49 protein-coding genes (2 of these 49 running past the window's edge) are annotated in these 57,671 nt (G+C 63.8%); 26 read left to right on the top strand and 23 right to left on the bottom strand.

Features of this window, described 5'->3' with window-relative positions:
* The 4 genes from gpmI to M2S36_RS14870 all read left to right on the top strand — a co-directional run.
* A protein-coding gene (gpmI, locus tag M2S36_RS14885) for a 2,3-bisphosphoglycerate-independent phosphoglycerate mutase (protein WP_207828336.1) crosses the window boundary here: on the top strand, nucleotides 1-208 show its end. Its footprint begins 1,328 nt before the window's first position; the window shows 208 of its 1,536 coding nt (coding positions 1,329-1,536); the start codon falls outside the window, past its left edge; its stop codon occupies nucleotides 206-208.
* A gap of 140 nt (nucleotides 209-348) precedes the next feature.
* Nucleotides 349-1,653: a murein hydrolase activator EnvC family protein gene (locus tag M2S36_RS14880; protein WP_123085573.1), complete on the top strand. Its 1,305-nt coding sequence runs from the start codon at nucleotides 349-351 to the stop codon at nucleotides 1,651-1,653.
* A 78-nt stretch (nucleotides 1,654-1,731) separates the two neighbouring features.
* Nucleotides 1,732-3,048, top strand: a complete 1,317-nt coding sequence (locus M2S36_RS14875) for a S41 family peptidase (protein WP_233688153.1) — start codon at nucleotides 1,732-1,734, stop codon at nucleotides 3,046-3,048.
* 8 nt (nucleotides 3,049-3,056) lie between these two features.
* Nucleotides 3,057-3,824 (top strand): divergent polysaccharide deacetylase family protein, encoded by a 768-nt coding sequence (locus M2S36_RS14870; protein ID WP_207828332.1) that lies wholly within the window; start codon nucleotides 3,057-3,059, stop codon nucleotides 3,822-3,824.
* A 175-nt stretch (nucleotides 3,825-3,999) separates the two neighbouring features.
* Here M2S36_RS14870 and M2S36_RS14865 read toward each other — a convergent pair whose 3' ends face one another.
* Complete coding sequence (locus M2S36_RS14865) at nucleotides 4,000-5,946, bottom strand: BCCT family transporter (RefSeq protein WP_233688161.1); 1,947 nt, start codon at nucleotides 5,944-5,946, stop codon at nucleotides 4,000-4,002.
* A 533-nt stretch (nucleotides 5,947-6,479) separates the two neighbouring features.
* Here M2S36_RS14865 and betI point away from each other — a divergent pair.
* The 7 genes from betI (at nucleotide 6,480) to trxC (ending at nucleotide 17,921) form a co-directional block, all read left to right on the top strand.
* Nucleotides 6,480-7,136, top strand: coding sequence for a transcriptional regulator BetI (betI, locus tag M2S36_RS14860; protein WP_016712476.1), 657 nt, complete (start codon nucleotides 6,480-6,482; stop codon nucleotides 7,134-7,136).
* A 39-nt stretch (nucleotides 7,137-7,175) separates the two neighbouring features.
* Complete coding sequence (betB, locus tag M2S36_RS14855) at nucleotides 7,176-8,648, top strand: betaine-aldehyde dehydrogenase (protein WP_025340943.1); 1,473 nt, start codon at nucleotides 7,176-7,178, stop codon at nucleotides 8,646-8,648.
* 78 nt (nucleotides 8,649-8,726) lie between these two features.
* On the top strand, nucleotides 8,727-10,424 hold the full coding sequence (betA, locus tag M2S36_RS14850) for a choline dehydrogenase (RefSeq protein ID WP_075046623.1): 1,698 nt from the start codon (nucleotides 8,727-8,729) through the stop codon (nucleotides 10,422-10,424).
* Nucleotides 10,425-10,689: 265 nt separating this feature from the next.
* Nucleotides 10,690-12,432 carry a potassium/proton antiporter gene (locus M2S36_RS14845; RefSeq protein ID WP_207828321.1) on the top strand — a complete coding sequence of 581 codons (1,743 nt, stop codon included), beginning with the start codon at nucleotides 10,690-10,692 and terminating at the stop codon, nucleotides 12,430-12,432.
* Between the two features lie 35 nt (nucleotides 12,433-12,467).
* Nucleotides 12,468-15,776: a mechanosensitive channel MscK gene (gene mscK / locus M2S36_RS14840; protein ID WP_333957366.1), complete on the top strand. Its 3,309-nt coding sequence runs from the start codon at nucleotides 12,468-12,470 to the stop codon at nucleotides 15,774-15,776.
* A gap of 180 nt (nucleotides 15,777-15,956) precedes the next feature.
* Nucleotides 15,957-17,417, top strand: a complete 1,461-nt coding sequence (gene selO / locus M2S36_RS14835) for a protein adenylyltransferase SelO (protein ID WP_207828317.1) — start codon at nucleotides 15,957-15,959, stop codon at nucleotides 17,415-17,417.
* 69 nt (nucleotides 17,418-17,486) lie between these two features.
* On the top strand, nucleotides 17,487-17,921 hold the full coding sequence (trxC, locus tag M2S36_RS14830) for a thioredoxin TrxC (RefSeq protein ID WP_013974593.1): 435 nt from the start codon (nucleotides 17,487-17,489) through the stop codon (nucleotides 17,919-17,921).
* A gap of 3 nt (nucleotides 17,922-17,924) precedes the next feature.
* On the opposite strand, the gene M2S36_RS14825 is transcribed toward trxC, so the two are convergent.
* From M2S36_RS14825 to M2S36_RS14810, 4 genes are all read right to left on the bottom strand, one after another.
* Nucleotides 17,925-18,281 (bottom strand): helix-turn-helix domain-containing protein, encoded by a 357-nt coding sequence (locus M2S36_RS14825; protein WP_207828315.1) that lies wholly within the window; start codon nucleotides 18,279-18,281, stop codon nucleotides 17,925-17,927.
* The gene (locus tag M2S36_RS14820) at nucleotides 18,271-18,579 is read right to left on the bottom strand and encodes a type II toxin-antitoxin system HigB family toxin (RefSeq protein WP_333957364.1); all 309 of its coding nucleotides are present in this window, start codon (nucleotides 18,577-18,579) and stop codon (nucleotides 18,271-18,273) included. The genes M2S36_RS14825 and M2S36_RS14820 overlap by 11 nt, the downstream gene beginning before the upstream one ends.
* A gap of 71 nt (nucleotides 18,580-18,650) precedes the next feature.
* Nucleotides 18,651-19,424 (bottom strand): ParA family protein, encoded by a 774-nt coding sequence (locus M2S36_RS14815; protein ID WP_207828307.1) that lies wholly within the window; start codon nucleotides 19,422-19,424, stop codon nucleotides 18,651-18,653.
* 76 nt (nucleotides 19,425-19,500) lie between these two features.
* Nucleotides 19,501-20,400, bottom strand: a complete 900-nt coding sequence (locus M2S36_RS14810) for a LysR family transcriptional regulator (protein ID WP_207828305.1) — start codon at nucleotides 20,398-20,400, stop codon at nucleotides 19,501-19,503.
* 165 nt (nucleotides 20,401-20,565) lie between these two features.
* Between M2S36_RS14810 and M2S36_RS14805 the strand changes: the two genes are divergently transcribed.
* The gene (locus tag M2S36_RS14805) at nucleotides 20,566-21,753 is read left to right on the top strand and encodes an MFS transporter (protein WP_333957371.1); all 1,188 of its coding nucleotides are present in this window, start codon (nucleotides 20,566-20,568) and stop codon (nucleotides 21,751-21,753) included.
* 100 nt (nucleotides 21,754-21,853) lie between these two features.
* On the opposite strand, the gene M2S36_RS14800 is transcribed toward M2S36_RS14805, so the two are convergent.
* The 11 genes from M2S36_RS14800 to pilM form a co-directional block, all read right to left on the bottom strand.
* Nucleotides 21,854-22,201, bottom strand: a complete 348-nt coding sequence (locus tag M2S36_RS14800) for a YgiW/YdeI family stress tolerance OB fold protein (RefSeq protein ID WP_063912051.1) — start codon at nucleotides 22,199-22,201, stop codon at nucleotides 21,854-21,856.
* 116 nt (nucleotides 22,202-22,317) lie between these two features.
* Nucleotides 22,318-23,382: a uroporphyrinogen decarboxylase gene (hemE, locus tag M2S36_RS14795; RefSeq protein WP_025340953.1), complete on the bottom strand. Its 1,065-nt coding sequence runs from the start codon at nucleotides 23,380-23,382 to the stop codon at nucleotides 22,318-22,320.
* Between the two features lie 238 nt (nucleotides 23,383-23,620).
* Nucleotides 23,621-25,039 (bottom strand): FAD-dependent oxidoreductase, encoded by a 1,419-nt coding sequence (locus M2S36_RS14790; protein ID WP_013974599.1) that lies wholly within the window; start codon nucleotides 25,037-25,039, stop codon nucleotides 23,621-23,623.
* A gap of 106 nt (nucleotides 25,040-25,145) precedes the next feature.
* Complete coding sequence (gene gltB, locus M2S36_RS14785) at nucleotides 25,146-29,591, bottom strand: glutamate synthase large subunit (protein ID WP_207828294.1); 4,446 nt, start codon at nucleotides 29,589-29,591, stop codon at nucleotides 25,146-25,148.
* A 372-nt stretch (nucleotides 29,592-29,963) separates the two neighbouring features.
* Nucleotides 29,964-31,598 (bottom strand): SPOR domain-containing protein, encoded by a 1,635-nt coding sequence (locus M2S36_RS14780; RefSeq protein WP_207828293.1) that lies wholly within the window; start codon nucleotides 31,596-31,598, stop codon nucleotides 29,964-29,966.
* Between the two features lie 15 nt (nucleotides 31,599-31,613).
* Complete coding sequence (gene aroB, locus M2S36_RS14775) at nucleotides 31,614-32,711, bottom strand: 3-dehydroquinate synthase (protein WP_015272135.1); 1,098 nt, start codon at nucleotides 32,709-32,711, stop codon at nucleotides 31,614-31,616.
* A gap of 96 nt (nucleotides 32,712-32,807) precedes the next feature.
* A complete protein-coding gene (aroK, locus tag M2S36_RS14770; RefSeq protein WP_028698445.1) occupies nucleotides 32,808-33,326 on the bottom strand; it encodes a shikimate kinase AroK in 519 nt (172 codons plus the stop codon).
* Between the two features lie 4 nt (nucleotides 33,327-33,330).
* Nucleotides 33,331-34,599, bottom strand: coding sequence for a type IV pilus secretin PilQ (locus M2S36_RS14765; protein ID WP_333957362.1), 1,269 nt, complete (start codon nucleotides 34,597-34,599; stop codon nucleotides 33,331-33,333).
* Complete coding sequence (locus tag M2S36_RS14760) at nucleotides 34,523-35,539, bottom strand: pilus assembly protein PilP (protein WP_333957361.1); 1,017 nt, start codon at nucleotides 35,537-35,539, stop codon at nucleotides 34,523-34,525. The genes M2S36_RS14765 and M2S36_RS14760 overlap by 77 nt, the downstream gene beginning before the upstream one ends.
* A complete protein-coding gene (locus M2S36_RS14755) occupies nucleotides 35,536-36,072 on the bottom strand; it encodes a PilN domain-containing protein (protein ID WP_233688150.1) in 537 nt (178 codons plus the stop codon). Before M2S36_RS14755 ends, M2S36_RS14760 begins: the two co-directional genes overlap by 4 nt.
* Nucleotides 36,069-36,950 carry a type IV pilus biogenesis protein PilM gene (gene pilM, locus M2S36_RS14750; RefSeq protein WP_207828278.1) on the bottom strand — a complete coding sequence of 294 codons (882 nt, stop codon included), beginning with the start codon at nucleotides 36,948-36,950 and terminating at the stop codon, nucleotides 36,069-36,071. Before pilM ends, M2S36_RS14755 begins: the two co-directional genes overlap by 4 nt.
* Nucleotides 36,951-37,144: 194 nt before the next feature.
* On the opposite strand from pilM, the gene M2S36_RS14745 reads away from it, so the two are divergent.
* Nucleotides 37,145-39,595 carry a penicillin-binding protein 1A gene (locus M2S36_RS14745; RefSeq protein WP_402800992.1) on the top strand — a complete coding sequence of 817 codons (2,451 nt, stop codon included), beginning with the start codon at nucleotides 37,145-37,147 and terminating at the stop codon, nucleotides 39,593-39,595.
* 189 nt (nucleotides 39,596-39,784) lie between these two features.
* On the opposite strand, the gene M2S36_RS14740 is transcribed toward M2S36_RS14745, so the two are convergent.
* The 3 genes from M2S36_RS14740 to rpmE all read right to left on the bottom strand — a co-directional run bounded on the left by M2S36_RS14740 (nucleotide 39,785) and on the right by rpmE (nucleotide 42,270).
* The gene (locus M2S36_RS14740) at nucleotides 39,785-41,053 is read right to left on the bottom strand and encodes a malic enzyme-like NAD(P)-binding protein (RefSeq protein ID WP_063912060.1); all 1,269 of its coding nucleotides are present in this window, start codon (nucleotides 41,051-41,053) and stop codon (nucleotides 39,785-39,787) included.
* Nucleotides 41,054-41,230: 177 nt separating this feature from the next.
* Nucleotides 41,231-42,052 (bottom strand): thermonuclease family protein, encoded by an 822-nt coding sequence (locus M2S36_RS14735; RefSeq protein WP_233688148.1) that lies wholly within the window; start codon nucleotides 42,050-42,052, stop codon nucleotides 41,231-41,233.
* 2 nt (nucleotides 42,053-42,054) lie between these two features.
* Entirely contained in the window at nucleotides 42,055-42,270 is a 216-nt protein-coding gene (gene rpmE / locus M2S36_RS14730) for a 50S ribosomal protein L31 (RefSeq protein ID WP_008092997.1), read from the bottom strand.
* Between the two features lie 167 nt (nucleotides 42,271-42,437).
* Here rpmE and M2S36_RS14725 point away from each other — a divergent pair, with 167 nt between their 5' ends.
* The 3 genes from M2S36_RS14725 (at nucleotide 42,438) to M2S36_RS14715 (ending at nucleotide 47,215) form a co-directional block, all read left to right on the top strand.
* Nucleotides 42,438-44,657 (top strand): primosomal protein N', encoded by a 2,220-nt coding sequence (locus M2S36_RS14725; RefSeq protein WP_333957358.1) that lies wholly within the window; start codon nucleotides 42,438-42,440, stop codon nucleotides 44,655-44,657.
* A gap of 121 nt (nucleotides 44,658-44,778) precedes the next feature.
* Nucleotides 44,779-46,515: an arginine--tRNA ligase gene (gene argS / locus M2S36_RS14720; RefSeq protein ID WP_207828261.1), complete on the top strand. Its 1,737-nt coding sequence runs from the start codon at nucleotides 44,779-44,781 to the stop codon at nucleotides 46,513-46,515.
* Nucleotide 46,516: 1 nt separating this feature from the next.
* Complete coding sequence (locus M2S36_RS14715; protein ID WP_063912064.1) at nucleotides 46,517-47,215, top strand: SPOR domain-containing protein; 699 nt, start codon at nucleotides 46,517-46,519, stop codon at nucleotides 47,213-47,215.
* Nucleotides 47,216-47,341: 126 nt separating this feature from the next.
* On the opposite strand, the gene M2S36_RS14710 is transcribed toward M2S36_RS14715, so the two are convergent.
* On the bottom strand, nucleotides 47,342-47,758 hold the full coding sequence (locus M2S36_RS14710; RefSeq protein WP_207828258.1) for an NINE protein: 417 nt from the start codon (nucleotides 47,756-47,758) through the stop codon (nucleotides 47,342-47,344).
* A 166-nt stretch (nucleotides 47,759-47,924) separates the two neighbouring features.
* Here M2S36_RS14710 and M2S36_RS14705 point away from each other — a divergent pair, with 166 nt between their 5' ends.
* Nucleotides 47,925-48,563, top strand: coding sequence for a C40 family peptidase (locus tag M2S36_RS14705; RefSeq protein ID WP_207828256.1), 639 nt, complete (start codon nucleotides 47,925-47,927; stop codon nucleotides 48,561-48,563).
* Nucleotides 48,564-48,690: 127 nt separating this feature from the next.
* On the opposite strand, the gene M2S36_RS14700 is transcribed toward M2S36_RS14705, so the two are convergent.
* Nucleotides 48,691-49,689, bottom strand: coding sequence for a type IV pilus twitching motility protein PilT (locus M2S36_RS14700; protein ID WP_333957357.1), 999 nt, complete (start codon nucleotides 49,687-49,689; stop codon nucleotides 48,691-48,693).
* A 65-nt stretch (nucleotides 49,690-49,754) separates the two neighbouring features.
* Here M2S36_RS14700 and M2S36_RS14695 point away from each other — a divergent pair, with 65 nt between their 5' ends.
* From M2S36_RS14695 to M2S36_RS14655, 9 genes are all read left to right on the top strand, one after another.
* Nucleotides 49,755-50,441, top strand: a complete 687-nt coding sequence (locus M2S36_RS14695; RefSeq protein WP_207828252.1) for a YggS family pyridoxal phosphate-dependent enzyme — start codon at nucleotides 49,755-49,757, stop codon at nucleotides 50,439-50,441.
* A gap of 38 nt (nucleotides 50,442-50,479) precedes the next feature.
* Entirely contained in the window at nucleotides 50,480-51,298 is an 819-nt protein-coding gene (gene proC, locus M2S36_RS14690) for a pyrroline-5-carboxylate reductase (RefSeq protein WP_207828250.1), read from the top strand.
* Nucleotides 51,299-51,308: 10 nt separating this feature from the next.
* Nucleotides 51,309-51,899, top strand: a complete 591-nt coding sequence (locus M2S36_RS14685) for a YggT family protein (RefSeq protein WP_063912070.1) — start codon at nucleotides 51,309-51,311, stop codon at nucleotides 51,897-51,899.
* A 99-nt stretch (nucleotides 51,900-51,998) separates the two neighbouring features.
* Complete coding sequence (gene metX, locus M2S36_RS14680) at nucleotides 51,999-53,138, top strand: homoserine O-succinyltransferase MetX (protein WP_207828248.1); 1,140 nt, start codon at nucleotides 51,999-52,001, stop codon at nucleotides 53,136-53,138.
* 7 nt (nucleotides 53,139-53,145) lie between these two features.
* The gene (metW, locus tag M2S36_RS14675; protein WP_003249106.1) at nucleotides 53,146-53,766 is read left to right on the top strand and encodes a methionine biosynthesis protein MetW; all 621 of its coding nucleotides are present in this window, start codon (nucleotides 53,146-53,148) and stop codon (nucleotides 53,764-53,766) included.
* A 22-nt stretch (nucleotides 53,767-53,788) separates the two neighbouring features.
* A complete protein-coding gene (locus M2S36_RS14670) occupies nucleotides 53,789-54,223 on the top strand; it encodes a DUF4426 domain-containing protein (RefSeq protein ID WP_013974622.1) in 435 nt (144 codons plus the stop codon).
* The gene (rdgB, locus tag M2S36_RS14665) at nucleotides 54,220-54,816 is read left to right on the top strand and encodes an RdgB/HAM1 family non-canonical purine NTP pyrophosphatase (RefSeq protein WP_333957354.1); all 597 of its coding nucleotides are present in this window, start codon (nucleotides 54,220-54,222) and stop codon (nucleotides 54,814-54,816) included. The genes M2S36_RS14670 and rdgB overlap by 4 nt, the downstream gene beginning before the upstream one ends.
* The gene (gene hemW, locus M2S36_RS14660) at nucleotides 54,813-55,988 is read left to right on the top strand and encodes a radical SAM family heme chaperone HemW (RefSeq protein ID WP_233694071.1); all 1,176 of its coding nucleotides are present in this window, start codon (nucleotides 54,813-54,815) and stop codon (nucleotides 55,986-55,988) included. The genes rdgB and hemW overlap by 4 nt, the downstream gene beginning before the upstream one ends.
* A gap of 9 nt (nucleotides 55,989-55,997) precedes the next feature.
* Nucleotides 55,998-56,324 carry a DUF3392 domain-containing protein gene (locus M2S36_RS14655; RefSeq protein ID WP_003257821.1) on the top strand — a complete coding sequence of 109 codons (327 nt, stop codon included), beginning with the start codon at nucleotides 55,998-56,000 and terminating at the stop codon, nucleotides 56,322-56,324.
* 428 nt (nucleotides 56,325-56,752) lie between these two features.
* Here M2S36_RS14655 and trmB read toward each other — a convergent pair whose 3' ends face one another.
* Both trmB and M2S36_RS14645 read right to left on the bottom strand, forming a co-directional pair.
* Nucleotides 56,753-57,475, bottom strand: coding sequence for a tRNA (guanosine(46)-N7)-methyltransferase TrmB (gene trmB, locus M2S36_RS14650; protein ID WP_013974624.1), 723 nt, complete (start codon nucleotides 57,473-57,475; stop codon nucleotides 56,753-56,755).
* A gap of 9 nt (nucleotides 57,476-57,484) precedes the next feature.
* Nucleotides 57,485-57,671 carry the 3' portion of a thiazole synthase gene (locus M2S36_RS14645; RefSeq protein ID WP_013974625.1) on the bottom strand. 608 nt of this gene lie beyond the right edge of the window, so only the last 187 of its 795 coding nucleotides appear in the window; its start codon lies off the right edge, out of view; it ends in the stop codon at nucleotides 57,485-57,487.

Here is a 57,671-nt window from a genome sequence, read left to right as displayed (position 1 = left end):
CAACGTCGAGCAGATGGAAGACGAGTGCACCGGCCAGGCGCACACTGCACATACCACCGAACCGGTGCCGTTCATCTATGTCGGCAAGCGCAACGTCAAGGTGCGTGAAGGCGGCGTGCTGGCCGATGTGGCGCCGACCATGCTGAAGCTGCTGGGGCTGGAAAAGCCGGTGGAAATGACCGGTACGTCCATCCTGGTCGACGCCTGATTCTAATTATGGGGCTGCTTTGCAGCCCCTTTGCTCATGAATTCCAGACAAACGCCCCTCTGCACCTGCAGCGAGGCGTTTTTTTTGCCCGCCCGGGCGGGCATACTAGGCCAGTCTCCATCCTTGGTACGCCAAACCCCATGCTTCGCGCCCTGATCCTCCTAGCCCTGTCTTGCCTGCTCAGCCCGGCCTTTGCCGATGAGCGTGCGCAGACCCAGCAGCAACTGGACGCCACTCGCCAGGACATTGCCGAGCTCAAGAAGACGCTGGGCAAGCTCCAGGAAGAAAAGGCCGGTGTGCAAAAGGACCTCAAAGCCACCGAGACCGATATCGGCAACCTCGAAAAGCAGGTGGAGGCCCTGCAGCAAGAACTAAAAAAGACCGAGGGCGAGCTGGAGCGCCTTGATACCGAGAAAAAAAAACTCCAGAGCGCCCGCGTTGAACAACAGCGACTGATCGCCATCCAGGCCCGTTCGGCCTACCAGAATGGCCGCGAGGAATACCTCAAGCTGCTGCTCAACCAGCAGAACCCCGAGAAGTTCGCCCGCACCCTCACCTACTACGACTACCTGAGCAAGGCGCGCCTGGAGCAACTGCGCACCTTCAACGAGACCCTGCGCCAACTGGCCAACGTCGAACAGGAAATCGCCACCCAGCAGCAACAGCTGCTGGCCCAGCGCGCCGACCTCGACAGCCGCCGCCAGGCCCTGGAAACCGAGCGCGGCAAGCGCCAACAGGTGCTGGCCAAGCTCAACAGCGACATGAAGGACCGCGACCAGAAGCTGCAGTCGCGCGAGCAGGACCAGGCCGACCTGTCCAAAGTACTCAAGACCATCGAGGAAACCCTCGCCCGCCAGGCCCGCGAGGCCGAAGAAGCGCGCAAGAAGGCCTTGCTGGCCCAGCAGGAAGCGGAAAAACGCCGCCAGCAGGAAGCCCTGGCCGCCGCTGCCGCCCGCGAACAGGCCCGCGAACCGGTGGAGCCGCCGAAAAAGGCCCGCACCACCCTGGGCCCGATGGTTTCCAGCGACGGCGCGAGCTACGGCGGCGCATTTTCTGCCGCACGGGGAAAACTTCCCTGGCCAGTCAATGGTCGATTGCTGGCACGCTTCGGTGATGCCCGCGGCAGCGATGCCCGCGCCAAGTGGGACGGGGTGATGATCAGCGCCAACCCGGGCACCCAGGTACGTGCCGTGCACGGCGGACGCGTGGTGTTCGCCGACTGGTTGCGCGGTGCCGGGCTTCTGGTCATTCTCGACCACGGCAACGGTTACCTGAGCCTGTACGGCCATAACCAGAGCCTGCTCAAGAGCGCCGGTGATATCGTCAAGGCCGGCGAGGCCATTTCCACCGTTGGCGACAGCGGCGGCCAGGATGCTGCCGGCTTGTACTTCGCCATCCGCCAGCAGGGCCGGCCTACCGACCCTTCGCAGTGGTGCCGGGGCTAGTCAAATTTCTACGGCGTAGCCTGCGGGCTGCGCCGATGCTCCCCAGGGAGCGCTTCCAGGATCAGGAGTTCGTTCGACATGCTGCACTCGCCTCGCCTCACCCAGCTGGCCCTGTCCATCGCCTTGGCGGTCGGCGCGCCCCTGGTTACTGCCGCGGAGCCGGCCAAGCCAGCCGCAGTACCGGCCACCGAGGTGACCGCCAAGGCGCCACTGCCGCTTGAAGAGCTACGCACCTTCGCCGAGGTCATGGACCGCATCAAGGCGGCCTATGTAGAGCCGGTGGATGACAAGACCCTGCTGGAAAATGCCATCAAGGGCATGCTCAGCAACCTCGACCCGCACTCGGCGTACCTCGGCCCCGAAGACTTCCAGGAGCTGCAGGAAAGCACCAGCGGCGAGTTCGGCGGGCTGGGCATCGAAGTGGGCCAGGAAGACGGCTTCATCAAGGTGGTCTCGCCTATCGACGACACCCCGGCCTCGCGTGCTGGCGTGCAGGCCGGCGACCTGATCGTCAAGATCAACGGCGCCCCGACCCGTGGCCAGACCATGACCGAAGCGGTCGACAAGATGCGCGGCAAGGTCGGCGAGAAAATCACCCTGACCCTGGTGCGCGACGGCGGCACCCCCTTCGACGTGACCCTGGCCCGCGCGGTCATCCAGGTCAAGAGCGTGAAGAGCCAGCTGCTGGAGAACGACTACGGCTACATCCGCATCACCCAGTTCCAGGTCAAGACCGGCGACGAAGTCGGCAAGGCCCTGGCCAAGCTGCGCAAGGATAACGGCAAGAAGCTGCGCGGCGTGGTGCTGGACCTGCGCAACAACCCGGGCGGCGTGCTGCAGTCGGCGGTGGAAGTGGCTGACCACTTCCTGACCAAGGGCCTGATCGTCTACACCAAGGGCCGCATTGCCAACTCCGAGCTGCGTTTCTCGGCCGACCCGGCCGACGCCAGCAACGGCGTGCCACTGGTCGTGCTGATCAACGGCGGCAGCGCCTCGGCCTCGGAAATTGTCGCCGGCGCCCTGCAAGACCAGAAACGCGCCGTGCTGATGGGCACCGACAGCTTCGGCAAGGGCTCGGTGCAGACCGTGCTGCCACTGGCCAACGACCGTGCGCTGAAGCTGACCACCGCGCTGTACTTCACCCCCAACGGCCGCTCGATCCAGGCCCAGGGCATCGTCCCCGACATCGAAGTGCGCCCGGCCAAGCTCACCGCCGAAGCCGACACCGAAAACTTCAAGGAAGCCGACCTGCAAGGCCACCTGGGCAACGGCAACGGCGGCGCCGACCGCCCGACTGGCAGCGGCAAGCGCAAGGAGCGCCCGCAGGATAACGACTTCCAGCTGAGCCAGGCCCTGAGCCTGCTCAAAGGCCTGAACATCACCAAGGGCGACTGATCCACCCCATGCGTTATCTGCTGTGTCTGCTGTTCAGCCTGATGGCCGGGGTCGCGCAAGCGGCGCCGGCCGGCAAGGCCTACATGAGCATCATCATCGACGACCTGGGCCAGAGCAGCGAGCGTGACAGCCGTACCCTGGCCCTGCCCGGTCCGGTGACCATGGCGATCATGCCCGATACCCCGCATGCCACCGACTTCGCCCGCCAGGCGCACAAGGCCGGCAGGACGGTAATCCTGCACATGCCCATGGACCCGGCCACCGGGCCCTATGCCTGGCACCCTGGCACGCCGATCGAAGAGCTGGCCAAACGCCTGGACGCGGCCCTGGCCAAAGTGCCGTACGCCGCCGGCATCAACAACCACATGGGCAGCCGCATGACGGCGCAGCGTGAGCCCATGGCCTGGTTGATGGGTGAACTGCAGCAACGTCACCTGTTCTTCGTCGACAGCCGTACCAGCGCCGCCACCGTGGCCGCAGCCGAAGCCCAGCGCATCGGCCTGGCCCACGTTTCGCGTGATGTGTTCCTTGATGATGTGCGCACCACTGAAGCGATTACCGGGCAGTTGCAGCAGGGCATCGCCCTGGCGCGCAGGCAGGGGTCGGCGGTGCTGATCGGGCATCCTTATCCACAGACTCTGGAAGTGCTGGAACGGGAGTTGCCAAGGCTCAGGAGCCAGGGCATCGAGTTGATCAGGCTCAAGCAGATGATTGCCGTGCGCAGCAATCAGGCGATGCCGGGGCATGGCAAGAATGGCCGCTACACCAATCGCTGAGAAACCTGGGCTGCTTTGCAGCCCTTCGCGGGCACGCCCGCTCCCACAGGAATCGCGCAGGTTTCGAGGCCAGTGACAACCCTGTGGGAGCGGGCGTGCCCGCGAAGGGCCGCAAAGCGGCCCCAACAAAAAACCCCGCTCGGGTGAGCGGGGTTTTCTTTTGCCTCAACAGCGATCAGCTATACACACGCCCCAGCAACTGGCGGTGGCTTTCGAACTGGTCCAGCACATCACGCACGATCTGCTCTGGCGCAAAGCCCATCAGGTCGTACTCCTGGCTGCCATCGTGCAGGTACACCTCGGCACGATAGAAGCGCTGGCGCACTTCCGGCTCGCCTTCCACCGGCGCTTCGCTCGGTGCGGCCAGGTAACCGTCCAGGCTCACTTCATATACGAACGGGTTGCCCTCTTCCATCATCACCCGCAGGCCCATCGTGTTGCGCGACTGGCCAACCCGGGTTTCCACCTCGAAGCCCAAGGTCTGCAGCTGCGCGGCGGCTTCTTTCAGCGCCGGGCTGACATGCTTGTCCATGAAACGCTGCACCACGGCCTGGGTCGGCTGCAGTTCCAGCTGGGTCAGGCGCTCACTGAAGCCACGACGGCCACGGGCGGCCAGCTCGGCGCGCTCGCTTTCCACCGCCACATCCTGCTTCATGGCCTTGTACAGGCCGAACATGAACAGTACCAGCACCACCGAGAACGGCAGGCCCGCCAGCACCACCATGGTCTGCATGGCTTCGAAGTTGCCGGCGAACAGCAGGCCGATGGTGACCAGGGTGATGACCACCGACCAGAACACCACCATCCAGTGCGGGGCGTCTTCGTCGACCTTGCCGCCTTTGCACGACAGGTTGGCCATCATCACCGCGCCGGAGTCGGCCGGGGTGAGGAACAGCACGAAGCCGACGAACACCGCCACACCGATCACGATCTTGGCCGCCGGGAAGTATTCCAGCAGCTGGTAGATCGACATCGACGGCTGTTCCAGGGCGGTCTTGCCCAGTTCCACGGCGCCCTGGTTGATCACCAGGTCCAGCGCGGTGTTGCCGAAGATCGACAGCCAGGCCAGGGTGAAGCCCAGCGGGATCAGCAGCACGCCGCTGACCAGTTGGCGCACGGTGCGGCCCTTGGAGATACGGGCAATGAACATGCCGACGAACGGGCCCCAGGAGATCCACCAGGCCCAGTAGAACACGGTCCACAGGCCCAGCCAGCGCTCGGACTTGCCGGCTTCGCCTTCATACACGTAGAGGTCGAAGGTTTTCAGCACGATGCCGTTTAGGTAGTCACCGATGTTCTGCACGAAGCCGTTGAGCAGGTGCAGGGTTTCGCCGCCCAGCAGGACGAAGATCAACAGGCCGCTGAACAGCACGATGTTCAGGTTGGACAAGCGGCGAATGCCGTTTTCCACACCCGAGACCGCCGCCACGGTGGCAACGCCGGCCATGACCAGGATCACCACCAGCAAGTTGGTCTTGCTGTGGTCCATGCCGAACAGGTATTCCAGGCCGGAGGCCACTTGCATCGAGCCGATGCCCAGGTTGGTCACCAGGCCCAACAGCGTGACGAACATGCCGAAGATGTCCACGGCATTGCCGGCAGCGCCCTTGACCCAACGCTCACCAACCAGCGGGTACAGTGCCGAGCGCAGGGCCAGCGGCTGGTTGTGGCGGTAGGCGAAGTAACCCACGGCCAGGCCGACCAGGGCGTAGATCGCCCAGCCGTGCAGGCCCCAGTGCAGGAAGGTCAGCTGCAGGCCCTGACGCGCGGCGTCGAGGCTGGCAGAGGTGCCTTCTGGCGGGTTGAAGTAGTGGTCCAGCGGCTCGGAAGCGCCAAAATACAGCAGCGAAATGCCGATACCGGAGGAGAACAGCATGCCGGCCCAGGCGCCATAGCTGAAGTCGGGCTGGTCATCCTTGCCGCCAAGCTTGAGCTTGCCGTAGTCGGAGAAGGCCAGGTAGATGACGAACAGCAGGTAACCGCCGATTACCAGCATGTAGTACCAGCCGAAGGTGCGCGTCAGCCATTTCTGGGCCACGCCCAGCACCTGGCCGGCGGTTTCGGGTACAGCGATAAGCAAGGCAGTCAGAACGAGGATCATCAGCGCGGAGGTGAAGAACACCACGCGGTTGACCCGTACCCTCTCGGCCGGAGGGTTGGTAAGTGAGGCAGAACTCATTGCACGAATGCTCCGGGCAGTGCGGCTTTGGAGGCTAATCAGTCTTTCCCGAGCAATTGGTGGAATATCCCCACTGCATCAGGTGTTATAAAAGCACCCTGGAAACCGTGATCCCGAATCGATACGTTGCAAAAAAACAGACAGGTGGCCTGCTGCAAATGCCACGCCTCAGCCGAGGTGCGCGCATTCGTCACAGATCACCCCGCCCGCTCCAAGGGCCCGCCGCAGGGTCCATGACCGCACGGCAGAATCTGCATTTCGCATCGCTCATGCCCGTCAACGCCTTGTATTCCGGGGGTTACGCGATTTCCTGGGGTGTCAATCCATGCCTTCTCGACCGCCTGAAAAACTGTCAATGGCACAAATTGTCGCAGAGCTTATTCTTTATTGATTGAACGTTCAATCAAAACAAAATAGACTGGCCTTCGCCGAGTCAGCCGCCCGTCGTCTGCTCGCAGGCCTGAGGAGATAGCAAGATGCCCAAGGTCGGTATGCAACCCATCCGCCGCCAGCAGTTGATCGAAGCCACGTTGCAGGCGGTCGATCAGGTCGGACTGGGTGACGCCAGCATTGCGCTGATTGCCCGTTTGGCCGGTGTGTCGAACGGCATCATCAGTCACTACTTTCGGGACAAGAACGGCCTGATCGCAGCGACGATGGGTTACATCATGAACATGCTCAACGAAGGTGTCAGAGCACGTCGCCAGGCACTGAAAGACGACAGCCCGCGCGCCCACCTGAAAGTGATCATCGAGGGCAACTTCGATGCCAGCCAGGTAAACGGCCCGGCGATGAAAACCTGGTTGGCCTTCTGGGCTTCCAGCATGCACCAGCCCGATTTGCACAGGTTGCAGCGGATCAACGACCACCGCTTGTATTCCAACCTGTGCTGCCAGTTCCGCCGCGCCCTGCCGCTCTACCATGCGCGCAAGGCAGCCCGCGGCCTGGCGGCGTTGATCGACGGCTTGTGGCTGCGTGGCGCCCTGTCGGGTGATGCATTCGACACCGACCAGGCGATACGGATTGCTTACGAATACATGGATCTACAACTGGCTAAACAGCACACCCTGGGTACAAACGACCAGGCCGCTGAACAACCGCGCACGGCCCTTGCCAACCCGGCAGGAGCGTGACGCGCAAGCCAAACCACACACTGCACTTGCGAGGACACTATGGCCCGTTTCGGAACGCAAAAACTCTACATTGATGGCGCTTACGTCGACGCTGGCAGCGATGCCACCTTCGAAGCCATCAACCCGGCTACCGGCGAAGTCCTCGCCCACGTGCAACGTGCCACCGAGGCTGACGTCGAGAAGGCCGTCGAAAGCGCCGAGCGTGGCCAGAAAGTCTGGGCCGCGATGACCGCCATGCAGCGTTCGCGCATCCTGCGCCGCGCCGTCGAGATCCTGCGCGAGCGCAACGACGAGCTGGCCATGCTGGAAACCCTGGACACCGGCAAGTCGTACTCGGAAACCCGCTACGTCGACATCGTCACCGGCGCCGACGTGCTGGAGTACTACGCTGGCCTGGTTCCGGCCATCGAAGGCGAGCAGATCCCGCTGCGTGAATCGTCCTTCGTCTACACCCGCCGCGAGCCGCTGGGCGTGACCGCCGGTATCGGCGCCTGGAACTACCCGATCCAGATCGCCCTGTGGAAATCCGCCCCGGCCCTGGCCGCCGGCAACGCGATGATCTTCAAACCGTCGGAAGTCACCTCGCTGACCACCCTGAAACTGGCCGAGATCTACACCGAAGCCGGCCTGCCAAACGGCGTGTTCAACGTTCTGACCGGCAGCGGCCGCGAAGTCGGCACCTGGCTGACCGAACACCCACGCATCGAAAAAGTCTCCTTCACCGGCGGCACCACCACCGGCAAGAAGGTCATGGCCAGCGCCTCGAGCTCGTCGCTCAAGGAAGTCACCATGGAACTGGGCGGCAAGTCGCCACTGATCATCTGCGCCGACGCCGACCTGGACAAGGCCGCCGACATCGCCATGATGGCCAACTTCTACAGCTCGGGCCAGGTGTGCACCAACGGCACCCGCGTGTTCATCCCGGCTGAAATGAAGGCTGCCTTCGAGGCCAAGATCGTCGAGCGCGTTGCCCGCATCCGCGCTGGCAACCCGGAAGACGAAAACACCAACTTCGGCCCGCTGGTCAGCTTCCAGCACATGGAAAGCGTGCTCGGCTACATCGCCAAGGGCAAGGAAGAAGGTGCCCGCGTGCTGTGCGGTGGCGAGCGCCTGACCGCCGGTGATTTCGCCAAGGGCGCGTTCGTGGCCCCGACCGTGTTCACCGACTGCACCGACGACATGACCATCGTCAAGGAAGAGATCTTCGGCCCGGTGATGAGCATCCTCACCTACGAAACCGAAGAAGAAGTCATCCGTCGTGCCAACGACACCGAATACGGCCTGGCCGCCGGTGTGTGCACCAACGACATCACCCGCGCCCACCGCATCATCCACAAGCTGGAAGCCGGTATCTGCTGGATCAACGCCTGGGGTGAATCGCCGGCCGAAATGCCGGTCGGTGGCTACAAGCAGTCGGGTGTCGGCCGTGAGAACGGCGTCAGCTCGCTGGCGCAATACACTCGCATCAAGTCGGTCCAGGTCGAGCTGGGCGGCTACAACTCGGTCTTCTAAGGCCCTGTACGGCCCCGCCCGTGCCACTGCGCACGGGCGTTCCCGCTCCCTGATCACCGCCAACACGAGGGTACTTTCATGTCCCAAGAATTCGATTACATCATCGTCGGTGCCGGCTCTGCCGGTAACACCCTGGCGACCCGCCTGACCGAAGACGCCGGCGTCACCGTACTGCTGCTGGAGGCCGGTGGCCCGGACTACCGTTTCGACTTCCGCACCCAGATGCCGGCCGCCCTGGCCTTCCCGCTGCAGGGCCGCCGCTACAACTGGGCTTACGAAACCGACCCGGAGCCGTACATGGACGGCCGCCGCATGGAATGTGGCCGCGGCAAGGGCCTGGGTGGCTCGTCGCTGATCAACGGCATGTGCTACATCCGCGGTAACGCCATGGACTTCGACGGCTGGGCAGAACTGCCAGGCCTGGAAGACTGGACCTACCTGGACTGCCTGCCGTACTTCCGTAAAGCCGAAACCCGCGACATCGGCCCGAACGACTATCACGGCGGCGAAGGCCCGGTCAGCGTGACCACGCCAAAAGCGGGCAACAACCCGCTGTTCCACGCCATGGTCGAAGCCGGCGTGCAGGCCGGTTACCCGCGCACCGAGGACCTCAACGGCTACCAGCAGGAAGGCTTCGGTCCCATGGACCGTACCGTGACCAAGAACGGCCGCCGTTCCAGCACCGCTCGTGGCTACCTGGACCAGGCCAAGAAGCGCCCGAACCTGACCATCGTCACCCACGCCCTGACTGACCGCGTGCTGTTCGACGGCAAGCGCGCCATTGGCGTGACCTACCTGGTCGGTGACAGCGAAGAACGCGTTGAAGCCCGCGCCCGCAAGGAAGTGATCGTCAGCTCCGGCGCCATCGCTTCGCCGCAGCTGCTGCAGCGCTCCGGCGTCGGTCCGCGCGCCCTGCTGGAAAGCCTCGACATCCCGGTGGTGCACGACCTGCCTGGCGTTGGCGAAAACCTGCAGGACCACCTGGAACTGTACCTTCAGTACGCCTGCACCCAGCCTGTTTCGCTGTACCCGTCGCTGCTGTGGTGGAACCAGCCGGCCATCGGTGCCGAGTGGATGTTCAACGGCACCGGCATCGGCGCCAGCAACCAGTTCGAGGCCGGTGGTTTCATTCGTACCCGCCCTGAATTCAAGTGGCCGAACATTCAGTACCACTTCCTGCCGGTGGCCATTAACTACAACGGCTCCAACGGCGTGAAGGAACACGGCTTCCAGGCACACATGGGCTCCATGCGCTCGCCTGCCCGCGGCCGCATCCAGGCCAAGTCGAAGGACCCGCGCCAACACCCGAGCATCCTGTTCAACTACATGTCCACCGAACAGGACTGGCAGGAATTCCGTGACGGCATCCGCCTGACCCGTGAAATCATGGCCCAGCCGGCACTGGACCCGTACCGTGGCCGTGAAATCAGCCCGGGCGCACACGTGCAAACCGACGAAGAGCTGGACAAGTTCATCCGCGAGCACGCCGAAACCGCCTTCCACCCGTCCTGCTCGTGCAAGATGGGCACCGACGACATGGCAGTGGTCGACGGCGAAGGCCGCGTGCATGGCATGAAGGGCCTGCGTGTGGTCGATGCGTCGATCATGCCGCTGATCATCACCGGTAACCTCAACGCCACCACGATCATGATCGCCGAGAAAATCTCGGACAAGATCCGTGGCCGCAAGCCGCTGCCGCGCAGCACTGCCAAGTACTACGTGGCGGGCGATGCACCGGTGAAGGGCAAGCCGATGCGTGAAGTGAAGCAGGCGTAAACCTGTACCGGCCTCTTCGCGGCTAAAGCCGCTCCCACAGGCTTTGCACAGGTCTGGAAACCGTGCAGCACCTGTGGGAGCGGGTTCACCCGCGAAAGGGCCCGCCCAGGCAACACCAGAAAAGGCACCCACCGCGGTGCCTTTTTTTCATCTGCAGAAACGCTTTACAGCCTGCCAATTCATCAGGTTAGAATCATTTGGCACGCGACCTGCTAGCGACATGCTATCAAGTCCCCTCCCCCCGCTGTCCCCGGAGTACCTGCCCTTGGATGCAAGCACCATCAACAGCCTGTTTCTGATCGGCGCATTGCTGGTGGGCGCAAGTATCCTGGTCAGCTCGCTGTCGTCGCGCCTGGGCATCCCTATCCTGGTCATCATCCTCGCCGTCGGCATGGTCGCCGGGGTCGATGGTGGCGGCATCATCTTCAACAACTACCCGACCGCCTACCTGGTGGGCAACCTGGCGCTGGCCGTGATCCTGCTCGACGGCGGCCTGCGCACGCGGGTGGCGAGCTTCCGCGTGGCGCTGTGGCCGGCGCTGTCGCTGGCCACCATCGGCGTGATGATCACCACCGCCCTCACCGGCCTGGTCGCCGCCTGGCTGTTCGACCTGAGCCTGATCCAGGGCCTGCTGATCGGCGCCATCGTCGGCTCCACCGACGCCGCGGCGGTGTTCTCGCTGCTCGGCGGCAAAGGCCTCAACGAGCGGGTCACCGCCACCCTGGAGATCGAGTCGGGCAGCAACGATCCGATGGCGGTGTTCCTCACCGTCACCCTGATCGACATGATCGCCAGCGGCCAGACCGGCCTGCACTGGAGCCTGCTCACCCACCTGCTACGCGAGTTCGGCATCGGCGGGCTGCTGGGCCTGGGCGGCGGCTGGCTGATGCTGCAACTGGTCAACCGCATCAAGCTCGCTGGCGGCCTGTACCCCATCCTGGTGATCGCCGGCGGCCTGGTGGTGTTCTCGGCGACCAACGCCCTGCACGGCAGCGGCTTCCTTGCCGTGTACCTGTGCGGCCTGGTGCTGGGCAACAAACCGATCCGCAGTCGCCACGGCATCCTGCACATGCTCGACGGCATGGCCTGGCTGGCGCAGATCGGCATGTTCCTGGTGCTGGGGCTGCTGGTCACGCCCCACGACCTGCTGCCCATCGCCCTGCCGGCACTGGGCCTGGCGCTATGGATGATCCTGGTGGCACGCCCGCTGTCGGTGGTCGCCAGCCTGCTGCCGTTCAAGGCCTTCCACGGCCGTGAAAAGGCCTTCATTTCCTGGGTCGGCCTGCGCGGTGCGGTGCCGATCATCCTCGCAGTGTTCCCGCTGATGGCCGGCCTGCCGGACGCCCAGTTGTTCTTCAACCTGGCCTTCTTCATCGTACTGGTGTCGCTGCTGGTGCAAGGCACCAGCCTGCCGTGGATGGCCAAGCTGCTGAAAGTGACGGTACCGCCAGACCCGGCGCCAATCTCCCGCTCCGCCCTGGAAGTGCACATCACCAGCGAGTGGGAACTGTTCGTCTACCGCCTGGGCGCCGAAAAATGGTGCATCGGCGCTGCCCTGCGCGAATTGAAAATGCCTGAAGGCACGCGGATCGCCGCGCTGTTCCGGGGCGAGCAGTTGCTGCACCCCTCGGGCAGCACCGTGCTGGAAGTGGGTGACATGCTCTGCGTGATCGGCCACGAGCACAACCTGCCGGCCTTGGGCAAACTGTTCAGCCAGGCGCCACAACGCGGCCTTGACCTGCGCTTCTTTGGCGACTTCGTGCTCGAAGGCGATGCCGAACTGGGTGCGGTGGCAGCGTTGTACGGCCTGAAACTCGACGGCCTGGACGCGAAAATGCCGCTGGCCCAGTTCATCCGACAGAAGGTCGGAGGCGCTCCAGTAGTAGGTGACCAGGTCGAATGGCATGGCACGATCTGGACCGTGGCCACCATGGACGGGAACAAGATCCAGAAAGTAGGCGTCAGATTCCCCGAAGGAACGCGACCCGGACCAGGATTGTTCCTCTAAACTTCGTTTCTGCCGGATCCACAAGTAGTCTGCCTATGTCCCTGTGCGTGTACCTCCGCACAGCCCTGCTCGGGCTGTGCCTGTCTCTCTCTTTTGCAGCCACGGCAGCAGAAGCCCCGACCACCGCCAGCATCCAGAACAGCCTCGACAAGATCGCCGAGCGCAAGCTACCCGAGGCCGAGCAGAAAGCCCTGCAGCAGGTGCTGGAACAAACCCTCAGCCTGCTCGCCAGCAAGGAAGACAACGAGAAGAAACTCGCCGCGCTGAAGCAGCAGCTGGCTGGTGCGCCAAAAGAAACCAGCGACAGCCAGCGCGAACTGGCAAGGCTCAAGGAAAGCAAGCCACAGCCGGTGGCCCAGCGCTATGCCAGCCTCAGCGTGCCGCAACTGGAGCAGATGCTCAGCGAACGCAGCACCCAGCAGGGAGAGCTGCAGAAGGCACTGTCCGAAGCCAACAGCCTGATCATCAATTCGCAGACCCGCCCGGAACGCGCCCAAGCCGAAATCAGCAACAGCCAGGCGCGCACCCAGCAGATCAACAACATCCTCAAGACAGGCAAGGACGCCGGCAAACAGATCAACGCCGACCAGCGCAACCAGCTCAATGCCGAACTGGCTTCGCTCAACGCGCTGACCCTGCTGCGCCGCCAGGAGCTGGCCGGCAACAGCCTGCTGCAAGACCTGGGCAACGCCCGCCACGACTTGCTGATCGAACGCGCCGCGCGCCTGGAGCAGGAAATCCAGGACCTGCAGACCCTGATCAACGACAAGCGCCTGGCCCAATCCCAGGAAGCCGTCACCCAGCAGTCGATCGAGGCCCAGAAAGCCGGCGGCAGCAGCCTGCTGGCCACCGAAAGCGCGGTCAACCTCAAGCTCTCCGACTACCTGCTGAAAAGCACCGACCGCCTCAACGAACTGACCCAGCAGAACCTGCGCACCAAGCAACAACTGGATAGCCTGACCCAGGCCGACCAGGCACTGGACGAGCAGATCAATGTGCTCAAGGGCAGCCTGCTGCTGTCGAAGATCCTCTACAAGCAAAAGCAGACCCTGCCGCACCTGAAGGTCGACCGTGACCTGGCCGACCAGATCGCCGACACCCGCCTGTACCAGTTCGAGGTCAACCAGCAACGCGAGCAGATGAGCAGCCCGGTCACCTACGTCGACAAGCTGCTGGCCGCCCAACCGCAGGAAGAGGTGACGCCACAGCTGCGCAAAGCCCTGCTGGAAGTGGCGATTACCCGCAGCGACCTGCTGGAGCGGCTGAACCGCGAGCTGTCGGCACTGCTCAACGAATCGATCACCCTGCAGCTCAACCAGAAGCAGCTGCTGGGCACTGCCCAGAGCCTGCGCACTACCCTCGACGAGCAAATGTTCTGGATCCCCAGCAACAAGCCGCTGGACTGGGACTGGCTGCGCTATGTGCCGGAACGCCTGGCCGACCAGGTGGCCAACCTGCCGTGGGGCTCGGGCCTGAAGGAGCTGGCCGACGGCCTGAGCCAACGCCCGTTGCTGTTCCTGCCGCTGCTGCTGGTGATCGGCGCCCTGCTGTGGCGCCGCACGTACCTGTACCAAAGGCTGGGCAAGGTGCACCAGGACATCGGCCACTTCCGCCGCGACAGCCAGTGGCACACGCCTCAGGCGATCCTCATCAACATCCTGTTGGCGATGCCGGTCAGCCTGGGCCTGGCCCTGTGCAGCTACGCCCTGCAGATCGACGCGCGCGGGCAGAACGCCAACCTCGGCGCCGCCCTCTGGCAACTGGCCCAGGCCTGGCTGGTGTTCTACACCGCCTACCGCATCCTTGCTCCCGGCGGCGTGGCGGAAATCCACTTCCGCTGGCACAAGCCGCAGGTCGAGTTCCTGCGCGGCTGGGTGCGCCGCCTGGGCACCGTGGTACTGGCGCTGGTCGGCGTGGTGGCGGTAGCCGAACATCAGCCTTCGGCGCTGGCCGATGATGTGCTGGGCATCGGCGTGGTGCTGGCCTGCTACGCGCTGATGGCCTGGCTGCTCAGCCGCCTGCTGCTCAGCAGCCCGGCGCACCGCGATACCTCGCTGTTCCGCAAGGCCGTGGGCGTGGCCTTCACCGCCCTGCCCATCGCCCTGTTCGTGGCCGTGTGCTTCGGCTACTACTACACCGCGCTGAAACTGACCGACCGGCTGATCTACACCCTGTACCTGCTGCTGTTCTGGCTGGTGATCGAAGCCGCGTTCGTGCGTGGCCTGTCGGTGGCGGCACGGCGCCTGGCCTACCAGCGTGCGCTGAGCAAGCGGGCGGCGGCCAAGGAAGGGCTGGATGGCGAAGTCATCACCGAAGAACCCACGCTGGACATCGAACAGGTCAACCAGCAGTCGCTGCGCCTGATCCGCCTGGCCTTGCTTGGCGGTTTCATCGCCGGCCTGTACTGGGTGTGGTCAGACCTGATCTCGGTGTTCGCCTACCTCAACAACTTCGTCCTCTACGAATACACCAGCGGCACCGGCGCCACCGCCAGCATGGTGCCGATCAGCCTGGGCGACTTCCTCGGTGCGCTGGTCATCATCGGCATCACCTTCGCGCTCGCACGCAACTTGCCCGGCCTGCTCGAAGTCCTGGTGCTGTCGCGGCTCAACCTGGCCCAGGGCAGTGCGTACGCCACCACCACCTTGCTGTCCTATGTCATCGTCGGGGTCGGCATCGTCAGTACCCTGTCCACCCTCGGGGTGAGCTGGGACAAGTTGCAGTGGCTGGTAGCAGCGCTGTCGGTGGGCCTGGGCTTCGGCATGCAGGAGATCTTCGCCAACTTCATCTCCGGCATCATGATCCTGTTCGAGCGCCCGGTACGGATTGGCGACACCATCACCATCGGCAACCTGTCCGGCACCGTGAGCAAGATCCGCATCCGCGCCACCACCATCACCGACTTCGACCGCAAGGACATCATCGTCCCCAACAAGACCTTCATCACCGGCCAGCTGATCAACTGGTCGCTGACCGACACGGTCACCCGGGTGACGCTGAAGCTGGGCATCGACTATGGCTCGGACCTGGACCTGGTGCGCGACCTGCTGCTCAAGGGCGCCCACGAAAACCCACGCGTGCTCAAGGACCCGGAGCCGATCGTGTACTTCCTCAACTTCGGCGAGAGCTCGCTGGACCACGAGCTGCGCATGCACGTGCGGGACCTGGGCGATCGCAACCCGACGCTGGACGAGATCAACCGCTACATCAACCGCCAGTTCAAGGCGCACAACATCAAGATCTCGGTGCGCCAGGTCGAGGTGTTCCTGATGGATCCGAAGGGCGGCAAACAGCAGCTGATTCCGGTGGAACAGCCGAAACCGGATGGCACTGCTTCGGCCTGAACGGGCGCGAATACTTTATTCTGTGCAGAACCCCTGCGAGGGCTTTGCCCTCGTTCGCGGGCTCGCCCGCTCCTGCAGGGCCACCGCTGCCCCTGAGAGCGGTGCAATCCCTGTGGGAGCAGGCAAGCCCGCGAAGGGCCGCAAAGCGGCCCCAGCCTATCAATTTCTGGAGCCGGCCCCGTGAAAGCCCTCGACCAACTCACCTTCGACAATCGCTTCGCCCGCCTGGGCGATGCGTTCTCCACCCAGGTCCTGCCCGAACCCATCGCAGACCCGCGCCTGGTGGTAGCGAGCGAGTCGGCCATGGCCCTGCTCGATCTCGACCCGGCCCAGGCAGAGCTGCCGGTTTTCGCCGAGCTGTTCAGCGGCCACAAGCTATGGGAAGAGGCCGATCCGCGGGCGATGGTCTATTCCGGCCATCAGTTCGGCTCCTACAACCCGCGCCTGGGTGATGGCCGCGGGCTGCTGCTGGCCGAAGTGCTGAATGACCAGGGCGAGCACTGGGACCTGCACCTCAAGGGCGCCGGACAGACGCCCTACTCGCGCATGGGCGACGGCCGCGCCGTGCTGCGCTCGTCGATCCGCGAGTTCCTCGCCTCCGAGGCCCTGCACGCCCTGGGCATTCCCAGCAGCCGGGCATTGTGCGTGATCGGCTCGAGCACCCCGGTGTGGCGCGAAACCCGCGAAAGCGCGGCCATGCTCACCCGCCTGGCGCAGAGCCATGTGCGTTTCGGGCATTTCGAATACTTCTACTACACCAGGCAGCCGGAACAGCAACGCGTGCTGATCGACCACGTGCTGGAGCAGCACTACCCCGAATGCCGCGATGCCGAGCAGCCGTACCTGGCCATGTTCCGCACCATCGTCGAACGCAATGCCGAGCTGATCGCCCGTTGGCAGGCCTATGGTTTCTGCCACGGGGTGATGAACACCGACAACATGTCGATCCTCGGCATCACCTTCGACTTCGGCCCGTACGCCTTCCTCGACGACTTCGACGCCAACTTCATCTGCAACCACTCCGACGACCGTGGTCGCTACAGCTACGCCAACCAGGTACCGATCGCCCACTGGAACCTCAGTGCGCTGGCCCAGGCGCTGACCACGGTGATCGAAGTCGAACCGCTCAAGGAGGCGCTGGGCCTGTTCCTGCCGCTGTACCAGGCACACTACCTGGACCTGATGCGCCGGCGCCTGGGCCTGACCACCGCAGAAGAGGACGACATGGCGCTGGTAGAACGCCTGCTGCAGCGCATGCAGAGCGGTGGTGTGGACTACAACCTGTTCTTCCGCAAGCTGGGTGATCAGCCCGTCACCGAGGCGCTGAAGGTGGTGCGCGACGACTTCATCGACCTGGCCGGTTTCGATGCCTGGGGGGCGGACTACCTGGCCCGCTGCGAGCGCGAAGCAAATCATGCCGAAGGGCGCCGTGAGCGCATGCATGCGGTGAACCCGCTGTACGTGCTGCGCAACTACCTGGCGCAGAAAGCCATCGAAGCGGCCGAAGCGGGGGATTACAGTGAAGTGCGACGGCTGCATGAAGTGCTGAGCCGCCCGTTCGAGGAGCAGGCCGGGATGCAGGACTATGCCGAGCGACCGCCGGAATGGGGCAAGCACCTGGAAATCAGCTGCTCCTCCTGACCAACTCCGAACCCTGTGGGAGCTGGCTTGCCGGCGATAGGGCCCGAACAAACAACACAAGGAATTGATATGTCCGAACCACTGGTAATCCCCTGCCCCCACTGCAACGGCCTCAACCGCCTGCCTGCCGAGCGCCTGGGCGACGCGCCGAAATGCGGCCGCTGCAAACAGGACGTGTTGCTGAGCACCCCTTTCGAACTCACCGAAGCCAGCTACGCCAGCCAGATCAAAGGCGACCTGCCACTGCTGGTCGACATCTGGGCCGACTGGTGCGGCCCATGCAAGTCCTTCGCCCCCACATTCGAACAGGCCGCCCGCCAACTGGCCGGCCGCTGCCGCCTGGCCAAGCTCGACAGCGAAGCCAACCGCAACCTGGCCGGGCAACTGGGTATCCGCTCGATCCCCAGCCTGCTGCTGTTCAAGAATGGCCGTGAAGTCAGCCGTCAAGCCGGGGCGTTTCCACTCCAGTCGTTGCTGGAGTGGTTGCGTAGCCAGGGAGTTTAGTTCTCAAGCACTCGCCAGCAGCGACTCATAGGGGATACGAAGGCCATCATGCAGGCGCTTGATCATGGAAAGGCTCAATCCACGCTTTCCATTCAAGACTTCCGAGACTCTCCCGCTTGGACCAATGAAGGGTTCTAGATCACGCGGTGTGAGCCCCTGCTGATCCATGCAGAACTTGATGGCCTCGATGGGGTTAGCCGGGTGGATGGGGTAGTGCTTGTTCTCGTACACCTCGATCAGTGTCACAAGCACTTCCATTTCATCGGCTTCTGGCGTTCCCGCTTCAGCCTGAAAAATGGTTTCAAGCCGCTGGAATGCTGCTCGCAAATCATCATCGTTGCGGATTGGCTTAATATTCACAGATTGTCTCCACGTCAATCTCGTCATATCGCTCATGCGTACCGACGAACTTCACCCAGGCAATACCGGCTCGATACTGCATCTCGACTACAAGCCGGTACTTGTTACCCCCGATGTTGAAGACCACGCGGTTGTTGCCACATATGCTGGCGCTGCCAATCTGGTCCTTTACATCCTGCGGCGTTCGCCAGATGGCTTTGATGGCCATGTCGTGCCAGCTTTCCAAGGGGGCTTTGGCATCCTCATGTCCGGGCAAACCCCAGAACTTCACCAAGGTGCTTTTGGCAATGACGCGCATCCAAGCATATCTCCCGTTTTGGGAGATTATGAGCGGTAGTCACCCTTCCTGCAAGCGACAAGAAACAACGCTCACTCGCAGCGTTCGAGCAAATCGTGCAACTCGACAAACTGCTGGGTCAGCTTGTGCCTGGGCTCCAGGTGAATCAGCGGAAGGCTGGCATGGTGCGACTCACGCATCTTCACCGAGCTGCCCAGGTACACCGGTAGCACCGGAAGCCCTTCGGCCAGCAGCTCGTCGAGCATCTGCTGTGGCAGGCTGGCGCGGGACTGGAACTGGTTGACCACGATGCCTTCGACCACCAGGTCTTCGTTGTGGTCTTCCTTGAGTTCTTCGATCTCGGCCAGCAGGCCATACAGGGCCTGGCGCGAGAAGCTGTCGCAGTCGAAGGGAATCAGCACGCGATCGGCGGCGATCAGCGCAGACACCGCATAGAAGTTCAGCGCTGGCGGGGTATCGATGTAAATGCGCTCGTAGTCCTCGTCCAGCTCGTCGAGCAACTTGCGCAGCTTGTTGATCTTGTGTTTCGCCTCAAGCTTGGGCTGCAGATCGGCCAGCTCGGCCGTGGCGGTGACCACGTGCAGGTTGTCGAACGGGGTTTCGTAGATATCGACCTGGTTCTTCTTGCTGAACGGCCCGCTGGACAGGCTTTGCTTGAAGAAGTCGGCGATGCCCATGGGGATGTCCTCGCCGGTGAGGCCGGTGAGGTACTGGGTCGAGTTGGCCTGGGCATCCAGGTCGATCAACAGGGTCCGGTAGCCTTCATTGGCACTGACCGCCGCCAGGTTGCAGGCGATACTCGACTTGCCCACGCCACCTTTCTGATTGAACACCACGCGCCGCATGATTGACCTCCGTGTATCAACGAATGCCCGAGTATGTGGTGCGGCTGCGGCAATGACCAGCGCCATTTGACCCGCATTACCCTTGGCCGACCACCTGCCCCGTCAATAGCTCGGCGAATGCCTTGGCCATCGCCGAAGCCCCACGCTCGCGCTGCACCAGCCACACCGCCGACATCGCCCCTTCATCCAGCAGCGTGCGATAAACCACCCCCTCGATGCGCATGCGCTGGAACGACGCCGGTAGCACCGACACCCCAAGCCCCGCCGACACCAGGCCGATGATGGTCATCGCCTCCCCTGCCTCCTGGGCAAAATGCGGGCTGAAACCCGCCTGGCGCGCCAGGCTCAGCAACTGCGCGTGCAACCCGCTGCCATAGCTGCGCGGGAAGAACACGAACGGCTCATGGGCCAGGGCGGCCATGTGCACGCCATGTTCCGTGCCTTCGGCCAACGGGTGCGAGGCGTTGATCACCGCCACCAGCGGCTCGCGAAACAGTTCAGTGGCCACCAGCCCTTCCGGCAGCGGCATCGGCCGCATCAGCCCCACTTCGATGGACTCGTCGAATACTCCTTCAGCAACATCGCGGCTGCTCATTTCCTTGAGGTTCAGGTGCACCGCCGGGAAGCGCTGGCGGAAGGCATGGATGGCCTTGGGGATCTTCGAGGTAAACGGTGCCGACGAGGTAAAGCCGATCTTCATCTCCCCCAGCTCACCTAACTGCGCACGCCGGGCCACGTCGGCGGCCTTCTCCACTTGCGCCAGCACCTGGCGGGCTTCCTCGAGGAACAGCCGCCCCGCCTCGCTCAGCTCGACCCGACGGTTGGTACGCTCGAACAGCCGGGCTCCCAGTTCCTGCTCCAGCGCCTGGATCTGTTGGCTCAAGGGTGGTTGCGAAATGCCCAGTTGCTGGGCAGCGCGGCCAAAGTGCAGCTCTTCGGCCACGGCGATGAAGTAACGCAGATGGCGCAGTTCCATGATCGGCTCCGAACAGGTCGTAAAACGTCTTAAATAGGTCGAACAATATATTGGATCTAATCATTAGCCAGCTATATGCTTTTTTCATTGCGCCAGAGGTACCCGCCCGTGAAAACTGCTGTAGCGCCCCTTCCCGTCGAGCCCGAACCTGCCCCGCTGAACGAAATGTGGATCGAAAAAGGCACCCCCGCCTTCATGAAGACCGTGCTGGCGCTATTCAGCGGCGGCTTCGCCACCTTCGCCCTGCTGTACTGCGTGCAGCCGATGATGCCGTTGCTGTCGAAGGAATTTGCCATCAATGCGGCGCAGAGCAGCCTGGTGCTGTCGGTCTCGACAGCCATGCTGGCGTTCGGCCTGCTGATCACCGGCCCTGTCTCCGACCGCATCGGGCGCAAGCCGGTGATGGTGTTTGCCCTGGTCTGCGCCGCCCTCTCCACCCTGGCCAGCGCGATAATGCCCAGCTGGGAGCTGGTACTGGCCACCCGCGCCCTGGTCGGCCTGTCGTTGAGCGGCCTGGCGGCGGTGGCCATGACCTACCTGAGCGAAGAAATTCACCCGCAGCACATCGGCCTGGCCATGGGCTTGTACATCGGTGGCAATGCCATTGGCGGCATGAGCGGGCGCCTGATCACCGGCGTGCTGATCGACTTCGTCAGCTGGCACACGGCGATGCTGACCATCGGCGGCCTGGCCCTGGTGGCGGCGCTGGTGTTCTGGAGGGTGCTACCCGAATCGCGCAACTTCCGCCCACAGGCGATGAACCCACGCAGCCTGCTGGATGGCTTCGTCATGCACTTCAGGGATGCCGGCCTGCCCTGGCTGTTCCTCGAAGCCTTCCTGCTGATGGGCGCCTTCGTCACCCTGTTCAACTACATCGGCTACCGCCTGCTGGCCGAGCCCTACCACATGAACCAGGCACTGGTCGGCTTGCTGTCGGTGGTGTACCTGTCGGGCATCTACAGTTCGGCGCAGGTCGGCGCGCTGGCCGACAAGCTGGGCCGGCGCAAGGTGTTCTGGGCCAGTATCGTGGTGATGGCGGGTGGCTTGCTGATGACCCTGGCCAGCCCCCTGGCGATGGTGATCGTCGGTATGCTGGTGTTCACCTTTGGCTTCTTCGGCGCACACTCGGTGGCCAGCAGCTGGATTGGCCGCAGGGCCTTGAAGGCCAAGGGGCAGGCGTCGTCGTTGTACCTGTTCAGCTATTACGCCGGGTCGAGTGTGGCCGGTACGGCGGGCGGGGTGTTCTGGCACCAGTGGGGCTGGAACGGCATCGGGCTGTTCATTGGCGGCTTGCTGGTGGTGGCGTTGCTGGTGGCGCTGCACCTGAGCAGGCTACCACCGAAAACTGCTTGAGGCCCATTCGCGGGTAAACCCGCTCCCACAGGGACCGCGCTACAGCTGAGGGCAACGCTATACCTGTGGGAGCGGGTTCACCCGCGAAGAGGCCAGTGGCTCAGTTGATGATCTCGACCCTATCCACATCCACCTCCCGGCTCATCAGGTGCTTCTCCACCTCCCCGGTCAGCTTGACCTTGGTCTTGTCGTTGAACGGCGTCGGCGGCAGGTCTTCATCATCGATTTCCACGGTGATGGTGCCGGTGTTGTCCTTGAACTCGTACTTGTCGTCGTTGTTGATCTTCTTGGTCACGAAGCCTTGCAACACAACCGGGGTGTCATCGGCAGCATCGTTGGCCGCAGCTACGGTGGTGACCGACTGGGCACCTGGGCCGGTATACCCGGCAGCCAGGGCCGCAGTGCTGAACAAGGGGGCGAGGATCAATGCAAGATAACGTGCTTTCATGAGGATCAGGTCCTGTTTCGGTTTCGATGGGACCAGATTAACGACGATCGCTGAATTAAAACTTAATGCAACAAAAAGCCCGGCACATGGCCGGGCTTTCGTGTTCAGCGATCGATTCACTGATGGTACTGCGCCGACAGTTCATGCACGGCGTTGATGAACACGCCAGCGTGCTCCGGGTCGACTTCCGGGGTGATGCCGTGGCCCAGGTTGAACACATGGCCTGTACCGTGGCCATAGCTGGCCAGGATGCGCGCCACCTCCTTGCGGATGGCCTCGGGCTTGGCGTAAAGCACGGTCGGGTCCATGTTGCCCTGCAACGCCACCTTGTCACCCACGCGGCGGCGGGCATCGCCGATCTCGCAGGTCCAGTCCAGGCCCAGCGCGTCGGCACCGGCTTCGGCGATGCTTTCCAGCCACAGGCCACCATTCTTGGTGAACAGGATCACCGGCACCTTGCGCCCTTCGTGCTCGCGGATCAGGCCGCTGACGATCTTGCGCATGTAGGCAAGGGAGAACTCCTGGTAGGCCGCCGCCGACAGGTTGCCGCCCCAGGTGTCGAAAATCTGTACGGCCTGGGCGCCAGCGAGGATCTGGCCGTTGAGGTAGCTGGTGACCGACTGGGCCAGCTTGTCCAGCAGCAGGTGCAGGGCCTGCGGGTTGTCGTAGGCCATGGCCTTGGTCTTGCGGAAGTCCTTCGACGAGCCGCCTTCGACCATGTAAGTGGCCAGGGTCCACGGGCTGCCGGAGAAGCCGATCAGCGGCACACGACCGTTGAGCTCGCGGCGGATGGTGCTGACCGCGTCCATCACGTAGCCAAGGTCTTTCTGCGGGTCGGGGATTGGCAGCGCTTCGATGTCGGCCGGGGTGCTGATGACCTTCTTGAAGCGCGGGCCTTCGCCGCTTTCGAAGTACAGGCCCAGGCCCATGGCATCGGGGATGGTGAGGATGTCCGAGAAGAGGATCGCAGCGTCCAGCGGGTAGCGGTCCAGCGGCTGCAGGGTGACCTCACAGGCGAACTGGGGGTTCATGCACAGGCTCATGAAGTCACCGGCCTTGGCGCGGCTGGCGCGGTACTCCGGCAGGTAGCGGCCGGCCTGGCGCATCATCCACACCGGGGTGACGTCTACGGGTTGCTTGAGCAGTGCACGCAGGAAACGATCGTTCTTCAGGGCAGTCATGTCGGCATCCGGAAAAATAGTGCGGGCATTTTCTCAGACGCCAGCGCAAAAGGCACGGTCAAGGCCATGCGTTTTGTCTATTGGATGCCATGGATCAAGGATTTTTGTATACAAAAATGCCGTTGGGGCTGCTTTGCAGCCCATCGCGACGCAAGGCCGCTTCCACATGAGGAATGCATTTCCCCTGTGGGAGCGGCCTTGTGTCGCGAAAGGGCCGCGAAGCGGCCCCGACAATCGATCAGACTTCCAGGTAGTCCAGGATACCCTCAGCAGCAGTACGGCCTTCGAAGATAGCCGTCACCACCAGGTCCGACCCGCGCACCATGTCGCCACCGGCAAACACTTTCGGGTTGCTGGTCTGGTGCTTGAACTTGCCCTTCTCCGGTGCCACCACGCGGCCCTGGCTGTCCAGCTGGATGCCATGCTGCTCGAACCACGGCGCCGGGCTTGGGCGGAAGCCGAAGGCGATGACCACGGCATCGGCCGGCAGGATCTCTTCGGACCCCGGGATCGGTTCGGGGCTGCGACGGCCACGGGCATCCGGTTCGCCAAGACGGGTCTCGACCACTTTCACGCCTTCGACCTTGTCTTCGCCGACAATGGCGATAGGCTGGCGGTTGTAGAGGAACTTCACGCCCTCTTCCTTGGCGTTCTTCACCTCGCGACGCGAACCCGGCATGTTGGCCTCGTCACGGCGATAGGCGCAGGTCACCGACTTGGCGCCCTGGCGGATCGAGGTGCGGTTGCAGTCCATCGCGGTGTCACCACCACCCAGCACCACTACCTTCTTGCCCTGCATGTCGACGAAGTCTTCCGGCGACTTCTCGAAGCCCAGGTTGCGGTTGACGTTGGCGATCAGGAAGTCCAGCGCGTCATGCACGCCCGGCAGGTCCTCGCCCGGGAAGCCGCCCTTCATGTAGGTGTAGGTCCCCATGCCCATGAACACCGCGTCGTACTCGGCGAGCAGTTGCTCCATGGTCACGTCCTTGCCCACCTCGGTGTTCAGACGGAACTCGATGCCCATGCCGGTGAACACTTCACGGCGGTTGCTGAGCACGGTCTTTTCCAGCTTGAACTCGGGAATGCCGAAGGTCAGCAGGCCGCCGATTTCCGGGTTGCGGTCGAACACCACCGGGGTCACGCCGGCACGTACCAGCACATCGGCACAGCCCAGGCCGGCCGGGCCCGCGCCGATGATGGCAACGCGCTTGCCGGTTGGCTTGACCTTGGACATGTCCGGTCGCCAGCCCATGGCGAAGGCGGTGTCGGTGATGTACTTCTCCACCGAGCCGATGGTCACTGCGCCGAAACCGTCGTTCAGGGTGCAGGCACCCTCGCACAGGCGGTCCTGCGGGCATACGCGGCCGCACACTTCCGGCAGGGTGTTGGTCTGGTGCGACAGCTCCGCCGCGGCCAGGATGTTGCCTTCGGAAACCAGCTTCAACCAGTTGGGGATGAAGTTGTGCACCGGGCACTTCCATTCGCAATACGGGTTACCGCAGCCCAGGCAGCGGTGTGCCTGCTCCACGGACTGCTGCGGCTTGAACGGCTCGTAGATTTCCACGAACTCCTTCTTGCGCTGGCGCAGCAGCTTTTTCTTCGGGTCCTTGCGGCCCACCTCGATGAACTGGAAGTCGTTGTTCAGACGTTCAGCCATTTTTCAAAACCTCTTTACCGCAGTTGCCAGCCTCAGGCTGCAAGCTGCAAGACGATCACTTGAGCACGACGGGCCCCGCGTACGGGGCCGCCACTTGCAGCTGTTGTTACTGCGGGTTGGCACGGGTGCTGGACAGCAGTTGCTTCAGGTTGGCTGCCTTCGGCTTGACCAGCCAGAAGCGCCGCACGTAGTCGTCCAGGTTCTCCGAGAGCTCACGCCCCCACTCGCTGCCGGTCTCTTCCACGTACTCGGCAAGGACCCGCGCCAGGTGGCTGCGGTAGGCCTCCATCGCTTCACCACTGATACGCTGGATTTCCACCAGCTCATGGTTGAGCTTGTCGACGAAGGTATTGTCCATGTCGAGCACGTAGGCGAAGCCGCCAGTCATGCCAGAACCGAAGTTGTAACCGGTCTTGCCCAGCACGCAGACAAAGCCGCCGGTCATGTATTCACAGCAGTGATCGCCAGTGCCCTCGACAACAGCGTGGGCGCCGGAGTTACGTACAGCGAAGCGCTCACCAGCAGTACCGGCGGCGAACAGCTTGCCGCCGGTGGCGCCGTACAGGCAGGTATTGCCGACGATGGCGCTGTGCTGGGTTTCGAACGGGCTGCCGGCTGGCGGCACGATGGTGACCTTGCCACCGGTCATGCCCTTGCCGACGTAGTCGTTGGCGTCGCCTTCCAGGTGCAGGTTCAGGCCACCGGCGTTCCACACGCCGAAGCTCTGGCCCGCAGTGCCTTTGAAGCGGAAGGTGATCGGCGCCGCGGCCATGCCCTGGTTGCCGTGCAAGCGGGCGATTTCACCCGACACGCGCGCACCGATGGAACGGTCGCAGTTGCAGATGTCGAGGCTGAACTCGCCACCGGCCTGGTCGCGGATGGCCGGCATGGCCATTTCCACCATCTTCTCGGCCAGCTCGCCCTGGTCGAACGGCGGGTTCTTGTCGACTTCGCAGAACTGCGGCTTGTCCGCCGGGATGTGCGAGCTGCCCAGCAGTGGCGACAGGTCCAGGTACTGCTGGCGCTCGGTGTCGCCCGGCAGCACGTCGAGCAGGTCGGTACGGCCGATCAGCTCGCCGAGGCTGCGCACGCCCAGCTTGGCCAGCCACTCACGGGTTTCTTCGGCGACGAAGGTGAAGAAGTTGATCACCATGTCGACGGTGCCGATGTAGTGGTCCTTGCGCAGCTTGTCGTTCTGGGTGGCCACGCCGGTGGCGCAGTTGTTCAGGTGGCAGATGCGCAGGTACTTGCAGCCCAGGGCGATCATTGGCGCGGTACCGAAGCCGAAGCTTTCGGCGCCGAGGATGGCCGCCTTGATCACGTCCAGGCCAGTCTTCAGGCCGCCGTCGGTCTGTACCCGTACCTTGCCGCGCAGGTCGTTGCCACGCAGGGTCTGGTGGGTCTCGGCCAGGCCCAGCTCCCACGGGGCACCGGCGTACTTGATCGAGGTCAGCGGCGAAGCACCGGTACCACCGTCGTAGCCCGAGATGGTAATCAGGTCGGCATAGGCCTTGGCCACACCGGCGGCAATGGTGCCGACGCCGGCTTCAGCCACCAGCTTGACCGAAACCAGGGCCTGCGGGTTGACCTGCTTGAGGTCGTAGATCAGCTGGGCCAGGTCTTCGATCGAGTAGATGTCGTGGTGCGGCGGTGGCGAGATCAGGGTCACACCCGGTACCGCATAGCGCAGTTTGGCGATCAGGCCGTTGACCTTGCCGCCTGGCAGCTGGCCGCCCTCACCGGGCTTGGCGCCCTGGGCAACCTTGATCTGCAGCACTTCGGCGTTGACCAGGTACTCCGGGGTCACGCCAAAGCGGCCGGTGGCCACCTGCTTGATCTTCGAGCTCTTGATGGTGCCGTAGCGCGACGGGTCTTCACCGCCCTCACCCGAGTTGGAACGCGCGCCCAGGCGGTTCATCGCCTCGGCCAGCGCTTCGTGGGCCTCAGGCGACAGTGCGCCCAGCGAGATACCCGCGGAGTCGAAGCGCTTGAGGATCGCCTCCAGCGGCTCTATCTGCTCCAGCGGCAGCGGCTGGTCGGCCACTTTCACCTTCAGCAGGTCGCGGATCATCGACACCGGGCGCTGGTCGACCAGCGTGGTGTATTCCTTGAACTTGGCGTAGTCGCCCTGCTGCACGGCAGCCTGCAGGGTGTTGACCACATCCGGGTTGTAGGCATGGTATTCGCCACCGTGGACGAACTTCAGCAGGCCGCCTTGCTGGATCGGCTTGCGCGCGCTCCAGGCTTCGGCTGCCAGCAGCTTCTGGTCGCTTTCCAGGTCTGCGAAGCGCGCACCCTTGATGCGGCTGGAAACGCCCTTGAAGCTCAGACCGACCACTTCCTCGGACAAGCCGATCGCTTCGAACAGCTGCGCGCCACGGTACGAGGCGATGGTGGAGATACCCATCTTCGACAGGATCTTCAACAGGCCCTTGGAGATGCCCTTGCGGTAGTACTTGAAGACTTCGTCCAGGTCACCCAGCACTTCGCCGGTGCGGATCAGGTCGGCCAGCACTTCATAGGCCAGATATGGGTAAACGGCCGAGGCACCGAAGCCCAGCAGCACGGCGAAGTGGTGCGGGTCGCGAGCGGTGGCGGTTTCCACCAGGATATTGCTGTCGCAACGCAGGCCCTGTTCGGTCAGGCGGTGGTGCACCGCACCCACGGCCAGCGAGGCGTGCACCGGCAGCTTGCCCGGAGCAATGTAGCGGTCGCTCAGCACCAGCTGGGTCTTGCCAGCGCGCACGGCCTCTTCAGCCTGGTCGGCGATGTTGCGGATGGCCGCTTCCAGGCCGACGCTCTCTTCATAGTTGAGGTCGATCAGCTGGCGGTCGAAGCCTTCGCGCTCCAGGTTCATCAGCGAACGCCACTTGGCGGGCGAGATGACCGGCGAGCTGAGGATCACCCGCGAAGCGTGCTCCGGGGATTCCTGGAAGATGTTGCGCTCGGCACCCAGGCAGATTTCCAGGGACATGACGATCGCTTCGCGCAGCGGGTCGATCGGCGGGTTGGTTACCTGGGCGAACTGCTGGCGGAAGAAGTCGTACGGCGAACGCACGCGTTGCGACAGCACGGCCATCGGCGTGTCGTCACCCATCGAGCCGACCGCTTCCTGGCCCTGCTCGCCGAGCGGGCGCAGCACCTGGTCACGCTCTTCGAAGGTGACCTGGAACATCTTCATGTACTGCTTGAGCTGGTCAGCGTCGTAGCTGGCCACGCCCTGGTCGTCGGTCAGGGTCGCCTGGATGCGCAGGGCGTGCTGACGCAGCCAGCGCTTGTACGGGTGGCGCGACTTCAGGCGGTTGTCGATGGCGTCGGTGTCGAGGATCTGGCCGGTTTCGGTGTCCACGGCGAAGATCTGGCCCGGGCCGACGCGGCCCTTGGCGATGACGTCCTCGGGCTTGTAGTCCCATACGCCGATTTCCGACGCCAGGGTGATGTAGCCGTTCTTGGTGGTCACCCAGCGCGCCGGGCGCAGGCCGTTACGGTCGAGCAGGCACACCGCGTGGCGGCCTTCGGTCATGACGATACCGGCCGGGCCATCCCACGGCTCCATGTGCATGGAGTTGTATTCGTAGAAGGCGCGCAGGTCGGCGTCCATGGTCTCGACGTTCTGCCAGGCTGGCGGTACCAGCATGCGCACGCCACGGAACAGGTCGATGCCGCCGGTGACCATCAGCTCCAGCATGTTGTCCATGCTTGAGGAGTCGGAACCGACGCGGTTGACCAGCGGGCCGAGCTCTTCGAGGTCGGGGATCAGGTCGTTGGCGAACTTGGTGCGACGGGCCATGGCCCAGTTGCGGTTGCCGGTGATGGTGTTGATCTCGCCGTTGTGGGCGAGGAAGCGGAACGGCTGCGCCAGCGGCCATTTCGGCAAGGTGTTGGTGGAGAAGCGCTGGTGGAACACGCAGATCGCGGTTTGCAGGCGCTCGTCACCCAGGTCCGGGTAGAAGGCCGCGAGATCGCGCGGCATCATCAGGCCTTTGTAGATGATGGTCTTGTGCGAGAAGCTGCAGATGTAGTGGTCGGCGTCGTGGGCGTTGGCCACGGACGAACGGCGACGGGCACTGAACAGCTTGATGGCGAATTCCTGGTCGCTCAGGCCTTCACCGCCGATGAACACCTGCTCGATCTGCGGCAGGCGCTCCAGGGCCAGGCGGCCGAGCACGCTGGTGTCGATCGGCACCTTGCGCCAGCCGACCAGCTTCAGGCCAGCGTTGATGATTTCGCGGTCCATGTTGGCGCGAGCGGCTTCGGCTTTGACCGGGTCCTGGTTGAAGAACACCATGCCGACGGCGTACTGCCTGGGCAGTTCGACGGCAAAGTGCTCCTGGGCCACGGCACGCAGGAACTGATCGGGCTTCTGCATGAGCAGACCGCAACCATCACCGGTCTTGCCGTCGGCGTTGATGCCGCCGCGGTGGGTCATGCAAGTCAGGGCCTGCATGGCGGTTTGCAGAAGGTGGTGGCTCGGTTCGCCCGTCATGTGGGCGATCAGGCCAAAACCACAGTTGTCCTTGAATTCTTCGGGATGGTACAGACCTGTTTTCATAGACACATTCTCACCAGGTTCACCTCTCAACGGAGGTAAATCTCTTTTTTAACAACCACTTACCATCCACGCCGATCAAACGCCAGCTTTTTTGCGGTGGCCATGGAAAACCATTGTTGCACAGCGACAGCGATGCTCACAAATTTTCATGTCTCACCATTGAAAATTTATGTCGCAATTTTGAATGTTTTTGCGCCATGTGCCGTGATAGCGGCTTGGCTCGAGTCTGAAGCGTTTCAGCCATGACTGCAAGTAAGGCTTGTGGCCGGCAGTCCGGGACAGAAAAGCCTGCCGCGCTCAGGCGCAGCAGGCTAGTCGAAAGCTAGAATTCGCTTAGCTACTGGGCGGCGGGGTGATGCCGCCCGGAAGGTATCAGCGGGCCGAGGCCAGCTCTTGTTGGACGCTGGCGACGGTACGTGGCCAAGGTTTACCAGCCTGGACCTTCGCTGGCAAGTTCTTGATTGCCGCAACCGCTGCGTCGCGGTTGGCGAAGTTGCCGTAAGTGACCACGTACAGCGGCTTGCCCTGCAGGTTTTTCTTGAAGTAGCGATAGTCGCCACCCTGGGCCTTGACGAACGCCTGGGCCGAAGCCTCGGAGCTGGTACCCAGGATCTGCACCACGTAATTGCCCGGTTTCTGTCCGGCGTACCAGCCGCTGTTGCCGCTGCCACCGGCCGCTGGCTTCTCGGCAGGCTTGGCGGCCGGCTTGGCCACGGCGACCTGGGTCGGTGCTGGTGCAGGCTTGGCAGGCGCAACCGGTTTGGCAGGCTGGGTTGCGACAGGTTTTGGCGCAGGCGCAACCGGTTGTGGTTGCGGCTGCACTGGCTGGGCCGGCGCCGTGGCTACAGGCTGGGCAGGTACCGGTGCCGGGCCCGCCGGCACACCTTGCGGCGGCGCGATGGTGGTCACGGTTGGCGGTGGGTTGCCAGGCTGCAGGGCAGTATCACCGGCCGGGCTGCCCTCTTCGCCCTCGCCCATGCCCGCAGCCTGGGCCAGCGGCTCGCGCATCACCGGCTGCGACTGGCCAACCAGCGGCAGCGGCATCGGCTGGGACGAACCCGAGAACTCGATAGCCGGACTGCCACCATTGGCCTGACCCTCGCCAAGCGGCAACTGGGCCTGGGCGGCCGGCGCTTCGGCGGGCGCCTTCTCACCTTTCTTCGGCATCAACACCGCGGCCGCAACGGCGACCACAACCACAGCGGACAGCGCGAGCACATGTTTTTTAGGCATCTTGAACCCCATGGATGGTCGCTTGGCCGTCGAGCGGCTGGCGATCATGGCTTCGATCAAAGTGTCACGGGCGACCTGGTTGATGTTGCCAGGCCAGCCGTCGGAGTTTTCATGGATATCGACGATCTGTTCACGGCTGAACACCTCGATGCCCCGGCCAGCACCTTCCAGGCGCTGCTCCAGGTACTCGCGGGTTTCTTCTTCACTGTAGGGGGCGAGCTCGATGATGTGGAAGCGTTCTTCCTCGACATGGATCTCTTCAAGCCCGGCAATCAGCGACGGCTCACCGAACAGGAACACATGCGGGCGCCCTTCCGGTACCCCCGCTGCCAATTCCAGCAACGCTTGGAGTGCCGACTCGTCGAGTTGTTCCGCATCGTCCACCAGCAAATACACTTCCTGGCCGGTCAGTGCCAGTTGCACCACCTTGGCCAGGATCGCCTGCACTTCGGCCTGGGCCACATCCAGGTTCTGCGCGACCTGGCCCAGTACGCTGGCGGCATCGCTGGCGCCACGGGCGGACACCACCACACTCTGCACCGCCTGCTTGTTGGTGCTGGCCACCAAGGCCTGGCGCAGCAGGGTCTTGCCGCTGCCCAGCGGGCCGCTGACAACCAGCATCAGCTGACTGTAGCGTGCCAGGTGGTGCAGTTGGCCGAGCACGGGCTTGCGCTGGGCCGGGAAGAACTTGAAGCCGGGCACGCGGGGCGCGAACGGATCGTGGCTCAACTGGTAATGGTCGAGAAAGGCCTCATCGGCATGCAAACTGGTCATTGCGCTGTCACAACCTCAAAGCTGGGCCACGATCGCGCGGTAATCCGCCGACAACGTGGCCTGTAGAATCTCTTTCGGATAGTCGTCGGTCACCACGGCCTCGCCCATCTGGCGCAGCAGCACCAGACGCAAACGACCATCGAGAACCTTCTTGTCGACCGCCATGTGCTCCATGAAATGCGCCGGGGTCATTTCCTGTGGTGGCACCACCGGCAAACCTGCGTCCTGCAACAGGCGGATTCCGCGATCGCGCTCGGCCTGGTCGATCCAGCCAAGGCGCATGGACATCTCCAGGGCCATTACCGTGCCCGCCGCCACGGCTTCGCCGTGCAGCCACACGCCATAACCCATGTGGGTCTCGATGGCATGCCCGAAGGTATGCCCCAGGTTCAGCGTGGCGCGCACGCCAGACTCGCGCTCGTCGGCACCCACTACCGCGGCCTTGGCCGCGCAGGAGCGGCGGATGGCTTCGGTCAGCGCCACCGGGTCGAGGGCACGCAGCGCCTGCATATTGTCCTCGAGCCAGGCGAGAAACGGCTTGTCGCAGATCAGGCCGTACTTGATCACTTCGGCAAGGCCTGCGGACAGCTCGCGTGCCGGCAGGGTCTTGAGGCTGGTGGTGTCGATCAGCACCGCATTGGGCTGGTAGAAGGCACCGACCATGTTCTTGCCCAGCGGGTGGTTGATGCCGGTCTTGCCGCCGACCGAAGAGTCGACCTGGGACAGCAGGGTGGTCGGCACCTGGATGAAGTCGACGCCGCGCTGGTAGCAGGCGGCAGCGAAGCCGGCCATGTCACCGATCACGCCGCCACCCAGGGCGACCACGGTGGTGCGGCGGTCGTGCCGCGCAGTCAGCAGGCCATCGAAAATCAGTTGCAGGGTTTCCCAGTTCTTGTGGGCTTCGCCATCGGGCAATACCACCGGCAGCACCGAATAGGCACCCAGGGTCTTGCTCAGGCGTTCGAGATACAGGGGCGCGACGGTCTCGTTGGAAACGATGGCAACCTGCCGCCCGGCGATGTGCGGCGCCAGCAGCTCGGGCTGGTCCAGCAGGCCTTCGCCAATGTAGATCGGGTAGCTACGCTCGCCCAGGTCGACTTTTAGTGTCTGCATGTATCCCCACAATGTACTTGGGCGCGACGCCGTTCAGGCGCCCACGCGGTAACGTTGAACCTCGCCTCGGCGCTGGGGGCCGAGAATAGTCCCGGGCTAACGGGGCGGCAACTGCTGCAAGCGCTCGAGAATATCGATCACCACCATGCGTGGTGGCCGCTCGTCGGTTTCTACTACCAAGTCGGCGATCTCGCGGTAGAGCGGGTCGCGGGCTTCCAGCAGGGCGCGCAAGGTCGCCTCGGGATTGGCCGTGCGCAGCAGGGGGCGATTGCGATCGCGTGCGGTACGGCCAACCTGCTGTTCCACCGAAGCATGCAGGTAGATCACCCGGCCACCCTGATGCAGCGCCTGGCGGTTGGCTTCGCGCATTACCGCACCACCGCCGGTCGCCAGGACCACGCCGTCGAGTGCGCACAGCTCGGCGATCATCGCCTGCTCACGGTCACGGAAACCCGGCTCGCCTTCCTTGTCGAAAATCCACGGGATGTTGGCGCCGCATCGCAGTTCGATTTCCTTGTCGGAATCCTTGAACAGCAGGCGCAGCTCTTTGGCCAATAGGCGTCCAATGGTGCTTTTACCAGCGCCCATGGGCCCCACAAGTATCAAATTTCGCACAGAATCAACGACTCACAGCAATCGCCTGGTCATTCATGATACGCGGAGTCAGGAAGACCAGCAGCTCGGATTTTTTCTCTTGTAATGCATCGCGTCGAAACAGCCGCCCAACATACGGCAGATCGCCGAAAAATGGCACCTTGTCGACCACATTGTTTTGCGAGGTCGAGTACACGCCACCGATCACGATCGTTTCGCCGTCCGCCACGCGAACCCTGGCATTGACCTCGTTCTTGCGGATCGGCGGTACATTGTTCAAGGCATTGACGTAATCCGGCTCGTCCTTGGTCACCCTGACGGTCATGATCACCTTGTTGTCCGGAGTGATCTGCGGGGTCACCTCCAGCGACAGCGAGGCTTCGCGGAACGCGACCGAGGTGGCGCCACTCTTGCTGGTTTCCTGGTAAGGCACCTCGGTACCCTTGAGGATCCTGGCCGTTTCCTTGTCGGCAGTGACGACCTTGGGCTGCGAGATGATCTCGCCATTGCCGCTCTTTTCCATGGCACTGAGCTCCAGGTCGAGCAGCACGCCGCCACGCAGCAGGCCCAGGCCGATGCTGCTGCCCACGCGCTCCACTCCAAGGTCGACGAACAAATCCTTGCCCGGCCGCGGGCTTTCAACGTACAGCGGCCCACCCCAACGCACCCCCAGGTTCTTCTCGTAATCGACGTTGGCCTCGACGATACGTGCCTCTATTGCCACCTGGCGCACCGGCACGTCCAGCTGCGCCACCAGTTTCCGCAACTCGGCAAGGCGGTCGGCGGGCTGGTATACCACCAGGGTATTGGTGCGCTCATCGACACTCAGGCTACCTCGCCCGGTGAGAATACCGTCGTCCGCCAGGCTCGCCAGCAGCAACTCCGCCAGCTCGCCGGCGTTGGCATGATGGATGGGCAGCAGTTCCCGACGCAACGGCTGCAACTGCGCATCCAGCGCCTGCCCCATGCGGGCATCGACAGACTGCGCGGCAAACTCGGCCGCGGGCGCCACCAGCAGCACATTACCCTCCTGGCGCCGGGCCAGGCCCTTGCTGCTCAGCACGAGGTCCAGCGCCTGGTCCCACGGCACATCCTGCAAGCGCAAGGTGACGCTACCCTGCACGGCATCGCTGGCGACCAGATTGACGCCGGCATAGTCAGCCAGCACCTGCAGCAGCGAGCGCACTTCCACATCCTGGAAGTTCAGCGACAGCGGTTCACCCTGATGAGGCGTCGCCAACGCCAGCGGGATCGGCAGCACCGCTGCCAGCGCCCATTTCTTCAATGTTTTCATCGTGGTCCGGGGCCTCCTTGCCCAGGCGCTTTGCGAGGGTGATGAACGCCGTGCGCTCGTGCCACACCCCTGCCATGAACAGCCGTTCGCGTACTTCGACCTGGCTTTGATCAACCTTCGCCACCACCCCCAGATCACGCCCGACCCGGTCCCCAGGGCGCACGCGATAGAGCCTGCCAGCAGCCACCAGCAGTGCTTCGTGTTCTTCCCCACGCGACAGGCTGCCAACCATCTCCAGTTGCGCCAAAGGCACATTGGCCAGCCCGGTGCCCGTCAATCGCGTCGCACCGGGCGCAAACGGGTCGACTGCGGGCGCTGCGGCCATGCCCCTGGCAGGCATGCGCACAAGTGCAGCGGGCGCCGGCGTGGGGGCCAGCGCCTGATAGGCATCAACCCGCAACTGCAGGCGCAGCAGACCAGGCTGGCCAGCGACCGCTGCCAGCTGCAGGTCACCGCTGCGCAACACGCGCGCCTGGCCCAACCAATCGCTCAGCCACTGGCGCAAGGCCGCATAACGCCCCACCACCTGTAGCTCCAGCGGTACCTTGCGCAAACCGGCCTGTTGTTCGTCTTCGTGCACATCGAACCGCTCGATGAGCAAACCATGCGCATGCCCCGAAGCCGCCAGGCGGTCGAGCAGGTCGCTCATGTCCTCTCCGGCGGCCAGGTGCCAGTGCGCCTCCTGCAAGCGTTGCTCGGCAATGGCCACGGACGCCTGGAGCTGCTCCAGTTCGGCCAGCTGCACCGCACTGGCTGCCTGCTGTTCGTTCAGCTCTATGTACCGGGCCTTCTCGTGCGCCTGCTGCTGCAACACTGCCGGCAGACGTATCGCGCAGCCCAGGCCGAATAACGCCACGGCCACCAGCACTGGCGCCAGCTGCCTGAAGCGTCGGGAGCGCTCGGCCACGGCCAGCCAGCCGAGTACCAATGCAGCATTCACAACCAGAACGCCGAAAAACGCGCGCCCAGCAGGAATTCATCGCCGCCCGGCAGGCTCCTGATGCGCCTGAGTTCCAGACCGAACAACACATTCGAGCGGCTCAGGTCACGCATGAACTGCGCTACCACGGCACCGGACGTGGCCAGCCCGGTCATCTGCAGGCGGCCGTTTTCAAGGCTGAGGTCGAGTAGCTGCACCCCCACTGGCAACGCCCTCTCGAGGTCGGCGAACAGCCCGGCCAGCACATCCTGATGGGCGCGCAGGCCTTCCAGCGTGGCCGTGCGAGCCAGTAGTGCCTGGTGCTGCGCACGCACCTCGGCCAGCGGCTGCAATTGCTCGCCCAACACCTCAAGGGCTGCCTGGCGCTGGGTGTTGGCCAGCGCCTGCTGCTGCCCGCGCTGGCGGGCCAACTGGTCGACCAGCATCACGGCACACAGGGCCAGCAGCGCACCGGCGACCAGCTGCCTGCGAAAACACCGCAACGCCGCCTGACGCTGCCGTTCGCGCCAGGGCAGAAGGTTCAGCCGCATCATCGGTGCAACCCTCCAAGCGCCAGGGCGCTCGCCAGGATCATCGCGCCATCGAGGTGCTCCAGGCCTGCCAGGTCGGGCACCAGGTGACACGGCAGGTTCAACCGGGAGCCCAGGTCCTGCAGCCGGCCCGCCCCTATCGGCGAACGACTGGCGACCAACAGGCAATCGGGCAAAGGCTCATTGGCGAGCAGGTCCTGCAGGCGCTCCGGCAGCGCCCCCGATATCGTCGACATGCCCAGGCTCAGCTCACGCCGTTGCTGCGGCCAGCCCGACTGCCAGCTATAGAGGGTGGTGCTGTGCGCCTCGATACGCAGCAACGCCGCGCCCTGATGACTGCCCTGCGGCAGCATGCGACCCAAGGCAATGCTGTCAATCTCCACGGCCTCCAGCTGCAACCCGGCCTCCTCGACGACGGCTTCAAGTGGCGCCAGCGCACTCTGCCGACACGCAGCCACCATCACCTCGGCGCAACCTGGCTGGTCACGGGAGCCCCCCATGACCTGAAAATCCAGGGCCAGGTCTTCCAACGGAAATGGGAATAGCCGTTCGGCGTCAGCCAGCAGCTGCGCCTCCATCTCTGCTCCGCCCTGTTCCACTGGCAAGTGGCACAGCTTGCAGATCACCTGGTTGGCCGGCAGCGCCAGCGCTACCCGGCGCTGCCTGAGGCCGCTGCGTCGATAGGCACGCCTCAAGGCAGCCACAACGGCGGCAGGCTCTGCTACCCAATCACTGCCAGCCGGTGATTCGAACGGCTCTTGTAACGACACAAGCACCCTGCAGCGTCGGTTATGCCGCTGCAGTTGCACCATCCGAACGGTGTCAGGGGCAATTTCCACCCCCACGAGTGAACCGGCATCCTTGCCGAAGCGTCCTAGCATCGTGGCATCCTTGTTGTCTGTCGCAGCTATCTGCCTCAACCCCGCGCCAACACTGGGCCACGCAGGCCCATCGAGGCGACGGGCAGCCTGACCGGTAACCCGGAGAGGCGAAAAAATGCTTATAATGCCCAGCGTTTTCTGGTCCGCCGGACCTGCACGCAATCCACTCCCAACCTGGACACCGAAAAGCCTTGATACGCCTGCTGAAGTTCTTCTGGTGGTCTTCCGTCGCAGTCATCTGCGCGCTCGTACTCGGTGTGAGCGGTGCGTTTCTGTATCTTAGCCCCAGCCTGCCCTCGGTCGAATCGCTCAGAAGCATCCAGTTGCAGATCCCCCTCAGGGTGTACAGCAGCGACGGCAAGCTGATTGCCGAGTTCGGCGAAATGCGTCGCTCACCAATCCGTTTCGCGGAAATTCCCCCACAGTTCATCCAGGCGCTTCTGTCGGCCGAGGACGACAATTTCCTCAACCACTACGGTGTCGACCCCAGCAGCCTGATGCGCGCCGCGACCCAGCTGGTGAAAACCGGGCATATCCAGACCGGCGGCAGTACCATCACCATGCAGGTGGCGAAGAACTTCTTCCTCACCAGCGAGCGCAGTTTCTCGCGCAAGACCAACGAGATCCTGCTGGCCCTGCAGATCGAGCGTGAGCTGACCAAGGACGAGATCCTCGAGCTGTACGTGAACAAGATCTACCTGGGCAACCGCGCCTACGGTATCGACGCCGCTGCACAGGTGTACTACGGCAAGTCGATCCGCGACGTGAGCCTGGCGCAGATGGCGATGATCGCCGGCCTGCCCAAGGCACCTTCGCGCTTCAACCCGCTGGCCAACCCGGTGCGCGCCAAAGAACGCCGCGACTGGATCCTCGGCCGCATGTACAAGCTGGGCAAGATCGACGAAGCCAGCTACCAGGCAGCCCTGGCCGAGCCACTCAACGCCAGCTACCACGTGCCCGCACCTGAAGTGAATGCGCCTTACATCGCCGAAATGGCCCGTGCCGAAATGGTCGGCCGCTACGGCAGCGACGCCTATACCGAAGGCTTCCGCGTTACCACCACGGTGCCCAGCGACATGCAGGAAATGGCCAACAAGGCCATACTCAACGGCCTCTCCGACTACGACGAGCGCCACGGCTATCGCGGCCCCGAAGCACGCTTCCCGGGCCGCACCCAGGCGGTCTGGCTGCAGGAACTGGGCAAGCAGCGCAGCCTAGGCGGCCTGGAACCGGCCATCGTCACCCAGGTCGAAAAAAACGGCCTCAAGGTGCTGACCCGCGCTGGCCAGGAAGAGCTGGTTGCCTGGGACACCATGAAATGGGCGCGCCCGTTCATCAACAGCAACTCCCAGGGCCGTGCGCCGCAGTCACCGGCGGACGTGGCCCAGGTCGGCGACCTGGTGCGCGTGCAGCGCCTGGAGGATGGCAAGCTCAAGTTCAGCCAGGTACCTGGGGCGCAGAGTGCACTGGTCACCCTCGACCCCTACAACGGCGCCATCCGCGCCCTGGTCGGCGGTTTCTCGTTCGAACAGAGCAACTACAACCGCGCCATGCAGGCCAAGCGTCAGCCGGGCTCGAGCTTCAAGCCGTTCGTCTACAGTGCCGCCCTGGACAGTGGCTATACCGCATCCAGCCTGGTGAACGACGCACCGATCGTGTTCGTCGACGAGTACCTGGACAAGGTCTGGCGGCCGAAGAACGACACCAATACCTTCCTTGGCCCGATCCGCATGCGCGAGGCGCTGTACAAGTCACGCAACCTGGTGTCGATCCGCCTGCTGCAGGCCATGGGCGTGGACCGCACCATCGACTACATCGCCAAGTTCGGCTTCAACAAGCAGGACTTGCCACGCAACCTGTCGCTGGCACTGGGCACCGCCACCCTGACCCCGATGGAAATCGCTACCGGCTGGAGCACCTTTGCCAACGGCGGCTACAAGATCACCCCGTACCTGATCGAGCGCATCGAAAGCCGCAGCGGCGAGACGCTGTTTACCGCCAACCCGGCCCGGGTACCGCAAGGAGCCGAGGACCAGGCGGGCCTGGCAGCGCCCGAACAGCCGATCAGCACCGCAGCCATGCCGGGCGAGGCACCCGCTGCCTTCAGCCAGGTGGCGTCTGCACCGCAAGCGCCGGCGGTGGCCGAGCAGATCATCGACGGGCGCACCACCTACATCCTCACCAGCATGCTGCAGGACGTGATCAAGCGCGGTACCGGTCGCCGGGCGCTGGCCCTGGGCCGTACCGACCTGGCAGGCAAGACCGGTACCACCAACGAGTCCAAGGACGCCTGGTTCTCCGGCTACAACGCCGACTACGTGACTACCGTGTGGGTTGGTTTCGACCAGCCCGAAACCCTGGGCCGCCGCGAGTATGGCGGCACCGTGGCGCTACCGATCTGGATGAGTTTCATGGGTGCGGCACTCAAGGACAAGCCTGAGCATGCGCCTGCCGAGCCGGAAGGCATCCTCAGTCTGCGCGTCGACCCGGTCAGCGGCCGTGCCGCTTCGCCGAGCACGCCGAATGCCTACTTCGAGCTGTTCAAGGCCGAGGACTCGCCGCCGTCGGTGGACGAACTGGGCACTGGCGCAGCACCGGGCAGCCCGCTGCCGGCGGATGAAGCGGCACCGATGGATCTGTTCTAAGAGCCCTCGAAGGCAACACCGACCCTGTGGGAGCGGGCATGCCCGCGAACACCGGCGTAGCCGGTGCCAGCCTCCGCGCTGGATTCTTCGCGGGCACGCCCGCTCCCACAAAGGCCGCGCCAACCCCACCGGCAAACAAAAAGCCCCGGCTCATGCGAGCCGGGGCTTTTTTGTGTCGCCAGGCAGCAATCAGCCTTTGAACACGTCATCCACGCTGGTCAGCGGGTAGTGCTTCGGATACGGCAGGGTAGCCACGCCGGATTCGATGGCGGCCTTGGCCACAGCGTCGGAAACGACGGTGATCAGGCGGGCGTCCAGCGGCTTCGGAATGATGTACTCACGGCCGAACTCCAGAGCCTGTACGCCGTAGGCGTCGCACACTTCCTTCGGCACTGGCAGCTTGGCCAGGTCTTTCAGGGCGATGGCGGCAGCGATCTTCATTTCTTCGTTGATGCGCTTGGCGCGAACGTCCAGGGCACCACGGAAGATGAACGGGAAGCCCAGTACGTTGTTGACCTGGTTCGGGTAGTCGGAACGACCGGTCGCCATGATCACGTCGCTGCGAGTGGCGTGAGCCAGCTCTGGCGCGATTTCCGGGTCCGGGTTCGAGCAGGCGAACACGATCGGGTTGGCAGCCATCGACTTCAGGCCTTCGGCGCTCAGCAGGTTCGGGCCGGACAGGCCTACGAACACGTCGGCACCGTCGAGGGCGTCAGCCAGGGTGCGCTTGTCGGTGGCGTGAGCGAACTGAGCCTTGTACTGGTTCAGGTCGTCACGGCCAGCGTGAATCACGCCGCTGCGGTCGATCATGTAGATGTTCTCGACCTTGGCACCCATGCTCACCAGCAGCTTCATGCAGGAGATGGCCGCAGCGCCGGCACCCAGGCAGACGATCTTGGCGTCTTCCAGCTTCTTGCCGGCGATTTCCAGGGCGTTGATCATGCCGGCCGCGGTCACGATGGCGGTACCGTGCTGGTCATCGTGGAATACCGGGATGTCGCACTGTTCGATCAGGGTGCGCTCGATTTCAAAGCACTCAGGTGCCTTGATGTCTTCGAGGTTGATGCCACCGAAGGTGATCGAGATGCGGCGAACGGTGTCGATGAACGCTTGCGGGCTTTCCGATTCGACTTCGATGTCGAACACGTCGATACCGGCGAAACGCTTGAACAGAACACCCTTGCCTTCCATGACCGGCTTGGAAGCCAGTGGGCCGAGGTCGCCCAGACCGAGGATGGCGGTGCCATCGGAAATCACCGCAACCAGGTTGCCTTTGCCGGTGTATTTGTAAGCCAGCTCTGGATCACGGCCGATTTCGCGCACGGGCTCAGCAACACCTGGGCTGTAGGCCAGGGCGAGGTCACGGGCGGTGGCAGTGGGCTTGGAGAGCTCGACGCTCAGTTTCCCCGGACGAGGTTGAGCGTGGTATTCGAGAGCGGCGGTTTTCAGGTCTGACATGGTGGGCATTCCGCTATTTACTGTTCTGACGGACCGCCGAGGATACGCAAAGAGCCGGGGAGTCACAAGACTGGTCGGTCACTTGTGTCAAGGCCTTTAGCCTACGACTTTACGCTATAACCCACGGGGCATACGGCTCACAGTGTGTACAATCTAATAGCGAAATGTCTACATCTTTTAGCCTGAAATGCGCTCCAACATGCTCGGATCGGTCAACGGCAACACCCAGCGTCGCTGCCCGGGTTTGAGGCCGCCCTTGCGGGAACGATCCAGCACCCAACCACGCGCTTCGACCTGGCGTCCCTTGAGGTTATCGAAGAAGCTGGCGGGGAAGTTGCGTTGCAGACGAGCGGGAACCTGCAGCACCACAGCACTGTCCAGGGTCAGCCAGACCCCGCCCCGGTTGCGCTCCACGCCTTCGATGCGGCCTGCAATGATCGCGAAACCCGACTGCCTCACATCCCCAGCACGCACCACCGGCGAACGGCGCCACAGTCCGCTGCCAGCCTTGCGCGCTGCCTGCTCGGCAAGCTGTTGGCAAGCGCTGAGGCGCACATTGGGGGCAACCGCCACACGATAACCCAGGCCCTCGCTGAGCAATTGCGCTTCCAGATTGTCGCCATTGCGGCCGTAGATGTGCGCCAGCGTACGGCCGTATTTGTCCCTGGCCTCGATGCCCGGCACCAGCCCGACACGCCCGTCACTGGCCTTGACCAACGCCTGCAGGCGCTGCCTGGCGGCCTCGGCATAGGGCTCGCTGGTGCGGCCGTTGCGGCCGATTTCCGGGGTATTTATGCCGATCAGGCGCACACTGCGGCCATCGACCAGGCGCAAGGTATCGCCATCCACCACCTGGCGTACCGCCACCTGCTGCATTTGCTCTGGCAGTGGGCAGAACGCCAGGGCCGGGACATGCCAGATGACGCCCATAAAAAAAGCGCCCACAAGGGGCGCTTTTTTCAGCAGCAACGCGAAGCCCGAAGGATTCGCCATGCGCATGATTACTTCTTGGTACCGAACATACCGAAGCGATCGGCGAACTTCTGTACGCGACCACCGGTGTCCAGGACTTTCTGCTTACCGGTGTAGAACGGGTGGCACAGGTTGCAAACGTCGATCGCCAGGGTGTTGCCCAGGGTCGAACGCGTTTCGAATTTGTTGCCGCAGCTGCAGGTGACTGCAACTACTTCGTAGTTCGGATGAATATCTGCTTTCATGGTCACTTCCTCGAGCTGCGTGCCGCCACCCAACACCAATTGTTGAATACCGCACGTAATTAGGCGGCGAATAATACCAGAGCATCACGCCAACGCAAGTTGTCGCTTGCACCGACCGTCGTCTGCTAGGCTCGCCAGTCTTTGAAACGCCCTCCGAGACTTTCCGCGTGTCCGACGTCATCCTGCGCCTTGCCCTGCCCTCTCCGCTGCGTCGCCTGTTCGACTACAAGGCGCCGGCAAGCATGGCGCGCCAGACCCTGACCCCGGGCATGCGCATTCGCGTGCCATTCGGCCGCCGCGAAATGATCGGCGTGCTGGTGGAGGTGTGCGAGCAGAGCGAAGTGCCAGCCGACAAGCTAAAGCCGGCCAGCGCCCTGCTCGACCCGGTGTCGCCGATCCCGCCGTCGCTATTCAAATTGTGCCTGTGGACCGCCCAGTACTACCAGCACAGCCTGGGCGACACGCTGAGCTGGGCCTTGCCAACCCTGTTGCGCCAGGGTGAACCCGCCGAAATGCGCCAGGAGCGCTTCTGGCACGTCGCCCCCGGCGCCCGCCTGGAAGACCCGCGCATCGCCCGTGCACCACGCCAGCGCGATGCCCTCAAGACCCTGGCCCAGCACCCGCACGGTGTGGCCCACAGCCTGCTGGCCAAGCTCAACCTGAACAAGGACAGCCTCGACCTGCTGCTGGCCAAGGACCTGGTGCAGATCGAGGTCCGCCGCCACCTGCCGACGCTGCGCCATGAACACTGGCTGGCCCAGCCGGAACTACCGCTCAACGAAGAGCAACGCGACGCCTTCGACGCCGTATGCGAAGGCTTTGGCGGCTTTGGTGCCTTCCTGCTGGCCGGTGTCACCGGCAGCGGCAAGACCGAGGTGTACCTGCAGCTGATCCGCGAAACCCTCGAAGCCGGCAAGCAGGCCCTGGTACTGATCCCGGAGATCAACCTCGGCCCACAGACCCTGGCCCGCTTCGAGCAACGCTTCAACGCCCGCATCGCCCTGCTGCATTCGGCGGTGAACGACCGCGAGCGCCTGGATGCCTGGCTGGCCGCCCGGGATGGCGAGGCCGACATCATCATCGGCACCCGCTCGGCGCTGTTCACGCCGATGAAGAACCCCGGCCTGATCATCATCGACGAGGAGCACGACGGTTCCTATAAACAGCAGGAAGGCTTGCGCTACCACGCCCGCGACCTGGCGCTGGTGCGCGCCCACCAGGAAAACATCCCGATCCTGCTCGGTTCTGCCACGCCATCGCTGGAAACCCTGCACAATGCCCTGACCGGTCGCTACCGCCTGCTGCGCATGAACCAGCGCGCCGGCGGCGCCCGCCCGCCGCGCATGCTGCGTCTGGATGTGAAGAGCCTGCCGCTGGACAGCGGCATCAGCGGTCCGCTGCAGCAGGCCATCCGCCAGACCCTGGAGGCGGGCCAGCAAGTGCTGGTGTTCCTCAACCGCCGCGGCTTCGCCCCGACCTTGCTGTGCCACGATTGCGGCTGGCTGTCCGAATGCCCGCGCTGCGATGCACGCATGACCGTGCACCAGCGCTCCGGCGTGCTGCGCTGCCACCATTGCGGCTATGACGAGCGCCTGCCGCAGCAGTGCCCGCAGTGCAACCACGTTGACCTGCGCCCGGTCGGTGCCGGCACCGAGCGCGCCGAAGAGCGCCTGAAAGTGCTGTTCCCGGATTACCCGATCCTGCGCGTGGACCGCGACAGCACGGCACGCAAGGACGCCATGTACAACCTGTTCAGCACCATCCAGCGCGGCCAGCCGAGCATCCTTGTCGGCACCCAGATGCTCGCCAAGGGCCACCACTTCCCGCGGGTGACTCTGGTGGCCATCCTCGATGCCGATGGCGGGCTGTTCTCCGGCGATTTCCGCGCCAGCGAACGCATGGCGCAGCTGATCGTGCAGGTTGCCGGGCGGGCCGGGCGGGCCGAGGAACCCGGCAAGGTCATCATCCAGACCCACCTGGCCGACCATCCGCTGCTGGTGCAGCTTACCGAGCAGGGCTACTTCGCCTTCGCCGAGCAGGCCCTGGACGAACGCCGCGCCGCCGGGCTGCCGCCTTACTCGCACCTGGCACTGCTGCGCGCCGAAGCGCACAAGCCCGGGCAGGCCGAAGGTTTCCTCGACGAGGCCTGTGCCGCCGCCGAGCGCCTGGTGGCCGAACAGCAGCTGCCTGGCATCGAGCTGCTGGGGCCGGTACCGGCCCCCATGGAGCGCCGCGCCGGGCGCTTCCGCGCGCAATTGTTGATACAGGCCAATACGCGGGCGCCTTTGCATCGACTGATCAGCGCCTGGTTGCTAGTGTTGGAGCAGATGCCGAGCGGGCGCCAGGTGCGTTGGTCGCTGGATGTCGACCCGGTAGACCTTTATTGATCCTGCGGGCTGCTTTGCAGCCCCAAAGGTTGGCAACCCGCCCCCAGCCACGGATAATGCCCAGTTTTTCCACCTGCGCATCCAAGCGCTCCACCGCGCTTGCGGTCGAAAAGAGATCCCCATGAAAGACACCATTCGCCAGCTGATCCAGCAAGCCCTCACCCAACTCGTCACCGACGGTGTGCTGCCTGAAGGGCTGTCGCCGGCGATCCAGGTGGAAAACGCCCGGGACAAGACCCACGGCGACTTTGCCAGCAACATCGCCATGATGCTGGCCAAGCCGGCCGGCATGAAGCCGCGCGACCTGGCCGAGAAACTGATCAATGCCCTGCCGGCCAGCGCCGACATCAGCAAGGTCGAGATCGCCGGCCCCGGCTTCCTCAACTTCTTCCAGAACACCGACGCCCTGGCCAACCGCCTGGATGCTGCACTGGCCGACGCCCACCTGGGCGCGCGCAAGGCCGGCCCTGCGCAAAAGGTGGTGATCGACATGTCGGCACCCAACCTGGCCAAGGAGATGCACGTCGGCCACCTGCGTTCGACCATCATCGGTGACAGTGTGGCGCGCGTGCTGGAGTTTCTCGGTGATGACGTGATCCGCCAGAACCACGTGGGCGACTGGGGCACCCAGTTCGGCATGCTGCTGGCTTACCTGGAAGAAAACCCGATCACCAGCGACGAGCTGTCGGACCTGGAAAACTTCTACCGTGCCGCCAAGAAGCGCTTCGACGAATCCGAAGAATTCGCCACCCGCGCCCGCGGCCTGGTGGTCAAGCTGCAGGCCGGCGACGCGGACTGCATGGCCCTGTGGACGCGCTTCAAGGACATTTCGCTGTCGCACTGCCAGAAAACCTACGAGCTGCTCAACGTCAAGCTGACCATGGCCGACGTGATGGGTGAAAGCGCCTACAACGACGACCTGGCCAACGTGGTTGCCGACCTCAAGGCCAAGGGCCTGCTGGTCGAAGACCAGGGCGCCCAGTGCGTGTTCCTCGACGAGTTCAAGAACAGCGAAGGCGAACCACTGCCGGTAATCGTGCAGAAGGCCGACGGCGGCTACCTGTACGCCACCACCGACCTGGCCGCCGTGCGCTACCGCAGCAACGTGCTCAAGGCGGACCGCGCCCTGTACTTCGTCGACCAGCGCCAGGCCCTGCACTTCAACCAGGTGTTCGAAGTTGCACGCCGCGCAGGCTTCGTCGGCCACCCGATGCAGATGGAACACATGGGCTTCGGCACCATGAACGGCGCCGACGGCCGCCCGTTCAAGACCCGTGACGGCGGCACCGTGAAGCTGATCGACCTGCTCACCGAGGCCAAGGAGCGCGCCTACGCGCTGGTCAAGGAAAAGAACCCGAGCCTGGCCGACGAAGAACTGCGCCACATCGGTGAAGTGGTGGGCATTGGCGCGGTGAAGTACGCCGACCTGTCCAAGCACCGCACCAGCGACTACAGCTTCAACTTCGAACTGATGCTCAACTTCGAAGGCAACACCGCGCCTTACCTGTTGTACGCCTACACCCGCGTGGCCGGCGTGTTCCGCAAGCTGGGCAAGGGCTTCGATGAAGTCGAAGGCAACATCGTGCTGCAGGCTGCCCACGAGCAGGACCTGGCCGCGCGCCTGGCGCAGTTTGGCGAAATCCTCAACAACGTCGCCGACAAGGGCACGCCGCACGTGCTGTGCAGCTACCTGTACGACCTGGCCGGCCTGTTCTCCAGCTTCTACGAGAACTGCCCGATTCTGGCTGCCGATACCCCGGAGCAACAACAGAGCCGCCTGCGCCTGGCAGCCCTGACTGGCCGCACCCTCAAGCAAGGTCTGGAACTGCTCGGCCTGGAAACCCTGGAGCGCATGTAAGTTGGCTGCCAAGAAAAAACCCGCACCCAAACGCGGCGCCAGCCGCCAGACGGCGCCGGCCAAGCAGCCGATTCCCGGTTGGGTATGGCTGGCGGTCGGCCTGACCGTAGGCGCGTTCATCGTGTTCCTGATGAAACTCGAGCCCGGTGGCGAAGACATCAAGCGCACCAAGCCTGAGCAGCAGAAGGCGGAGAAAGTGGCCGAAGCTGGCAAGCCGGCGCAGGCCACCCCGCAGCAGCCGGTGAAGCCGAAGTATGACTTCTACACGCTGCTGCCGGAGTCCGAGGTGATCGTGCCGCCGGAGGCCGTGCCAGAGAAAACGCCTCCAGTACCGGCCCAACCGGTGACTCCGGTGACACCGGCCGAAGCGGCGAAGATCGACACGGCGCGCGCCCAGGCAGCGCTGATGGGGCAGACTCCGCCACCGGCACCACCGGTGATCAAGCCGGCGGCGACCACCCAGTTCTTCCTGCAGGCAGGCTCGTTCCGCAAGCAGGCCGATGCCGACAAGGTGCGCGCGCAGATCATTCTGCTGGGCCAGGCAGTGAAGGTAGAGTCGGGCACGGTCAAGGACGAAACCTGGTACCGCGTACTGGTGGGCCCGTTCAGCAACCGTGAGCAGCTTACCGGGGCGCAGAAACAGTTGGCCGGGGCAGGTTTCAGCAACCTGTTGCTGCAGCAGCGGCAGACCCGTCAGTAACAAAAAAGGCCTTGCCGCTTCGGTGCGACAGGCCTTTTTCATAGGCGCTTCCGGCCTCTTCGCGGGTGAACCCGCTCCCACAGGGCTCTATGGTGCCTGTAGGAGCGGGTTCACCCGCGAATAATTTCAGCGCGATGCGTTCCGCTCGGAAACCTGGCTGTTCAGCGTCCAGAAGTCATACAGCACCCCCACCAGGAACAGCCCGCCGGTAAAGAAGTAGATGATCGCGGTCACCCACTTGCCCTGGTACAGCCGGTGCAGGCCAAACACCCCGAGGAAGGTCAGCAGGATCCAGGCGATGTTGTAGTCAACGCGCCCGGACTGGAACCTCAGGTCGGCTTCACGGTCCATGGACGGGATCAGGAACAGGTCGATCAACCAACCGATGCCCAGCAGGCCCAGGGTGAAGAACCAGATGGTGCCGGTGACGGGCTTGCCGTAATAGAAGCGATGCGACCCGGTAAAGCCGAAAATCCATAGCAGATAGCCAATGGTCTTGCTGTGGGTGTCGTGAAACGGCGCCCCCTGTTGATAACTGTTCATTCATAGCCCCCTTGGGTTATCCGAAAATTTTCTAAAAAAAAATGTGACTTTCTTGTCGCAGGCCGACGTACGGCACCTGAACAATCGACCAACGGATCAAAGACTGATCAAAAAGCTGTTATAAAGTTGCGCGCCCAACACATAACTATTCATAAGAGCTTCATCTATGCCGCCTTTACTCAAGACATGGCTGACCCTCTGCCTATTATTGCCCCTGGCCGCCCACGCCACCAACCGTGAGCAACGTCTTCCCAATGGTTTCACCGGCTATACCACCAACGCCTCGGTGAGACACGCACCGGTCAAGCAGACCGCGCTGCGCACCCGCCCAGGCAATGCTGCCAGCAGCAGCCGCGGCGTGCCCGGCATGCCGATCGCTGCCATGTCGCCGAAGCAGAGCAGCGATGTGCTCAGCCGTGCGGTGAATGTGCTCGGCACCCCTTATGTCTGGGGCGGCAGCAGCCCGAAGAAAGGCTTCGACTGCAGCGGGCTGGTCAAATACGCCTTCAACGACGTCGCCGACGTCGACCTGCCGCGCACCTCCAATGCCATGGCCCAGGGCCACGGCGTGAAGGTGGCCAAGGGTGACCTCAAGCCAGGTGACCTGATCTTCTTCAACATCAAGAGCCGCCGGGTGAACCACGTTGCCATCTACCTGGGCAACGACCGCTTCATCCATGCACCACGCCGTGGCAAGCGGGTAAGCATCGACACCCTGAGCAAGCCTTACTGGCAGAAGCATTACGTAGTGGCCAAGCGGGTGCTGCCGAAAGAACAGCAGCAGCTGAACCTGGCCAAGCGCTGAGCTGATCGGCGCTCTCCTGCCCGGGCCTCTTCGCGGGTAAACCCGCTCCCACAGGTACACCACAGCATTCGAAGGCTGTGTTATCCATGTGGGAGCGGGTTTACCCGCGAAAGGGCCAGCACAGGCACTATAGATCGCTGATCAGCCCCCTCTCCTTCAACCCTCGCATCGCCCCCTCCATCGTCCGCATCCCGTCCGCACCACCCGCCTGCATCACCGAACACAACTGCGCCATCCGCCCCTCCCGAACCAGGTTGCGCACCGCTGGCGTCACCACCAGCACTTCCCGCGCCGCAATCCGCCCACCACCCGCACGCCTGACCAGTACCTGCGCCACCACCAGGCGCAATGACTCGGCCAGCATCGTCCGCACCAGCGGCTTTTCCTCGGCAGCAAACACCTCCACCAACCGGTCAATGCTGTTGGCCGCCGAACGCGTATGCATGGTCGCCAGCACCAGGTGCCCGGTCTCGGCCGCGCGCAAGGCCAGGCGAATGGTTTCCAGGTCGCGCAGCTCACCGATCATGATCACATCCGGGTCCTGGCGCAGGGCACTGCGTAGCCCTTGGGCGAACCCACCGCAGTGGCGACCGATCTCACGCTGGTTGACCAGGCTGCGCTGGCTGCTGTGGATAACTTCGACAGGGTCTTCGAGGGTAATGATATGCAGTGCCCGATCACGGTTCAGCTGGTCCAGTAGCGTCGCCAGGGTGCTGGACTTGCCGCTGCCGGTCGGCCCACCCACCAGGATCAAGCCATCACTGCACTGCGCAACAGCTTGAAACACATCCCTCAGGTCGAGTTCATCGAGCGTGGCGATGCGCCCCGGGATCAGGCGAAAGGTGGCGGCAGGGCCATGCAACTGGCGAAACAGGTTCAGCCGAAAGCGCCCGAGCGCAGGCAGTTCCAGCGCCAGGTCCAGCTCATCACCCTGGGCCCATTGCCGGCGCTGGTCTTCACCCAACATGGGTGCCAGCCCCTCGATCAAGGCGGCCGAGCACAAGGCCGGCAGGGCCATGCGCTGCAGCTCGCCATCCAGGCGCAACATCGGTATCTGCCCCGCTGCCAGGTGCAGGTCGCAAGCCCCCGCATCTACAGCCCGGGCCAACAGGTCGGTCACATCCATGAGACTCCCCAAAGGCCTTCAAGTAGGTAGAATGCCGCAAACCCCACAGCCGCCGGCATCAGTCCATGTCCACCCTAGCAGACAACCTTTCCGCTATTTCCGCCCGTATCACCAGCGCTGCCCAGGCTGCCGGGCGCGATCCGGCCAGCGTCCAGTTGCTGGCCGTGAGCAAGACCAAGCCAGCCAGCGCCATCCGTGAGATCCATGCCGCTGGCGTACGCGATGTCGGGGAAAATTACCTACAGGAAGCGCTGACAAAGCAGCAGGCACTCAGCGACCTGCCCTTGATCTGGCACTTCATCGGCCCCATTCAGTCGAACAAGACCAAGGCCATCGCCGAGCATTTCGACTGGGTACATTCCGTGGACCGCCTGAAAATCGCCCAACGCCTGTCGGAGCAGCGCCCGGCCGGGCTGGCGCCACTGAACATCTGCCTGCAGGTGAACGTCAGCGGCGAAGACAGCAAGTCTGGCTGCGCCCCTGCCGACCTGCCGGCCCTGGCCAAGGCGGTAGCCGCGCTGCCCAACCTGTGCCTGCGCGGGCTGATGGCCATCCCCGAACCCACCGATGACCGAGCCGCCCAGGAAGCCGCCTTCGCCACCCTGCGCCAGCTGCAGGAAGGCCTGGGCCTTGGCCTGGACACCCTGTCCATGGGCATGAGCCACGACCTGGAAGCGGCCATTGCACAGGGGGCGACCTGGGTGCGTATCGGCACCGCCCTGTTCGGTGCCCGCGACTACGGGCAGCCCTGATTCCATGCTTTACTCACTCTTCCCCACAAGGACCTGACATGAGCAAGACTCGTATTGCCTTTATCGGCGCCGGCAACATGGCCGCCAGCCTGATCGGTGGTCTGCGTGCCCAGGGCCTGGACGCCTCGCAGATCCGCGCCAGCGACCCGGGCGCCGAGACCCGCAGCCGCATCCAGGCCGAGCACGGCATCGAAACCTTCGAGAACAACGCCCAGGCCATCGATGGCGCCGACGTCATCGTGCTGGCGGTCAAGCCGCAGGTCATGAAAGCCGTGTGCCAGGCCCTGCAACCGAACCTGCAGGATGGCCAGCTGATCGTTTCCATCGCCGCCGGCATCACCTGCGCCAGCCTGCAGAGCTGGGTGGGTGCTCGCCCGGTGGTGCGCTGCATGCCCAACACCCCGGCACTGCTGCGCCAGGGCGTCAGCGGCCTGTACGCCACCGCCGAAGTGTCCGGCGCACAGCGCGAGCAGGCCGAGCAACTGCTGTCGGCCGTGGGCACCGCCCTGTGGCTGGAACAGGAGCAGCAACTGGACGCCGTGACCGCCGTCTCCGGCAGCGGCCCGGCGTACTTCTTCCTGCTGATCGAGGCCATGACCGCGGCGGGCGAAAAGCTTGGCCTGCCACGTGAAACCGCCTCCCAGCTGACCCTGCAGACAGCCCTGGGCGCCGCGCGCATGGCGGTTGCCAGCGATGTCGATGCCGCCGAACTGCGCCGCCGGGTCACCTCGCCTGCCGGCACCACGGAAGCTGCGATCAAGTCGTTCCAGGCCAGCGGCTTCGAAGCCATCGTCGAACAGGCGCTGCAGGCCGCGGCCACACGCTCCGCAGAGCTGGCCGAACAATTGGGCAAATAAGGAGCCATAGATGAATGCACTGTCCGGCGCCGCGATCTTCGTGGTGCAAACCCTGGTCAGCCTGTACCTGGTGATCGTCCTGCTGCGCTTCGTCCTGCAGCTGGTCAAGGCCAACTTCTACAACCCGCTGTGCCAGTTCGCCGTGCGTGCCACACAGCCGCTGCTCAAGCCGATTCGCCGGGTCATCCCCAGCGTCGGCGGGCTGGACACCTCGTCTCTGCTACTGTCGGTGCTCATCCAGGCGCTGCTGATGGCCTTCGTGCTGATGGTCACCTACGGCACCTTCGGTGACATCCTGCACCTGCTGATGTGGGCAATCATCGGTATCACCTCGCTATTCCTGAAGATTTTCTGGGTGGCGATGATCGTCATGGTGATCGTGTCCTGGGTGGCCCCCAACAGCCACAACCCCGCAGCTGAGCTGGCCTACCAGATCAGCGAGCCGGTGCTGGCACCGTTCCGCCGCATCGTGCCCAACCTGGGCGGCATGGATATCTCGCCGATCTTCGCCTTCCTTGCGATCCAGGTAATCCAGTCGTTCGTCATGCCGCCGCTGGCCGCCTATGCCGGCATGCCACAAGAGCTGTGGCGGATGATCTGAGCCTCACCTGACCTTGGTTGCTTCCAGCGGCAAGCCTTTGCTTGCCGCTGGGGGTAGCGCTCTTTAGACTTACGCCTCCGTCAAGCGTGAGCAGGGTCGATGTCCACTGTCTTTCCCGAAGATTCCGTCGGTCTGGTAGTACCGCAAACAGCCCGGTTCGATGAGCCGCTGGCCCTGGCCTGTGGCCGCTCCCTGGCCAGTTATGAACTGGTCTACGAGACCTATGGCACCCTGAACGCCAGCGCGAGCAATGCCGTGCTGATCTGCCATGCCCTGTCCGGCCACCATCATGCCGCTGGCTACCATGCCGCCACCGACCGCAAGCCGGGCTGGTGGGACAGCTGCATCGGCCCTGGCAAGCCGATCGACACCAACCGTTTCTTCGTGGTCAGCCTGAACAACCTGGGCGGCTGCAACGGCAGTACCGGCCCCAGCAGCATCAACCCGGCCACCGGCAAAGCCTATGGCGCCGACTTCCCGGTGCTGACCGTGGAAGACTGGGTACACAGCCAGGTGCGCCTGGCCGAGCGCCTGGGCATCCATCAGTGGGCCGCGGTAGTCGGTGGCAGCCTGGGTGGCATGCAGGCGCTGCAGTGGACCATCAGCTACCCCGAGCGCGTGCGCCATTGCGTCGACATCGCCTCGGCGCCCAAGCTGTCGGCACAGAACATCGCCTTCAACGAAGTGGCACGCCAGGCCATCCTCACCGACCCCGAATTCCACGGCGGTTCGTTCCAGGACCAGGGGGTAATCCCCAAACGCGGCCTGATGCTGGCGCGCATGGTCGGCCACATCACCTATCTGTCGGACGACTCGATGGGTGAAAAATTCGGCCGTGAGCTGAAGAGCGACAAGCTCAACTACGACTTCCACAGCGTCGAATTCCAGGTCGAGAGCTACCTGCGCTATCAGGGCGAGGAGTTCTCCGGCCGTTTCGACGCCAACACCTACCTGCTGATGACCAAGGCGCTGGACTATTTCGACCCGGCTGCAGCCAAAGGCGGCGACCTGGCGGCCACCCTGGACCACGTCAAGGCGGATTACTGCATCATGTCGTTCACTACCGACTGGCGCTTCTCCCCGGCCCGTTCGCGCGAGATCGTCGACGCCCTGATGGCTGCGCGCAAGAACGTCTGCTACCTGGAGATCGACTCGCCTTACGGGCACGATGCCTTCCTGATCCCCACACCTCGCTACATGCAGGGTTTCTCGAACTACATGAACCGCATTGCCATCTGAGGACAGCATGAGAGCCGATCTGGAAATCATCCACGACTGGATCCCCGCCGGCAGCCGGGTACTCGACCTGGGCTGCGGCAGCGGCGAACTGCTGGCCTCGCTGCGCGACCGCAAGCAGGTCACCGGCTATGGCCTGGAAATCGACGCCGACAACATCGCCGCCTGCGTGGCCAAGGGCGTCAACGTGATCGAGCAGGACCTGGACAAGGGCCTGGGCAACTTCGCCAGCAACAGTTTCGACGTGGTGATCATGACCCAGGCCCTGCAGGCCGTGGAGTACCCCGACCGCATCCTTGACGAGATGCTGCGCGTGGGCCGCCAGTGCATCATCACCTTCCCCAACTTCGGCCACTGGCGTTGCCGCTGGTACCTGGCGACCAAAGGCCGCATGCCGGTATCGGACTTCATGCCGTACACCTGGTACAACACGCCGAACATCCACTTCTGCACCTTCGCCGACTTCGAAGAGCTGGTGCACGAACGCCGGGCCAAGGTGCTCGACCGCCTGGCCGTCGATCACTTGCACCGTAATGGGTGGGGTGGCCGACTTTGGCCTAATCTTCTAGGTGAGATCGGCATCTATCGCGTCAGCAGCCCGGGCCTGCAAGAGCATCAGCTCGCGGTCTGACGCCCACCGGAGGAGTCACCCCATGCGTCGCCTAGCCCTGTTCCTGATCAGCCTGTGCCTGGCCCTGCCGGTACTGGCTGCCGATGCCGCCCGCCCCGAGCGCAAGGAAGTGTTTGGCGACGTGACGGTGCATTACAGTGCGTTCACCTCGAGCATGCTGACACCGGAGGTGGCCGCGGCCACCGGCCTGGTCCGCAGCAAGAACCAGGGTGTGCTCAACATTGCCGTGCTCAAGGCCAACAAGCCCGCCATGGCGGTGGTCAGCGGCACGGTCAAGGACCTGACCGGGCGCAGCAGCCCGCTGTCATTCAAGCAGATCACCGAACAGGGCGCCGTGTACTACATCGCCCAGTTCAAGATCGACCAGCCAGAAACCGTCACCTTCGACCTGAACATCGAAACCGGCGGCATCAGCAACTCCCTCAGCTTCAACCAGGAAGTGTTCCCAGGCGAATGATGAATTTCCAGCAACTCGTATTGGCCAGCCACAACGCCGGCAAACTCAAGGAACTCCAGGCCATGCTCGGCGCCTCCGTGCAGCTGCGCTCGATCGGCGAGTTCAGCCAGGTCGAACCGGAAGAAACCGGCCTGTCGTTCGTCGAGAACGCCATCCTCAAGGCACGCAACGCCGCACGCATTTCCGGCCTGCCGGCCCTGGCCGACGATTCGGGCCTGGCGGTGGACTTCCTCGGCGGCGCGCCGGGCATCTACTCGGCGCGCTATGCCGACGGCAAGGGTGATGCGGCGAACAACGCCAAGCTGCTCGAAGCGCTGAAAGACGTGCCTGAAGCCGAGCGCGGTGCGCAGTTCGTCTGCGTCCTGGCGCTGGTGCGCCATGCCGACGACCCGCTGCCGATCCTCTGCGAAGGCCTGTGGCACGGGCGCATCATGTTCGAGGCCAGTGGCGAGCACGGCTTTGGCTACGACCCGCTGTTCTGGGTTCCGGAGTGCGGCTGCTCCAGCGCCGACCTGGCTCCTGTGGACAAGAACCAGCTCAGCCACCGCGCCCGCGCCATGGCCCTGCTGCGCCAACGTCTGGGCCTGGCATGATCGAAACGCTGTCCACCCCCGGCGCAGCAGGCTTCACCAGCCTGCCGCCGCTGGCGCTGTACATCCACATCCCATGGTGCGTACGCAAATGCCCTTACTGCGACTTCAACTCCCACGCTGCCGGGCCTGAACTGCCGGAAGACGCCTACGTCGCCGCCCTGCTGACCGACCTCGACCAGGAGCTGGCCGCCGTGCAAGGCCGGCCGATCAGCTCGATCTTCTTCGGTGGCGGTACCCCCAGCCTGTTCAGTGCCGACGCTCTTGGCCGGCTGCTGCGTGGCGTGGAGCAACGTATCCCGTTTGCGCCGGACATCGAAATCACCCTGGAGGCCAACCCGGGTACGTTCGAGCAGGACAAGTTCAAGGCCTACCGGCAAACCGGCATCAACCGCCTGTCCATCGGCGTGCAGAGCTTCCAGCCAGCCAAACTGCAGGCGCTCGGGCGCATCCACAACGGCGATGAAGCGGTCCGTGCCGCCGGCATGGCGCGCGCCGCCGGCTTCGACAACTTCAACATGGACCTGATGCACGGCCTGCCCGAGCAGTCGCTGGACGACGCGCTGGGCGACCTGCGCCAGGCCATCGACCTGGGGCCGACGCACCTGTCGTGGTACCAGCTGACCGTGGAGCCGAACACGGTGTTCTGGAACCAGCCACCCGAGCTGCCCGAGGACGACATCCTCTGGGATATCCAGGAAGCCGGCCAGGCGCTGATGGCCGAGCACGGCTTCCGCCAGTACGAAGTCTCGGCCTACGCCCAGGCGGGCCGCGCCGCACGGCACAACCTCAACTATTGGCGCTTTGGCGACTTCATCGGCATCGGTGCCGGTGCCCACGGCAAGCTGACCTTCGCCGACGGGCGCATCCTGCGCACCTGGAAAACCCGCCTGCCCAAGGACTACCTGAACCTGGCCAAGCCGTTCAAGGCCGGCGAGAAGCGGCTGCCGGTCGACGAACTGCCGTTCGAGTTCCTGATGAACGCACTGCGCCTGACCGATGGCGTGGAAGCCGAACTGTTCACCCAGCGTACCGGTTTGCCGCTGGCACAGCTGGCCGAAGCCCGCCGCGCCGCCGAACAAAAAGGCCTTTTGCAGGTCCAACCGGATCGACTGGTGGCCACGCCAAGGGGCCAGTTGTTCCTCAATGACCTGCTGCAGTATTTCTTGACCTAAGGATGACCCATGGATCTGGTACTTGATCTGCTCGCGACGGTTTCTCGCTGGAGCCGCAGCAACCTGTCGGAGATTTCACTGGCCTTGGTAGGCTGCCTGCTGGTGCTGTTCGGCACCGATATCAAGGGCTGGGTGGAACAGCGCCTGGGCGGCCTGGCGGGCGCCCTGCGCGTACCGTTCATGGCCTTGCTGGTGATGATCGGCAGCGGTGCGGCACTGATCTACGCCACGCCGTGGGTGGTGAAGGGGCTGAGCCAGTTCAACAACTACGCGCTGGCGCCGGTTTTGCTGGTGGTATTGGTGCTGATCGGGGTAGTGGCGGATCGCCGGGGCTGAGCCACGGCCTGGCACTGAACCCTTGTAGGAGCGCGTAATCCGAGTACAGAGATGGGTTCTAAAAGCTGCCCCGGAAAACCAGGGCAGCCCTACCACTTGACTAGCCCTTACTGGGCATCATCGAAGTGATCGCGCATGAAATCCCGAACGGTCTTGAGCACAGTCAAGATCCGGATGAGCTTCCAGACGCGGCTCAGCGCATCAAGCAAACGCTTCATATGCCCTGGCCTCCGTATTGGCGGGCCAATCTTCCAGCATCTAACCGGCACTTCGATGACTTCGAAAACTGTGTGAGGGTTTTCTGTGAAACCTCAGATCGAAGGATACTCAGTCCTGTCGCTCACATAAAAAAACCGCCCTTCTCAAGGCGGTTTTTTTTCGCCTGCATTCCTGCAGGCACCAGTGCACCGAAAGGCCGTATCAGCCGATCAATCCACCTTCTCGAACTTCAAATCCCAAACCCCATGTCCCAGCCGCTCGCCGCGGCGCTCGAACTTGGTGATCGGGCGCTCTTCCGGGCGCGGCACGTAGGTACCGTCGGCCGCACGGTTGCGATAGCCCGGGGCAGCGCTCATCACTTCCAGCATGTACTCGGCATACGGCTCCCAGTCGGTAGCCATGTGGAACACACCACCGGGCTTGAGCTTGCGCCGTACCAGCTCGGCGAACTCCAGCTGGACGATGCGGCGCTTGTGGTGACGCGCCTTGTGCCATGGGTCAGGGAAGAACAGCATCAGGCGGTCGAGGCTGTTGTCCGCCACGCAGCGGTTCAGCACTTCGATGGCATCGCAGTCATATACCCGCAGGTTCTTCAGGCCTTGGGTAAGCACACCGTTGAGCAGCGCGCCAACACCCGGGCGGTGTACTTCCACACCGATGAAGTCCTGCTCAGGCGCGGCAGCCGCCATTTCCAGCAGGGAATGGCCCATGCCGAAGCCGATCTCCAGGGTGCGCGGCGCCGAACGGCCGAACACCTGGTCGTAGTCCACCGGGCTGTCGGCCAGCGGCAGGATGTACAGCGGGCCGCCCTGCTCCAGGCCACGTTGCTGGCCTTCGGTCATGCGCCCGGCGCGCATCACGAAACTCTTGATGCGGCGGTGCGGGCGGGCTTCGCCGTCGGGGGTGATCGGCGTATCGTGCGATTCAGTCATCAGGGGCTCTTACTTGATCAGACCATCCAGCGGCGAAGAGGCGCTGGCATAGAGTTTCTTCGGCATACGGCCGGCCAGGTAGGCCATGCGACCGGCGACGATGGCGTGCTTCATGGCCTCGGCCATCAGCACCGGCTGCTGGGCGTGGGCGATGGCCGAGTTCATCAGCACCGCTTCACAGCCCATTTCCATGGCG

This window comes from Pseudomonas sp. SF2 (assembly GCF_036858055.1).
Lineage (GTDB): Bacteria > Pseudomonadota > Gammaproteobacteria > Pseudomonadales > Pseudomonadaceae > Aquipseudomonas.
This window is presented reverse-complemented; position numbering and strand designations above follow the sequence as displayed.

What these genes read in the sequence shown, in the direction of transcription:
- M2S36_RS14685 (WP_063912070.1), top strand. Translation starts at nt 51,309, where the DNA reads ATGAATGCACTGTCCGGCGCCGCGATCTTCGTGGTGCAAACCCTGGTC.
- hemE (WP_025340953.1), bottom strand. Translation starts at nt 23,382, where the DNA reads ATGACTGCCCTGAAGAACGATCGTTTCCTGCGTGCACTGCTCAAGCAA.
- rpmE (WP_008092997.1), bottom strand. Translation starts at nt 42,270, where the DNA reads ATGAAAGCAGATATTCATCCGAACTACGAAGTAGTTGCAGTCACCTGC.
- M2S36_RS14705 (WP_207828256.1), top strand. Translation starts at nt 47,925, where the DNA reads ATGCCGCCTTTACTCAAGACATGGCTGACCCTCTGCCTATTATTGCCC.
- M2S36_RS14655 (WP_003257821.1), top strand. Translation starts at nt 55,998, where the DNA reads ATGGATCTGGTACTTGATCTGCTCGCGACGGTTTCTCGCTGGAGCCGC.
- M2S36_RS14670 (WP_013974622.1), top strand. Translation starts at nt 53,789, where the DNA reads ATGCGTCGCCTAGCCCTGTTCCTGATCAGCCTGTGCCTGGCCCTGCCG.
- M2S36_RS14820 (WP_333957364.1), bottom strand. Translation starts at nt 18,579, where the DNA reads ATGCGCGTCATTGCCAAAAGCACCTTGGTGAAGTTCTGGGGTTTGCCC.
- M2S36_RS14805 (WP_333957371.1), top strand. Translation starts at nt 20,566, where the DNA reads ATGTGGATCGAAAAAGGCACCCCCGCCTTCATGAAGACCGTGCTGGCG.
- mscK (WP_333957366.1), top strand. Translation starts at nt 12,468, where the DNA reads ATGTCCCTGTGCGTGTACCTCCGCACAGCCCTGCTCGGGCTGTGCCTG.
- M2S36_RS14780 (WP_207828293.1), bottom strand. Translation starts at nt 31,598, where the DNA reads ATGACCAGTTTGCATGCCGATGAGGCCTTTCTCGACCATTACCAGTTG.
- betB (WP_025340943.1), top strand. Translation starts at nt 7,176, where the DNA reads ATGGCCCGTTTCGGAACGCAAAAACTCTACATTGATGGCGCTTACGTC.
- betI (WP_016712476.1), top strand. Translation starts at nt 6,480, where the DNA reads ATGCCCAAGGTCGGTATGCAACCCATCCGCCGCCAGCAGTTGATCGAA.
- metX (WP_207828248.1), top strand. Translation starts at nt 51,999, where the DNA reads ATGTCCACTGTCTTTCCCGAAGATTCCGTCGGTCTGGTAGTACCGCAA.
- M2S36_RS14740 (WP_063912060.1), bottom strand. Translation starts at nt 41,053, where the DNA reads ATGTCAGACCTGAAAACCGCCGCTCTCGAATACCACGCTCAACCTCGT.
- M2S36_RS14765 (WP_333957362.1), bottom strand. Translation starts at nt 34,599, where the DNA reads ATGAAAACATTGAAGAAATGGGCGCTGGCAGCGGTGCTGCCGATCCCG.
- M2S36_RS14710 (WP_207828258.1), bottom strand. Translation starts at nt 47,758, where the DNA reads ATGAACAGTTATCAACAGGGGGCGCCGTTTCACGACACCCACAGCAAG.
- proC (WP_207828250.1), top strand. Translation starts at nt 50,480, where the DNA reads ATGAGCAAGACTCGTATTGCCTTTATCGGCGCCGGCAACATGGCCGCC.
- aroB (WP_015272135.1), bottom strand. Translation starts at nt 32,711, where the DNA reads ATGCAGACACTAAAAGTCGACCTGGGCGAGCGTAGCTACCCGATCTAC.
- M2S36_RS14790 (WP_013974599.1), bottom strand. Translation starts at nt 25,039, where the DNA reads ATGGCTGAACGTCTGAACAACGACTTCCAGTTCATCGAGGTGGGCCGC.
- betA (WP_075046623.1), top strand. Translation starts at nt 8,727, where the DNA reads ATGTCCCAAGAATTCGATTACATCATCGTCGGTGCCGGCTCTGCCGGT.
- rdgB (WP_333957354.1), top strand. Translation starts at nt 54,220, where the DNA reads ATGATGAATTTCCAGCAACTCGTATTGGCCAGCCACAACGCCGGCAAA.
- M2S36_RS14875 (WP_233688153.1), top strand. Translation starts at nt 1,732, where the DNA reads ATGCTGCACTCGCCTCGCCTCACCCAGCTGGCCCTGTCCATCGCCTTG.
- M2S36_RS14735 (WP_233688148.1), bottom strand. Translation starts at nt 42,052, where the DNA reads ATGCGCATGGCGAATCCTTCGGGCTTCGCGTTGCTGCTGAAAAAAGCG.
- M2S36_RS14880 (WP_123085573.1), top strand. Translation starts at nt 349, where the DNA reads ATGCTTCGCGCCCTGATCCTCCTAGCCCTGTCTTGCCTGCTCAGCCCG.
- argS (WP_207828261.1), top strand. Translation starts at nt 44,779, where the DNA reads ATGAAAGACACCATTCGCCAGCTGATCCAGCAAGCCCTCACCCAACTC.
- trxC (WP_013974593.1), top strand. Translation starts at nt 17,487, where the DNA reads ATGTCCGAACCACTGGTAATCCCCTGCCCCCACTGCAACGGCCTCAAC.
- gltB (WP_207828294.1), bottom strand. Translation starts at nt 29,591, where the DNA reads ATGAAAACAGGTCTGTACCATCCCGAAGAATTCAAGGACAACTGTGGT.
- M2S36_RS14870 (WP_207828332.1), top strand. Translation starts at nt 3,057, where the DNA reads ATGCGTTATCTGCTGTGTCTGCTGTTCAGCCTGATGGCCGGGGTCGCG.
- M2S36_RS14800 (WP_063912051.1), bottom strand. Translation starts at nt 22,201, where the DNA reads ATGAAAGCACGTTATCTTGCATTGATCCTCGCCCCCTTGTTCAGCACT.
- M2S36_RS14815 (WP_207828307.1), bottom strand. Translation starts at nt 19,424, where the DNA reads ATGCGGCGCGTGGTGTTCAATCAGAAAGGTGGCGTGGGCAAGTCGAGT.
- M2S36_RS14695 (WP_207828252.1), top strand. Translation starts at nt 49,755, where the DNA reads ATGTCCACCCTAGCAGACAACCTTTCCGCTATTTCCGCCCGTATCACC.
- M2S36_RS14810 (WP_207828305.1), bottom strand. Translation starts at nt 20,400, where the DNA reads ATGGAACTGCGCCATCTGCGTTACTTCATCGCCGTGGCCGAAGAGCTG.
- metW (WP_003249106.1), top strand. Translation starts at nt 53,146, where the DNA reads ATGAGAGCCGATCTGGAAATCATCCACGACTGGATCCCCGCCGGCAGC.
- hemW (WP_233694071.1), top strand. Translation starts at nt 54,813, where the DNA reads ATGATCGAAACGCTGTCCACCCCCGGCGCAGCAGGCTTCACCAGCCTG.
- M2S36_RS14700 (WP_333957357.1), bottom strand. Translation starts at nt 49,689, where the DNA reads ATGGATGTGACCGACCTGTTGGCCCGGGCTGTAGATGCGGGGGCTTGC.
- M2S36_RS14755 (WP_233688150.1), bottom strand. Translation starts at nt 36,072, where the DNA reads ATGATGCGGCTGAACCTTCTGCCCTGGCGCGAACGGCAGCGTCAGGCG.
- trmB (WP_013974624.1), bottom strand. Translation starts at nt 57,475, where the DNA reads ATGACTGAATCGCACGATACGCCGATCACCCCCGACGGCGAAGCCCGC.
- pilM (WP_207828278.1), bottom strand. Translation starts at nt 36,950, where the DNA reads ATGCTAGGACGCTTCGGCAAGGATGCCGGTTCACTCGTGGGGGTGGAA.